This window comes from Streptococcus fryi (genome assembly GCF_053206505.1).
Genome location: NZ_JBRUGW010000004.1, coordinates 1 through 57,671 on the forward strand (window position 1 = coordinate 1; position 57,671 = coordinate 57,671).

The following is a 57,671-nucleotide window of genomic DNA, read 5'->3' on the forward strand; positions in this document are numbered from 1 at the left end:
GCATAACGTCCATCATAACCTGATCCAATATAAACAGTGTCAGCAGTCGCTCTAATAACATCTCCATATTGCTTCTCCAGTTCTGCTAGGGTTAAGCTGTCAATTTGCTCCTTGAAGGACATTTTTGATACCTTGCGGTCTAACCATTGCTGGTTGATTGTTTTAGTCCATCCCAAATCACTACGACTAGGAATGTCAAAGCTCTGTGTATCACTATTCCAAGACATTTTAGCCTGTCTCATGCCTTGATTGACCGCTTGGGCAAGACTATCGATGGCACTAAAAATCTTCGGAGAAGAGGCATGAAAAGCTCGGAGTTTGTCTAACTTCTCTTGTAGTTTTCGCTTAAGTTCTTGCTGGATATCAATTTGGCGGTCTAGGCTATTGAGCAGTGAGTAATTGGGCCGGTCACTGGCATACTCCAAATTCCAGAGCTTACGGTAACGAATAATAGTTTGCTCTGCCTTGGCAATCAAGTCAACCAACTGATCTTCGTGAAGACTTGTACTGTCAACCTCAGCCACATAGCGACTTGGAAGATCCGCCGTTGCCTGAGCTATCGCCTCATTGAGCAGGATACAAGCTCTGGTCAGCGGCATGAGTACCGTGCTAGCATAAGCTTTGGCAGAATCATAAGCATGACCAGATAAATCACTACTATTGTAAACAAAGTCATTCAAAGCTTTTTGTAAAGACATGTAGCCTTCTATTTGACGATTCAAGGTTGCTGTCGTACTGCTAGCTTGATGCTGTGAATTTTCCAAAAACATGGAAATACCCATCTTAGTTTTCTCCTCTCCCTCTTAGTCTATCTTTGAGTTCTTCTTGCTGTTGGTTGAATGCTCTCTGGCGATGAATATGATTATCTAGCTGTTCTTGTAGACCTCTACGAAACTGTCGTTGTTGCTCATCGTGCTGTTCTGCTAGATTTTGATAATAAGCCCAATCAGAACTATCTCTAAACAAAGAGCTCACCTCTTCAAAATATGCTGAAGCATGTCTTGAAACCGCATCATATTCTTCTGACAGGGTCTGAAGGTGATTCTTCTCCCTTGCCAGTTGCTCCTCTGCTTGAACCAAGTCCTTTTCAAGTTTATCTGTGTCTTTCCTAGTCATTCAAAGAAAACCTCCTCGCCTCATCACTAATTCGAGAAAGTTGGACAGACAGTTGCTTATCCATGGCTTGGAATGCACTGGATAAATTCTGGATGTTGTTGGACATGGCTGTGATGACCTCAACCATAACTGTTGCCGTTGTTTGAGCGAGGTCAATGGCAGAGCTAGCAGTAGTATTTCCTGCAATAGTGGATTGACTATCTTTAGTAATGACATACCCACTGGAAATAGTAGTTGTAGCATTAGCAAGAGCTGTTGCTCGTTGACTGGCTTGAGCTATATTGTTTTTTAATTCAACCATACCGAATCCTTTGAAATATCTCGTTTTATTGAGTTAACTCTATCATATTTCACGATTTTTTCAATATCGTCTGATAACGTGATGCATACATGGGTTTAGTTTTTATAACTAATAATTGCAATAAATACCATTAAAGAAGCATTCAAAACTAAAACATAGGCTCACAAAAGCGTGAAACTCTGTTTTAGTTTTCCAAGAAAACATTTTGACTCATAACTATTGTCAATGAAAACTCGGTTTTTCTTGGTCCTTTTTGAAACTTTCCTGACATTTCTGAAAAAAGTGTCCGATGATCTCCGAACATTCTCAATAAAGTAGGCATTTCAAAGTTGTTTTATGAGGTTCTACATCATTCCTCAATCACAGCTATCAATCATAAAGCCCTCAACAGATAATTAATCTGCTGAGAGCCTCTTATCATTTTATCAAATCATGCTATTGCTTACGACCACAAAAGTTGGTGGTAAAGGTCAACATAGGCATGACTGGCAGTATCCCAAGAGAAATCTCTTGTCATGGCTTGCCATTGAAGAGATGCCCAAACATCTTTGCGATGGTGGTAAAGGTCAAGTGCCTTCGTTAAGGTCTCCATCATCCAGAAACCTGAGAAGTTATTGAAAGCAAATCCTGTACCTGAACCGTCATATTCATTGTAAGCACTAACTGTATCTCTAAGTCCACCAACCTCATGCACCAAGGGTAGCGTTCCGTATCTCATAGCCATCATCTGCGAGAGCCCACATGGTTCAAAGGCTGACGGCATCAAGAAAATATCTGCCGCTGCATATATTTGTTGTGCCAAACCTAAATCAAAGGTGATATTGGCTGAAACTTTATCTCTGAATACTTCGCCAAACCATGAAAAAGCATTCTCATAAGCAGGATACCCTGTCCCTAAAATCACAATCTGAACATCCATTTGAACCATATGCGTCAGCTCGTTGACCACTAAGTCAAAACCTTTCTGGTCTGTCAAACGAGAGACAACACCAATCATAGGAACATCGACCCTCTGTGGCAAACCTAATCTCTCCTGTAAGGCTAGTTTATTTTGGGTTTTACCGGATAAGTCATGGGCATTAAAATGATATGGCAGATGGTTATCTGTCTCTGGATTGAGTAAATCAGTATCAATACCATTAACAATCCCTGATATTTTACCCGATTCCATTCGCATGACATGGTCAAGTCCCTTGCCAAATTCTGGTGTCATGATTTCACGCGCATAACTTGGGGAAACAGTCGTCACCCTATCTGCATAAAGAGTCGCTGCCTTCATCCAATTAAGGCATCCATTCCAACGAAGGGTCCCATCATTGTATCGCTCCATACCAACACCAAACAAGTCACCCAACATGCCCGGATCAAACTGACCTTGGAATTCAATATTATGAATGGTAAAGACTGTCTTGATATAACGATAGGCTTCAATCCAATGGTATTTTTCTTTTAATAAGAAGGGAATCATGGCTGTATGGTAATCATGCACATGTAAAACATCTGGAATAAAGTCTATTTTTTCCATCATCTCCAGGGCAGCCAATTGGAAGAAGGCAAAACGCTCACCATCATCCCAATCGCCATAAACCTTGCCCCTAAAGAAATAATCACGGTTATCTACAAAATAGAAGGTTACGCCATCACGATAGGCACGCTTGACACCCACATACTGATGACGCCAACCAACGTTGATAAAGAAATAGAAGAGGTCTTCCATCTCACCACCAAATTTGGCGTCAACAACATCATAGTAAGGTAAAATAACCCGTACATCGTGACCTGACTTCACTAGAGATTTTGGTAAAGCACCAATCACATCTCCCAAGCCACCCGTCTTAGCAAAAGGTGCTCCTTCTGCTGCTACAAATAAGATTTTCATTGAATGATATCTCCAGTAATTTTCTGTCCTTTACCGATAACGATAGGTTTTTCAAGATTACCACGAATGGTCACTCCAGCAGGAATTGTTACCGTCTTGTCGATAATCGCATACTCAACAGTGGCTCCTTCTTCGATAGTTACTTTTGGGAAGATTACTGAATGGGATACTTTGGCTCCTTCTTTGACATGACAACTACGAGACACGATAGAATGTTCAACTGTACCTGTAATAATACTACCAGAGGCGAATTGTGAGTTGTTCACAACAGATTTCTCATCAAAGTAAGTTGATTCTTCATTTTTTACCTTAGTAAACACTCTCTGATTTGAATAGAGGAGAGATTGGAACTTGTTGCGATCAAGCATATCCATATTGGCATCATAATATGATTTGACAGAATAGATATTTGACAAGTAGCCCGTATATTCAAAAGCTAAGGCACGCTCTTCAATGATTAACTCTCTTAACAAGAAACGGATTTTTCTTGGGTCATCTTTCTTAGCTTCTTCCTCTAATTTTGAGATTAACCAAGGTGTATCAACGACATACATATCGGCAGACATTGGGATAAGTTCATCTGTGCAATCTTCATAACTATGTTTACCAATAACGACATCAGTTTCATCAATTTGTAAAATGTCATTGGCTCCAGAGACACTTTTTTTAGGTAATTTCTTATAAACGACAGTTATCGGTTTTTTATTGGCATTGTGAAGATGGATGACTTGCTCAAGATTGATATTACATAGAATATCACAACTCATATAAACCGTCTGATCGCTCCCAGAACGTTTTAAATAGGTCAAAATTTGGTTGTAGTAGTCTTCATCAGCTATTTCATGCGTTTGGTCTGTGTTATAAAAACCAAGATAATAATGGCTCAAAAGCGTATGAAGTCCCCATTCACGACCACTGCGGATATGGTCAAAAATGGAACGAATATTTTGCCCACGGAAGATACCATAAACACTACGAATACCGGCATTGGCTAAGCTCGACAATTGGAAGTCTATCAAGCGATATTTGCCATCAAAAGGTAAATTGGCTAATGGACGGTTGTCTGTCAGACTTTCCATGTCAGGAAAGCCAATCGCATTCCCTAAAATCGCAGAGTATTTATCACTTTTCATCTTGAGCCCTCACTTTTTCATTATATCCGATAACCTGAACTTCTTCTGTCCCATCAATGACAACATCATCTCCAATAACTGCACCTTCTCCAATGATAGCACGTGTTATTTTTGCATTTTTTCCAATCTTGGCACCGCTCATGATGAAGCTATCTTTGATTTCGGCACCAACCTCAATCTTAACATTAGTTGACAAAATCGAATGGTCTACGGTTCCTTCAACCATACAGCCGTCAACAACCAGCGAATCTTTGACGCTTGCAGTATCAGAAATGAAATTTGGCGGAGCAATGACGTTTTTAGAGTAAATCTTCCACGAACGGTCACGGCTATCTAATGCATTGTCAACATCAATGTACTCCATGTTAGCTTCCCAAAGAGACTCGATAGTCCCTACGTCTTTCCAATAGCCATTGAAATTATAAGTATACACACGTTCACCACTTTGAATATAGGCTGGGATAACGTGCGAGCCAAAGTCTGACATATCAACACCGTTTTTATCTGCATCAACAAGTAATTCTCTCAAACGTGCCCAGTTGAAAATGTAAATCCCCATGGATGCCTTGGTTGATTTCGGATTAGCTGGTTTTTCCTCAAACTCAACAATACGGTCATTGGTATCAGTATTCATGATACCAAATCGACTTGCCTCTTTTAATGGTACATCAATAACGGCAACTGTCAAACTTGCCATATTATCCTTGTGGGTCTGAAGCATATGATCATAGTCCATTTTGTAAATATGGTCCCCTGATAAAATGAGAACATATTCTGGATTAATGCTGTCAATATAGTCAATGTTTTGGTAAATGGCATGACTTGTTCCTAAGAACCAGCGATTGCCTTCACTAGCTGAATATGGTTGAAGAATGGTTGCTCCAGAGTCAATACCATCAAGTCCCCAAGCCGAGCCATTGCCGATATGGCTATTCAAGGCTAAAGGCTGGTACTGTGTAATCACACCGACATTGTGGATACCAGAGTTGGCACAGTTAGAAAGGGCAAAATCAATAATACGATAACGGCCGCCAAACTGAACAGCTGGCTTTGCAATACTTTGGGTTAATTTCCCAAGACGGGTACCTTGTCCACCCGCAAGAACAAGTGCTAACATCTCATTTTTCATAGGATATCCTTCTTTTTATTTTTAAGCTCTGTTAGTGATAAGTTGTCATATTAAGAAGACATAAATCAAAATGCATCAAACCTTTACTTCTTAAGTCGACGTTTTAATTTCCAGATACTTGCACCCATTGCTGGTAGTGTGAAACTTAGTGTATTCTCATAGTGCTTCCATAAACCAGGTTGTGTCTTAGTGACTGGGTTAGTATCTTTCCAAACACCACCGAATTCTTCCATTTCGGTATTGAGAACTTCCTCATAAATACCCGCTACAGGCAAACCAATTGTAAAGTTATGACGCTCTACTGGTGTCATATTGAAAACACAAAGGAGAAATTCACCTTTGGCTGTTTGACGGATAAAGGAAAGGACTGTCTCTGCCTTATTATCTGCGTCAATAATTTCAATGCCATCATAGCTATCATCAATTGTCCAAAGGGCCTTATGTTCTTTGTAAAAACGATTGAGGTGGGTTGTAAATGCCTGCATCTTTTGATTGAGTGGGTCTTCTAAGTTACACCATTCTAATTCATGATCAGATTTCCATTCTAAGAATTGACCAAACTCACCACCCATGAAAAGTAATTTTTTACCAGGATGGCAGATTTGATAGGTATAGAGATTTCTTAGGCTGGCAAATTGATTGTAACGGTCCCCCCACATCTTATGCATCATGCTCTTCTTGCCATGCACAACTTCGTCATGCGAGAATGGCAGGACAAAATTTTCTGCAAAAACATACATGAAACTAAAGGTAACCAAGTTAAAATCATATTGACGATAGACAGGATCTGTCTCGTAAAATCTGAGAATATCATTCATCCAGCCCATGTTCCATTTGTAATCAAAGCCTAGATTTTCCAATGGGGAGGCTGTAGTGATTGGTGTGCTAGCTGTTGACTCTTCAGCAATCATCATCACATCAGGGTGATAATGTTTAACAACTCCATTTAAACGCTGGAGGAAATGATATCCTTCATAATTACGATTACCACCATCACAATTTGGCGTCCATGGGCCTTCATCATAATCAAGATAAAGCATATTACTAACAGCGTCCACACGAATACCATCAATATGGAACTGTTCTATCCAGTATAAAGCACTCGATAGCAAGAAGGACTGAACCTGATGTTTGCCAAGATCAAAGTTCAAAGCTCCCCAACGATAATTGTGGGCACGATGATGATCTTGGTATTCAAATGTTGGTGTACCATCAAAATAAGCTAAAGCATCATCATTGATAGTGAAATGACCAGGTACCCAGTCCACAATAACTCCAATATTATTTAAATGGCATGCTTCAACGAAATCTTGAAATTGTTCTGGAGTACCATAAGTATGTTCAAAGGCAAAATAACCCATAAGCTGATAGCCCCAACTTGGGCCATAAGGGTGTGCCATCAAGGGTAGAAACTCGATATGGGTATATTGTTTTTCAACAACATAAGGAATCAAGTCATCTTTTAATTCCTTAAAAGTCATCGGCTGACCATCTGGACGTTTTTTCCACGAACCTGCGTGTACCTCATAAATATTGACAGGACGTGACTTAAACCCAAACCTTTTCCGACGTCCCATCCAGAGACCATCTTTCCATTTGCGCTCTGAATGACCGAGTAAGATAGCACCTGTGTTTGGTCTTTTTTCAAGGAAACGCGCAAATGGATCGGTCTTTTCAACAACATGACCTCCTTGACGTCTGATACGGTATTTATAAACTTGTCCTACTTGAGCATATGGTGAGAAAGCCTCCCAGACACCTGATTCATGACGTGTCATTGCTAAGGGAAATTCCGACCAACCTGTAAAATCCCCAATGACCTCAACAAATTCAGCATTTGGTGCCCAAACTCTAAACACAAAACCATCTTGACCATCATTATTAAATGGGTGAGCTCCAAGGTAATTTTGAGCATGGAAATTTTCTCCTGTTCCAAATGTCCATAACGCTTCTTCGATATTCATTAAACCACTCCTCCTAAATAGTAAGCGAATTCAATCTGCGGAATTTTCAGATTATTTATCTTTGAAAACCACCTTTTTAGCAAGATATCTAGTCAACAACAGACTATATACACATTTGATAAGCAAGCAATAAAACTGTTCTAAACAAAAATAACCTAAGGAAATCCCTAGGTTATGATCTTTGTCAAGGTACATTTTTATATCGTTTCTGTAAATCAAGACTGATTTTTGAAAACGCTTATCTATATTTAAAATTATACCATACAAAAAGTATTATGTCATGTTGATTATAATATTTTTTTCATTTTTATTGAAAGTAATGGTGTAAGTATTTCCATCTGTTATCTCAAAACTGACAGCCCCCGTACCTGGGGTTCCTTCGGTAATAAAAACATGCTGTCTAATTTTTTCAAAACTGTCATAAGAAAAGGCAGGATCAAATCGCTTTAATCGAATCAGTCGCTTAATGCGCTCAATACTTGAACGGTATTTTGTGACCAAATGCCAATCAACCTGATTGACTGAATCCGGAGCGTTGTAAGAATTCATAGCACGTTCCTTATCATCGTGTGTCAATTCCCCGTCTTCACCAGTGGCAAAACGTTTCGTTCTGAAAAACTCCTGTCCAAGTTGCATAAAACAGATGCCCTGAGCTAATAAATTAATTCCTGTTGCCAGTTCAACCCGTTTAATATGCTCTTCTTCACTGTCTTCTGGATGCAATTCCCAAAGTAAATCATTCAAATTATAATTATCGTGTGCCTCAACATAATTGACAACTTGATCTGGACTAAGGTAATAGCTTAATTCATCACTCCCCAAGATACTTTTGGCAACCTTATCCTCAGTATCTTGTCCAGAGACAAAGCCCCTGTCAAAATGCCCGTAGACTTCTGCTCCTTTAACAGCATTCCTCTGATCGTCATTGAAAAAACCAATTCTAGGCATTTGATAGGCATTACCTTTTTTAGCCTTCTGTTCTGGAGAAAGACCAGTTCCCATATCCCAACCTTCTCCATACATTAAAATACGAGGATCAATCTCATCTAATCGCTGTCTAATCAAATTCATCGTTTCAACATCATGAATACCCATTAGGTCAAAACGGAAACCATCAATATTATATTCCTCGACCCAATAAACAATGGAATCGATCATATATTTTCGAAACATTTCTTTTTCACTAGCCGTTTCATTACCAACACCTGTTCCATTTTGGAAAGAGCCATCTGGATTCATACGGTAATAATAATCTGGAACAGCCAACTGGAATGCGGAGTCTTTATTGGAATAGGTGTGATTGTAGACAACATCCATGATAACACCAATTCCCGCATCATGATAAGCTTGTATCACTTGTTTTAACTCTAATATACGAGCAACTGGGTTATGAGGATTACTCGAAAAACTGGCTTCTGGCACATTATAATTTTCAGGATCATATCCCCAATTATAAGCATAATCACCATTATCATCAAAGGTTTGATGATGATCAAAAATAGGTTGCAACTGAATGTGACTAACCCCTAAAGATTTGATATAGTCAAATCCTGTGGCATCACCATTGGCATTAGTTGTCCCTTCTTCAATCATACCAAGGAATTTGCCTCTCTTGTCAAGACTAACACCTGAGGTCTCAGATTTTGAAAAATCTCTGACATGTAACTCTAAAATGACAGATTGATTTGGATTGGCCAAACGCCATTTTGCATCTTTACCATGAGATACCTTGAATCCCTCGGGTTGTCGATCTTTTTCAGCTATGATAACTGAACGTCTACCATCTGCTGTCGTCGCAATAGAGTAAGGGTCTCTCGTGTGTCTGAAAGTTCTTTTTCGGTAATAAACACGATAGCGATAGGCTTGATAGTTGTAATCTCCTAACAGACTTATTTCCCATAAGCCAATCGTGTTTTCGGCATGGTTATCTGGGTTAACATGTTCACCTCTGACCATAGGAATTACCTGTTGCACACTAGCCTTGTCATCTGTCGAGGCATACAAGATCAATTCTACACGTTCTGCTGTCGGTGCCCAAAGGCGAAAATCTGTTTTTTCTTCACTATATTGATAACCAAGCCAACCTGTGAATCCCCATTTTTTATCAAACATTTTACTATTTGTCGCCATATCAAATGCGTGAACATGACGGCTAGCATAGTGAAGACTAGCTACGGCAGCTTGTCGTGAATGATAGACTAACGGATCCCCATCAACCACCCAAACCTCTGATTTAGGAACACCATAAGGTCTGTTTATGGTATATTCTAAACTCTTTTTACTCCAATCACGGTTTTTAACTAGAAAAAAGGCTTGTCCAACAAAATAATCAGCTGGAAAGGTCAGATTTGCAACTACTCCAAAGCTATCAAAGCGTAAAAAACAAGCTTCTTCTCCTAATTTCCCTTCTTGCCATTGCCAAATATTCAAATCAAAATAATTACTATATTTACTATGAAAATGCACAATTACCGCATTATCCATCTTTTTTTCCTTCCCTCTTCTTACTCTACCTCTCGTCCTCTGCCTGATAGCTCTGTTCAAAATCATCAACTTCATTACTAAACTGCTTTGCCATCTCTATTAGTTGTATTTCTTCTGGTGATAGACTCATGGCATCATCTGATATTTCATCCGTGTTCGCATAAAATGTAATGTGATTTTTTAAATTTTCCAAACGAATCGGTGCATCTCCACCATATTCCCCGTCTAAGTTAATCATCATGCGGCTTGGACCTAAAGGCTCAATCGTCAGATGACTTGTTTTAATATAAACCACACGATGATCTGTAATATGTTTACCACTTTGAATCAAACGAATCAGATGAATAATCTCAAATAAACTATCCGTTGTCACTAAAATCAAGGTGAAATTACCATCATCAAGTTTAGCATCGGGTGCAATGGTTTCAAATCCACCAACAGAATTTGTCAAGGCAACAAAGATCATTGAGGCATCACCTTCAAAAACACCACCATCGTAGGTCACCCTTACAGGAACATTCTTTATCTGAGGTAGTAACTCGACTCCTTTGACTAAATAAGCCAAATACCCAAAAATAGTTTTTAACTGACTAGGCACATTATAGGTCACCTCTGTCAAACTTCCTGCTGCAGCAATATTGATAAAATAGACATCATCATTTGCTTTACCAATGTCCATTTGAACCATTTGTTGACGTCCAATCAATTTCGCTGCTTCTACTGGATTATTTCTAGGTATCTTAAGGGCTCTGGCAAAATCATTAGTCGTTCCTGTGGGGATAACAGCCATCTGCGGTCTCTTCTCAAGAGGAGCAAGGCCATTAACGACTTCATTTATTGTGCCATCACCACCTGCTGCAACAATAAGATCAAATCCCGCTAGTCCTGCTCGTCTTGCTTCATTTTTGGCTGAATGTAAAGCCGGGGTCGTTTGGAAGGTACTCGTCTCATACCCAAATCCCTCTAGGATATCCAGTACTTCTGCCACTTTTTTTTTCATGATTTCTTGACCTGAAGTCGGGTTATAAATCAATCGTGCTCTTTTTTGATAATCAGACATTACCCCTTCCTTTCTAATGCTACTAGCCAAGTTTCATCTTTTATGTCAATGCCAAGTTCTTGTGCTTTAGACAGCTTACTACCAGCATCAGCTCCAGCAATAACCAAGTCGGTTTTTTTAGAAACACTACCTGTTACCTTAGCTCCTAAGGCTAATAGTTTTTCCTTAGCTTCTTGACGCGTCAACTGCTCTAATTTACCTGTTAGGACAACTGTTTTCCCCGATAACAGAGCATTTTCTTTTACTTGCTGACCAAGATAAGTCAAGTTAACACCATACTGGTCTAATTCTTTTATCAGTTCCTGAGCTCCTTCTGTATCAAAATAAGCTCTAACAGATGTTGCAATAACCTTACCTAGTCCTTCAATACTAGCAATAACGTCTGTATCTGCTTTAGCTAAATCCTTTAGGTGACCAAATTTTTCTAATAAGAGACGACTTGCCTTACTACCAACATGTCGGATACCTAAGCCAAAAAGCAATTTTTCAGCAGAATTTTGCTTGGAACGTTGAATGGCTTGATATAACTTTTCAGCAGATTTTTCCTTGAATCCGTCTAAGGTTAATAAATCTTCGATACTCAAGCGGTAAATATCAGCAACATCATGAATCAATTTCCCTTTGAATAATTTCTCAACAATAGAAGCACCTAATCCGTTGATATTCATAGCATCTCGGCTTGCAAAATGCTCCAAACTCCGTTGAATGAGACTTGGACATTGTGGGTTAATACACCTCAACGCAACTTCGTCTTCAAAGTGGACAAGTGTCTCTTGACAAGACGGACAATGGGTTGGAATAGGCATTACTTCTTGATGATGACGCTTATCCATGACCACTTTTAAAACGGCAGGGATAATGTCTCCAGCTTTATACACCACAACAGTATCACCAATACGAATGTCTTTATCTTTGATGTAATCCACATTGTGCAAGGTTGCACGACTAACCATTGTTCCAGCCAACTGAACAGGGCTTAAATTTGCTGTCGGAGTGACGACCCCTGTTCGACCAACTGTCCAGTCCACTGACAGAATCTCTGCCTCTTTTTCTTCTGCTGGAAATTTATAAGCAACAGCCCAACGGGGTGCTTTGACAGTAAAGCCTAATTCTTCTTGCATGGCAAGACTATCAACCTTAATTACAATCCCATCAATATCGTAAGGCAAGTCAGCTCTTACTTTATCAATCTTTTGAATAAAGTCCCAAATCTCAGTCATATCTGATGACAATAAATGAGTCTGATTGACTGCAAAGCCTAATTCAGCCAAATGAGACAAGACCTCTGATTGCAGCAAGCGATCGGTCACGCCAGCCTCTTGGTACAAAAAGGTCGCCAGTTGACGTTTTGCGACAACACCGGTATCTAGTTGGCGCAAAGTACCTGCTGCTGCATTTCTTGGATTAGCAAATTCAGCCTCACCATTTTCACGTCGCTCTGCATTGATACGGTCAAAAGATGCTTTAGGAAGATAAGCCTCTCCTCTGACAGTGATTGTGACATCATCAGGCAAGGTCAAAGGAACATCTTTAATACGTTTGATGTTCTCTGTAATATTCTCACCAATAGTCCCATCACCACGCGTTGCTCCAACTTGTAATCGCCCATCTACATAAGACAATGAAATAGATAAGCCATCAATTTTTAGCTCCGCTAAATAAGTGGCATCTGGAAATACCGACTTCACTTTTCGATCAAAATCATTCAGTTCTTCACGTGAAAAAGCATCCTGTAAAGAATATAAGGGATACTCATGCTGATATTTGCTAAATCCGTCTAAAACAAGACCTCCCACACGATGTGTAGGGCTATCTACTTGAACAAGATCCGGATAAGCTGTTTCTAAGTCAACCAATTTTCGGTACAATTTATCATAGTCCGCATCTGAAATACTTGGATTATCCTTAGTGTAGTAATCATCTGCATACTGGTTGAGACGAGCAACCAACTCTTTCATTTGTCTTTCCATACCTACTATTTTACCATAAAATCAAAAGAAGAGGGAGCGAGACAACAATCCTGATTTCATTGAAATCAATTTTGTCGTCCCACTCCACTCCCGTAAGATTAATGATATAGAGTAGTCCATTATCTATACTCATTTTATACTTGTAGTCGAAAACTGTATCAAGTAACGATTACTCAATTGACTCAAAGTATGAGGTTATCTGATCCAACCTCTCACTCAAAATACTGTTATAACCAATAACCATTATCAGTGGTACATCAGAAATCCACACGTTTAGCTAAATGTTCTATCAAAAGGCTACCAATTAAAAGAGAGGCTAATTCCCCACTAAATAAAGTAAACCAAGTCCACACTATAGGTGCTTCAAATAGAATATAAAGTTCAATAGCAATGGTTAGCATACTTGCTGCAAAAAAGAAAGCAAAGTAAAAATAAGCCTTATTGAAAATACCTAATCGTTCATTTAGATAGGGACTAAAAAGCTTAACACCTAACCATACGAACACCAAAGTTGACAAACCTCCAACAACAACATCAATCATCCCAAAGCTATAAAAATTGGCAATCATACAACCAATCGTCACTGCTATCAGGTACTTAGGATGGCGAAACGCTAAAAAGTTAAGCATTTCGGATACCCTAAACTGCAAAGGCCCAAAGCTAATAGCATTTAGAGGCGGGACAACGGTTAGGACAACATAGATTGCTGCCACTAGAGCCAGTTGAATGTAGTCACGAACGGTAAACTGTTTCATCATATTTTTCTCCTTTGACGGTCACTGCCGTTTATAATATGCTTGGCGAAAGGAAAACTAAGCACCAAGGGTTGATTAACAACCCGTTTAGTATAACACAAGATAGAAAAGTTGCCAACTCATTTTCTATCTTGCCACAAAAATAGCACTTTTTTGGTATAATGGCATTATGAAAACTATTAAACACTTTTTAAACAATGAGATTATAAAGTATATTATTGCTGGCGTTCTGGCTACCTTAGTCTATTTAGTTATCAGATTAGGACTTTATCCAGTCTTAAATAATGCCACTGCAGCATCTATAGTCGCTAATATTTCGGCTATTTGTTTTGCCTTTATTACCAATGATCGATACGTTTTTAGGCAAGACAGGCATGGCTGGCAAGAACGCTTTACCAAATTCTTCATTGCTCGTCTTGCGACCTTAGCATTAGACTTTTTACTCGCATTTTTCTTGGTTGATACATTCCCTAATATCATAGGACAATTCGTCAACGGGAATTTAAATAAGGTCAACAGTATCGTCACCATTATTAGTCAAGTCCTAATCTTTGTTGGGAACTATATCATTAGTAAATACCTCGTTTTTAACAAAGAAACCAATCATTAAGAACACTTTAAAAAGAGGTTCTGGGCAAAAAGCTCAGCACCTCTTTTCCACAGTCATCATACAACCGATAGTGACGGTCAGCTACTACCTCATTGATGCGATTGCTGCTTCAAGAAGTTCAATCTGTTTAATCGTTTGTTCTGCTGTTACAACACTAGGAGCACCATTTACAATCGTGTCATATAATCTCTGATAAACCCTACTATAGTCACCTAGCACTGTTGGTATAGATTCTTTGATGAATTGCCCATTTTCATCTGTTCGCGTTAAAACACCATAATGCTCAGGCAAATCTTGACCGAAATCAGCATTATTTGGCATATAAAATGCTTTTAGATGTTCCTCCTGACGATCTTTAGATGATTTCACAAAAACTCCCTGTTTACCGTAGACAACAAAACTAGGGCGTTCAAGCAATCTAAAATAACTCGATTTAACCGATATTTTCAAACCATCATAATATAAATCAATATCAAAATAATCATTCATACGGTTTTGACCAAGTAAGGCACGGACATCAAAATGCACATCATCTGGCATGCCCCAATAAGAGTTGACTTGGTCCAAGGTATGACAAGCATGACTATAGACAAAACTCGTTGCTAACGAAAAGTCACGCTCTTGTTCTGGAACTTCTGGTCGAAAATAATCAAAGTGCATTTCTACTTCAAAAACATCACCTAGTTGTCCACTTTCAATCACTTTTTGAACTGTCAAAAAATCAGAATCATAGCGACGATTTTGATAACACTGTAAGACTAACCCCTTTTCTTGTGCCAAAGCAAATAATTCCCTAGCTTCATCAGCTGTTGCCACAAAAGGTTTTTCACATAAAACATGTTTGCCATGCAAAAGAGCTTGTTTGATATAAGCATAGTGGAACTCCAGAACTGTGGAAATCACAATCAAATCAATTTCTGGATCCATCATGACATCATCCACTTTGGTTGTATAAGAAACTCCCTCCACTTTTTCCCATATCTCATGCGATAAACGAGGCGAATAAATCGTCTTAATCCGATACAGTTCAGGCAATTTCTGGACAAAGGGAATATGGTAGCGATTGGCACTCTTGCCGTTACCAATATAAGCGATAGTTAGCATATTTATTCCTTTCTTGATATAAAAAGTGGCTACAATGAGCCACCGTTAAACATTACATTTTTTCTTCTAAGGTCACATCTGGATATTTGTCAGCAAACCAACGAAGGGCAAAATCATTTTCAAATAGGAAAACAGGTTGGTCAAATCTATCTTTCGCTAATATATTACGGCTTGAACTCATACGTTCATCAAGGTCTTCAGGTTTAATCCAACGAACCGTCTTTTTACCCATCGGTGTCATGACAACTTCAGCATTGTACTCGCCTTCCATACGGTGTTTGAATACCTCAAACTGAAGTTGACCAACAGCACCAAGCATATATTCACCTGTTTGATAATTAGTATAAAGCTGAATAGCTCCTTCTTGCACCAATTGTTCGATCCCTTTATGGAATGATTTTTGTTTCATGACATTCTTAGCAGATACTTTCATGAAAATTTCCGGGGTAAAGGTTGGAAGTGGTTCAAACTCATATTTGTTCTTACCAACGGTCAGAGTATCTCCAACTTGATACGTCCCTGTGTCATAGACACCGATGATGTCACCTGCAACAGCATTTTCAACATTTTCACGACTTTCTGCCATAAATTGCGTGACATTGGATAACTTAACACCTTTACCAGTACGAGGTAAATTGACACCCATACCACGTTCAAATTCACCCGAAACAACACGAACAAAGGCAATTCTATCACGGTGACGAGGGTCCATATTAGCTTGAATTTTGAACACAAAACCTGAGAAGTCTTTATTTAAGGGGTCAATAACCTCACCAGTAGTTGTCTTATGCCCATGTGGCTCTGGTGCAAACTCTAGGAAAGTATCAAGAAAGGTCTGAACACCAAAATTCGTCAAGGCTGAACCAAAGAACACAGGAGTCAAATCACCAGATAAAATGGCTTCACGAGAAAACTCATTTCCAGCCTCTTCTAACAACTCAATATCATCAAGCACTTGCTCATAGAAGGGGTTATTAGCAAAAATAGTCGCTCCATCCTCCAAAGCCGCAAAACGCTCCTCACCACGATAAAGTTCCAATCGCTGATTATGAAGGTCAAACAAACCTTCAAACGATTTCCCCATACCAATCGGCCAATTCATCGGATAACTCGCAATACCAAGAATATCTTCTAATTCTTGTAACAAATCAAGCGGCTCACGACCATCACGGTCAAGCTTATTGATAAAAGTAAAGACCGGAATGTTACGATGTCTCACGACCTCAAAAAGCTTCTTCGTTTGTGCTTCGATACCCTTAGCAGAGTCAATAACCATAACAGCAGCATCCACCGCCATTAAGGTACGATAAGTGTCTTCTGAGAAATCCTCATGCCCAGGGGTATCAAGGATATTCACTCGTTTACCCGCATAGTCAAACTGCATGACCGATGATGTCACCGAGATACCACGTTGTTTTTCAATATCCATCCAGTCGGATTTAGCAAAATTACCAGTCTTTTTACCTTTAACCGTACCAGCTTCACGAATTTCACCACCAAAATAAAGTAACTGCTCTGTAATTGTCGTTTTACCAGCATCCGGGTGACTAATGATGGCAAAAGTACGGCGTTTTTTTATTTCATCTTGTAAACTCATCTCATTCTCTTTTCATTCAATACTAGGCTTTGCCTGTCTTTCTAACTCATCTATTATAACGAACTTAGCCGTTTTTTTCAATTTATCTAGGCTTTGTTTCTAAAAATATCTCCTATCAACAGTAAAGTATTTTAAATAATGCTAACTTTAACTAAATTTTAGATAAAAATCTAGTCTCTATCAGATTTGTTAATCTATCACCAAAACAAAAGAAGCTGGAAGCCAACTTCTTTGTAAAGATTATTTTTTTAACTGTAACACTAAGTTTTCTTGACGACTCTGATACTTCTGAATAGTATAGGATACCAGAGAGATGGCTATGATTAAGCCAACTGATACAATCATATAATTACCAAATACCCCATGATTACCAACCAAAGGTGGATTGGTTAGGAAACCATAATCACCATTGGTCAAGACATTAACTGCCACTAAAAAAGCATTAATAGACAGGGTAAATTGGACAATTTTCTGATAGGATAACCGTTCATAACTGTAATGATTGTGAACATAGATTAGGGCATTACCAAGTAAGGCATAGTGCCCAATAAAGAACGAAAATATAGTCACATGTGGGAAATGAAAAGGATCCATGACAGGATAGACAAAAGCTGCTATTGTTCCAAAAATACCTAATAAAGCGAAGTACTGTTTCAATGCGAAGCGATTAGGTAATAATAAGACGACAAACATGGCCATCCGACAATGGTATAAAGGCAAACTCTCTGCCAATGGTGTTGCCGTAGCGAAGTACCAACCGTAAAGTAGTACTAGCTGAACAATTTGAAGCCCTTGAAAAAATCTCTGATACCAAACCTGATTGTGATAACGTGATGCTGTAAAAAAGACTAAACCTAAAAGGGTAAAAACAATTGCATAACTAAATAGTGTCATCTCTGGGGGACTAGTTCTGATATTTGTAAAAAATGAATTCATACTTCCTCCTAACCAACGAGCTCATCTACAATAGCCACTAAATTCATTGAGTTACTGCCCTTCAACAATATTTGGTCATTACTTCCTAAATCTGTCTTGATTTGCTCAAGTAAAGCATCAAAATCATCGTATTCAGGGGTTTTAGCAAAGTAGGTAACCCTATCTGTTCCAAATTGATCTATCGCTAATTGAGCTAAATGTTGAATATCAGCACCATAGAAATAGAGTCTATCTAAATGCTCCTTATCTAGGCTGTCAATCATCTGATCGTGTAAACGAATAGACTCAGAGCCTAATTCTTTCATATCAGCCAAAACAACTAATTTCCGTCCACCATCATTAGCTGGAATAGCCGAGAACGTTTCCAAAATCAACTTCATAGCTGTTGGATTAGCATTATAAACATCTGACAGAATATCTGCCCCATTACTTGCCTTCTTCCATTCAGTCCGATTCTTCGTCAATTCCAGATTGGCAAGCGCCTGCACGATATCAGTGGCTGATATACCTTGCAAGTGTCCCACATAGGCTGCTAACATAGCATTGGTCGCATTATATTTACCAGTAACTGGTAAGGTAATTGTGTCTGGTAAAAAATTGACCTTGAAAGTTAAATGTTCCTTATATTCAACAAGATCTGTAAGCATTAAGTCAGCAGTTTCACCAAATCTAACCAACCTTAAAGATGTTGGTAAAAAAGGTTTTGCAATCGGATCATCTGGCAAAATCAAAACGCTATCTTTTGCCATCCCATCAACGATCTGCATTTTCCCCTGAGCAATCTGGTCACGACTACCAAAGAACTCCAAATGAGCTTCACCAAACAAGGTGATAACTGACAACTTAGGTTTAGCTATTTCTGACAGTAACTTAATGTCACCGAGATGGTCTTGCCCCATTTCTAAAACAAGTTTTTGGGTATCATCAGGCATATGTAAGACAGTATAAGGTAAACCAATATCATTGTTGTAATTGCCTTGTGTCTTATAGGTTTTAAACCTTGTTGCTAATACATCATGAATCATGTCTTTTGTTGTTGTTTTGCCATTAGAGCCTGTCACGGCAATAACATCAACACCTGTTTTTTCAAGATAGTAAGCTGCTAAATCTTGTAAGGCTTGAAGACAATCCGTCACCAGCAAATGTGGGTAATTGACTGGTTTTTCAGATAAGGTCACCGCACAACCCCTAGAAAAAGCCAGTTCTATAAAGTCATGGCCATCACGCGCTCCCTTCAAGGGAACAAATAAATCTCCCTCTTCAATCTGGCGACTATCAAATTCAACATGATTTAAAGCGACGTTATCATAGTCACCATAAGCATTTTGAGCTTTGACGACCTTAGCCACTTCAAAAAGATTTAGTTTCATGATTACTCCTAAGATCTACGGCAATTTCGTCTGTCTAAACCGTAGTGGTTTACATTTATGTCGTCTATTATACCATTTTTCAGACCATTTGGTAAATCTCAGTCTCATTTCAGACGACTTTTCTAAACAACTCCTTAATTGGCAAACAAAAAGAAGCAGAGTAAAATCCAACTCCACTTCAAAAATTCAAACAATCTCTTAAATCAGGTGACTCTCACGTTTGACAAACATTTCCTTAGCCAAATTAACCAACTCTTCAATCAAATCTGGGTAAGCAATCCCCATATTAGCCCAAAGAAGAGGATACATCGACCATTGGGTAAAACCTGGCATTGTATTCAATTCGTTAAGGAAAATCTCTCCAGATTCGGTCATGAAGAAATCGCAACGAGATAAACCACTACCACCAAGCACTTTGAAAGCCTTAGCTGCGTAATGACGCATCTTCATCATTGTTTCTTTATCAATCTCTGCTGGGATAGCCATAGTAATCTTATTATCAATATATTTGGCTTGATAATCATAAAACTCGACGTCTTTGACCACCTCTCCTGGATCAGTTGTTTTAATCTTGTGATTCCCTAAGATACCTACTTCGATTTCACGAGCTGTTACGCCTTGCTCAACAAGAACACGACTATCATACTTGAAAGCCAGTGTTAAAGCATCAAACAACTCTACACGATTAGTGGCTTTTGAAATACCTACACTTGAGCCCATATTAGCAGGCTTAACAAAGACTGGATAAGTCAGTTCAGCTTCAATTTCTTCCATGCGTTTTTCAAGGTTTTTTCCCTCAAAAACCGCCTTAAACGCTACTTGAGGGATGCCATTACTCGCCAAAACATATTTGGTCGTAATCTTGTCCATGGCAACACTTGACGCATGAACGGTCGTCCCAACATAAGGCATACGAAGCGTTTCCAAGAAACCTTGGATAGAGCCATCTTCACCCATTGGCCCATGAAGTACTGGAAAAACAACTGCACCTTCTTCGTAAATATCACTTGGTTTAACCTTCTGACTGAGGTCTAAGGTGTCATTTGTCATTAACTTTTCATCTGGACTTGGCGTCGTTGTAAAACGTTGTGTTCTGATAAAATCTCCCGACTGACTAATAAAGTAAGTTTTAACAGAAAATTTATCATAATTGACAGCTCTCATGACACTCTCAGCAGACAGAACGGATACCTCACGCTCAGCAGAGCGTCCTCCATATAACAGAATCAAGGTTTCTTTAACCATTTTCATTCTCAACTTTCTTTTGCATTTTATTGATTTAATATCATCAAGAATTGTATTGTGTGACCAGACTTATTATCCTATAATTCTGTTCGATTTTCAATCGCTCGAAGTAAGGTCACTTCATCAGCATACTCAATATCACTACCTACTGCGAGACCTCTCGCCAAACGTGTGACCTTAATACCAGCAGGTTTTAGGACGCGAGAGAGGTACATTGATGTTGCTTCACCATCAGCTGTTGCATTGGTTGCGATGATGACTTCTGTCACTTTACCATCCATAAGGCGTGTAATAAGCGATTTTAAATTGATATCATCAGGACTAACACCATTCATTGGAGAGATTAGACCATGTAAAACATGGTAAAGACCTCTGTATTCTTGGATTTTTTCCATAGCCGAAACATCTTTACTATCTTCTACAACCAAAATCGTTGTCTCATCTCGACTAGTATCCGTACAAATAGCGCAAGGGTCATCATCTGTTAGATTACCACAGGTTGAACAATAGGTCAACTCTCGCTTGGCAGCCAACAAATTCTTGGCAAAGTCATTAACGTCATCATCAGACATCCCAATGGTATAAAAGGCTAATCGAGTTGCTGTTTTTATCCCGATACCAGGTAGCTTAGAGAAACTATCAATCAATTTCGCGATTGGTGTAGGGTATAACACTTTTATTCTCCTTTGTCTTCTTGATTAAGGTATTTGGTATGATAGGTATTAATAATATCTCTGGTAATCGCTTGACTAACCGTACCTAACAATTCTTTATTGTGGGGTAAGACTACCGCGACAGCGATTTGTGGTTGGTCACTTGGAGCATAGGCCACAACATTGAGGTTTGAGGTATAAACCATTTTGCCTTCCCTATCCTTAACATATGATTCAGCCGTTCCCGTTTTGGCTGAAATAGAGACTGTAGCTCCTTCAGCTATCTGTTTACCTGTCGCTAAGGAACTACCACTATGAACAACATTGTAAAAACCTTGTTGGATAATGGCCAATTGATCTTGGGAAATAGGAATTTGATTAAACTCTTCTGAACTCACTGGCTGATCTAAGGCACCTAGGCTGCCATCAAGATTGCTATCATATATCCCTGACACCAAGCGAGGTGCCAAACGTCGACCACCGTTAGCAATGGTAGCAACGTATTGAGCTAACTGCATTGTCGTATAGTTATCAAACTGTCCAAAGGTTTCCGTCAAGACATTGCCAATATCAAAATCCTTAGGTATAAAACCAATCGATTCATTTGGTAAATCAATACCCGTTGAAGTCCCTAAACCATATTGTGCGTACGATTCTCTCAGCTTAGTCATGGTATCTTTATAATGAGAGGTCTCTAAAATCATACCAGGAGTGTATTCTTGTCCCATCATTTTTAATGCCATTTGCACCATATAAGTATTAGATGAGTATTCCAATGCTTGACTGGCTGAAATAGGTAATGGACCACCTGTAAACCATGATTTTATTGGCTGAGATGAGGCAAATTGGATAACTTGGTCTAACAATACCGTGTCTCCTTCAAGGACATGATTTTCCCAACCTGCCGATAGGGTTGCTCCTTTAACCACAGAACCTGGTGTGAAAACTTCTGTAATAGTTCCTAAAGCATTTTTCGTTAACTCATGCGTTTCAATATTATGTTTGAAACCTGCCATCGCTAAAATAGCACCCGTAGATGGCTCTAAAGCAACAGCATAAACCCCTTCAGATAAATCTGTATGCCCTTTTTCTAATTCTGATTTAAAATAAGACTCTAAAATACGCTCTACGTCGCCTTGAAAATCAAGATCAATGGTTAGCTTTAAATTTTGACCTTTTTTACCTTCTTCTAAAATAGCATCGTAAACAATATTGCCTTTACGATCAAGCTCAACTTGTCTAACTGTCTTTGGCCCCTGTAAGTAGGACTCATATTCTTTTTCAAGAAAACTTGTCCCAACACGGTCATTCAAAGAGTAGCCTTTTTCTAAGTAACCTTCAACCTCCTCAGCAGGCAAACCAGCATCCTCACTAGAGACCACTCCGACAATTGAGCTCAGTGAAGTATCTAGTTGCTTACGGTACCACTCTGAATGAACAGAGATACCCGTTAATGTCTCTTTATCAGATAAAATACGAGCAATTTGCTCCTCACTTAAATCAGCTGTCTTCAGAGAAATGGTCGAAAATAATCTTGCTGCATTCATTCTGCTGAAGAGATAAATATGTTTTAATTCATCATCTGAGAATGTGATTTCATCTTCAGTTACAGCTTTTACAGCATTGGCATAAACGGTTGATTCTGCTAAACGGTTACCAAATGTATCGTACTTTTCTTCACGTGGCAAACGGTCTATCACCTGACGATAATTCTCTCCATCTGCTAAGAAATAATCTCTTTTCTCCCTGTCAGTCACCTTGTTTTCGGTTAATTCAGCATAAGAAGATAAACGTTGCGCCAGCTCTTTTAAAAAAGCAGCTGACATCTGATTTGTTCTCGTAAAAGAAAGAACATCCTTGATTTCATTTTCCACCAAAGGCCTATCCTTAGCGTCATAAATCTGACCTCTAGGACCCGCAGTCTTAACGGTATAAGTAGTTAGTGCTGTTAACTTGTCGATATAAAAAGCTTGATCAATAATCTGCATCTGGAACAGTTTTACAATCAAGCCTGAAAACACAAGGACAACAATAAAAAAAAGAAAATTGAGACGGTTAGCTATCTTAGAACTAACACGCCTTTGACGACTATGCTTCACTTCATTTTTGTCTGACATTTATTCCCCTAATCCAAAAAATGCTCTAAGTCTATTTTACCATACTTCTGGATACACGGAGGAGCAAAACTTATTTTTCATAAAAATTCTCATCATTTGCTAATCAAGTCCGATATGACATCTGACTTAATTATCTGTTAAACTGCTCTAGGTACCCCATCTTTTTAATAGACATAAGTAATAAGCATAAAGCCAGCTTGTTATTACTTTGGTTTTACCTTTTGATAAAAATACCTATATTTTTATGATGATTTGTTCAAAACAGATTCTTGCCATACTTCTTTGGAAGCTTCATATCTTGCTAAAGCCAGATCGCGTCGTTCTGCATGATCCACTATCGGTAAGGGGTAATCTTTACCTAGCGAGATTTTCAGTGAGACTTGCAAGTCTCTTGGCATTTTCCAAGGTTCATGAATATATTTTGTAGGAATCTTGGCTAACTGCGGTAAGTAAGTTTTGATAAACTGACCTTCAGGATCAAAGCGCTTGCTCTGCGTCACAGGATTAAAAATCCTGAAATAAGGAACTGCATCTGTACCTGTTGAAGCAGCCCATTGCCAACCTCCGATATTACTAGCTGCATCATAATCTATTAACATCTCTTGAAAATAAGCCTCTCCCCAACGCCAATCAATCAGCAAATCCTTGGTCAAAAATGATGCCACAATCATCCGTAAACGGTTATGCATCCAGCCTGTTTGTCGTAACTGTATCATCGCAGCATCAATCAAAGGATAACCAGTTTCACCTTTTTGCCACTGCTCAAACCATATCGGATTATTGTCCCATAAGACATGATTGAAAGACAGATTAATCGCCTGTGTCTTCTGTGTGGGATAGGCCACATAAATCATATTGTAAAAGTCTCGCTAAGCCAATTCCTTGATAAAGGTTGCTTTTCCTTGACTTGCCGGTGCCCTGACAACTGCGTCAAACACTGTTCTGATACCAATTAAGCCACACCTAAGATAAGGTGATAGGCGACTTGTTCCCTTGATAGCTGGCAAATCACGTTTCTCATGATATTCTGCCAAGCCATTGTCCACAAAATCAGCCAAACTATTTTTAGCTTGAGCGTGTGTTAATTCCAGAGCATTATCTCTTTGATATTGTAAGGTTGCTACTTGTTCTAAATCAGACGTCTCTTGTGGTAATTGGTACCAACGCCCTTGGCTCATATTAATAGATATAGGTGTTTCTTTGGCTAGTTCTATCCATCGCTTATAATAGGGAGTAAAAACCTTATAAGGCTGACCCAATTGATTACGAATCTCTTGACTCCCATGCAAATAATGATCTTGATAAGCATGAATGGTAATTCCATTGTCCCTAAAAAAACGAGCGGCTTCTTGGTCACGTAAACGCCCAAAACCAGACTCATCATAATTAAAATAAACAGCTTCCCAACTAGGTAACTTGACTTTCAAGGCTTCAAAAGAGGAGAGCAAATCGCCGTACATGAAATATAAGTCAATCCCTTCTTCCTTGAGCAAAGCTTGCAAATGAAAAACGCTAGTAACAAAAGCTTGCTGATTTTTGGAAGGCTTGCTACTAAGTTGCTGGGGATTAAAGTGAAAGACGCAAAGTAGCACATCTTGACTGGCAATTGCCTTGGCCAAAGCTTTGTGATCATCAATCCTCAAATCACGCCGAAACCAGACTACAGAAACCATTTGCCCTCCTTACATCCTAATGCTAATCCCATTTGACCATAAAACAGCTCCCCTAAACACGAGTTAACTAAATGACGGTAACAAAAAAATCCCGAATCGGGATTCTAACATGATGACGGACTAGCCTTATTTTAACTTGCTGTGTTGTTTCGAATAGTTCCACGCCATTATTATACCACAATCACTGGCTAAAGCAAGACTTTTGAGTCAGTTTAGGGCATTTTTTCAATTAGACACCACTATCAGAGATGACGCTGACGTAATTGGTCAAGAGTCTTTTGGAAAATCTCTGGTGCTTCTACTGAAAACTGCAAGGTCTCACCTGTTCTTGGATGGGTAAACCCAAGCGTTTTGGCATGTAGAAACTGCCCCTGTCCTGCCAATGTTTTACGAGGACCATAGGCTGGATCTCCTGCAAGCGGATGACCAATATAAGCCATATGAACCCTAATTTGATGCGTACGACCTGTTTCCAAAGTCAATTCTACCAAGGTGAAATCACCAAAGCGTTCAAGAACCTGAAAACGAGTTAAAGCTGGTTTCCCCTTAGCTGTAACGGCTTGTTTTTTACGGTCTTTTTCTGAACGACCAATTGGTGCTTCAATAACACCTCGGTCATTAGGTAAATTGCCGTGGACAATAGCAATATACTGTCTAAGGGATTTTTTGTCTTTAAGTTCCTGAGCCAAAGCTTGATGAGCCTCATCATTTTTGGCTATCATTAAAAGGCCTGATGTATCTTTGTCAATCCGATGCACGATACCTGGCCTCACGACACCATTGATGCTCGATAAATCACTCATATGATACATCACAGCATTGACCAAGGTTCCTGAAGCATGACCTGCCGATGGGTGAACCACCATCCCTTGTGGTTTGTTAATCACTGCGACATCACTATCTTCGTAAACAATATCTAAAGGAATGTCCTCAGCAATATAATCTAATACAATCTCTTCTGGCACCTCATAAGTGATAACATCACCTGCTTTGACGGCATACTTAGCTTTGGCTGGCTTACCATTCACCAAAACAGTCCCTTTTTTGATTTCCTCGTTAGCTTGACTTCTCGACAGTTCAGTCAAATCAGCAAGCGCCTTATCCAATCGAGTACCCGAACACCTTATCGTTAATTCCATTTTATCCTTCTCTCCATAGGGCTAACATTAAGATAGCAACCCCAACTGTTAAATAAGCATCTGCCACATTAAAAATAGCAAATGACATAAAATCCAAATGCACCATATCTACGACATAGCCCAACCTTAGACGATCGATAAAATTTCCAATCCCACCTGCCATAATCAAGGTCAAGCCCGTAAATAAGAGGCCATTAAAACTCTTTTGTTTTATCAAATAATAAGCAGCATAACCGAGAACTGCAACCGTAATAATGGTAAATAACCATTGTTGATGCTGCAATATCGAAAAAGCTGCACCATAATTACGCAGATAGGTTAAGCTGAAAATAGGCGGGCAAAAAGGAATAACCTCACCTAACTCGATGTGTTTTACCGTCCAAAATTTGCTCCACTGATCCAAAATAATCAATAGGGTCCCTACTACTGCAAAATAATATTTTTCCTTCATTCTTCTATCCTAACTTCTGGTTTATAAGTATCAAAATAAGCTCTCATGACCTCTACAAAACGCTGACCACAAGTCGATAACTTAACATCTCTACGTTTGACATAGACCATCTGATTGTCCGTTGCATCTTTTAAAGGAATCACTGTAATACCATTAACACTATTCTGATCTAAAAAGCCAGAACCCGTTGCATAAGCATCTGTACGTTCTAAAATCCCATTTAAAGTCGCTCTATCTGTCACATGATAAGTCATTGATGGTTCACCAGAAGCCACTAAATTTTCAGAATAATAAAGATATTCATCCTTTTCTTGAGTAAAGCGAGCAGTCGGCAGTCCTTTCAAATCATCTAAACACAAGTAAGGCTTACTAGCCAAGGGATGATTTTTACGGAGATAGATATGGGTCTGAAAAGCAATCAAGGTCATAAATTCTAAACCTTGCTTATCCATCTTTTTGATAATGCCTTCTCTGTTTTGATCATTCATATAGATAATTCCTAAATCACTATGCCCGTCAATCACATCATCCAAGATTTGAACCGTTGTACTCTCAAAAATTCGTAGACTCTTATATTCTGGATAGCGTTTTGAAAATTCCGCCATTAAAGGAGGCAAAAAATCATAATGCTGACTAGCAATCGAAAATTCCTTAACGCTATCTTCTGTCGACAAGTATTGCTGTTCAAAATGATCAAATTGGTCAAGTAAATGTTGTGCTTTTTCTAAAAAAATCTGACCACGTCTGGTTAACTGGACACCTGCTGTCGTTCGTCGAAAAATCTTGAATCCCAATTCTTCCTCTAAATCTTTGACCGATACAGATAGGCTTGGCTGGCTCACATAAAGCTGATTAGCCGCTTCTCGAAATGTGCCACTATGAGCAATAGCAACGACATAACGTAATTGTTGAATATTCATAGAAAGCCTTTCTAACACTGTTATGTCTATTATACCAAAAATCAGAGCGAAAATGAGTTACAAATACCGAAAAGCTAGTCAACTCAAAGCTCACTAAGGGCAAAATCCACAAGACTATATTCCAAACTCCAAAAACCAAAAAAAGTGCTAGGACAATCTCTCTAGACCCTAAAACAATCGAAATTCTTAAAGAATGGTACACGTTCAGGACAAAGGAGCTCTTATTCAAAAATGAAGATGGCTGTCCAAAAAGTATAGTCCATGTGAACAATCTGTTGAATCGTTTCTGGAGGAAACTACCAGACTTCAAACGAATGACACTCCACGGATTCAGGCACACTCACCGTTCGATACTCTTTTAAGCTGGAGCTACTACCAAGGAAGACCAAGAGCGGTTAGTTCACGAAAACATTCAGACAACTATGGACATCTATGCACATGTCACTCAAAAAGCAAAGAATGAAGTTGCCGACAAGTTCGCTTCCTACATTGGTTTTTAGAATATGGGTACCAAAATGGGTACCAAAACAAAAAAACAGGCCTTCCGAAATCTCGGAAAGCCTATTGTTAAGCCATTTTCAGACTTATTTTGCGATTGGGTAAACAGATACTTGTTTTTTATCGCGTCCTTTACGTTCGAAACGAACAACACCTTCGATTTTTGCGAAAAGTGTATCATCACCACCACGTCCTACGTTAAGACCTGGATGAATATGAGTTCCGCGTTGACGGTAAAGGATTGAACCACCTGTTACAGTTTGTCCATCAGCAGCTTTAGCACCAAGACGTTTTGCTTGTGAATCACGTCCGTTTGATGTTGAACCTCCACCTTTTTTGTGGGCGAAAAGTTGCAAGTTTTCAAGATTCTTAATTAGCATAGTATATATCCTCTCTTATGATTGTTGTTATCCTAAAGATGACAATTAAGCGTTAATAGCTTTAATAACAACTTTAGTGTAAGGTTGACGGTGACCTTGTTTACGGTGGCTACCTTTTTTAGGTTTGTACTTAAATGTTACAACCTTCTTTTGTTTACCTTGTTTTTCAACAGTACCAACAACAGTTGCACCAGCTACAAGTGGTGTACCAACAACAGTTTTTTCTCCACCGACAAGAACAACTTGATCAAAAGTTACTTCTGCTCCTGCTTCAACGTCAAGCTTTTCAACATAGATTACTTGATCAACTTCAACTTTAACTTGTTTACCACCAGTTTTGATGATTGCGTATGTGCTCATGTGCACCTCCTAGAAATTTTTGTTTGAGGTTTCCCTCTGTGAAGACTCGCCTAAGATCGTGAGATAAACTACTTAAAACGATTGTCGTGCGGTTGCACAGGATGTGCATCTAGTCAACAGTCCTATTTTATCATAAGACTTCTAGGCTAGCAAGTCATACGACCCTATTTTTTCATTATTTTTGCTTTACTGAGACCGCCACACAGGAAAACAGAACTGTCTTAATCAGTTTCAACAATGCTTGAGGGTCAAACCCCGGATGAGTTGACAATACTTGATATGTTTCTGTTCCCTCATGATAGTAAGTAGGCGTCATGATGAAGCCATTGGCTTCATAGAATGCCAACCGCTTCAAACGCTGTTCGATATTAGAGCTACTATAATCAACTTTTTCTATTGTTACGACTAAAGGCTTATGTTGAGCCTTACTAGTTAGGGTTTTCAGAATTTGAGTACCGATCCCTTGTCCCTGAGACTCTTTCTCTACAGCTAGGAAAAAAAGATAAGACAATTCATCTGACGATAAGGTATATGAAAATCCTACAAAATGATTAGACCTATAGTAAGCCATACATTTTGCTTTTTTTCTCAAAATGCCTAACCAAAATAAAGCTAAGGGAATACGCTCCTCTTTAGGAAATGAACGTTCATAGAGATCTTTGACTAGCCAAAAATGGGACGAGAATACAGAAACTGATACACTTTGTAATGTTGTTATCTGATTCACCACTGTAAATTCACCAACTCTTTAATATCTTTATAAGCTGTATCAACGCGCTCTTTCATGCTATCTGGCAGTTCATCTCGGTATTTACCACCCTTAATAAAATCTTCCAATAACATTACCCTATAATCTTTATGTTGATAACCTTCAGGTGCATAGGTGTCCTTAGGCCAAGACCAGACCATAGTAGGATGAGCCTTGACTGCTTTTATTTTGGTTTTCTGACCTTTTTTCTCAAAAGTAACATCCATCAACAATCCACGCTCTGTCCATACATTCCCCAAAGTCTCAAGACTTTGATTAGAAATAAAGTTCCCCATTGAATAGATGATAAACTTGCGTTCACCGTCTTTCGTAACAACTTCTGATGGCTCAATAACATGAGGATGTCCTCCAAAAATAACATCTGCTCCCCAATCAATCATCTTGTGATAAAGGTCAATCTGTTCTTGTGTCGGCTCTAAAGCATACTCTACACCCATCTGGGGCATAACAATTGTCACATCTGCTAATTGTTCAGCCTCTTTGATGTCCTTTTTAATTTGCTTAGGATCTAAATCAGCCAGATGATTTTGGTATTCTTCTTTTGTTAATAGACTTTCCATACCATTGTAGCCATAAGCATAGGCTAAGATAGCTATTTTTATACCATTAACCTCTTTTACCAAAATACCCTCTTTTTGACGATTTTTGGTGTAAATACCAACTGTATCCATTCCTAAATCATTAAATAACTTTTTAGTATTTAAAGCACCTGACAAATGAGAATCTAGGATATGATTATGAGCCAAATCCGCAACATCATAACCTGTCTCTTTCATCATCTGGATGGTTTCAACAGGAGCGTTGAACAGTGGGTACCCTGCTAATGGGAACTGGTCACTAACTGTCCCTTCATAATCACCAATAGCTAAATCAGCAGCAGAGATGTATTCTTTGACATATTTAAAGTATGGAGCAAAATCATAAGTTCCATCTGCTTTCTTCGCGCTAGTATAGAGGATATCATGATATAGAATATCACCATTAGCAACCACTCTCGCTGTTCGTACCTGATTAGACTTTTTATCTGGTTTTTTTACAGCAGAATAACCCGTCAAATCCATAACAATTGCAATAAGAAACATGATTGCAATGAGTGAGGTTGAGATATACACAGCTAACTTATACTTAGACATATAGAGCACCTGACCTTTCAAATCATCTTACTCTCATTATAGCATTAAATTGACTCTACTAGTATCTTTTCATCACTTTTTATTATCATTTTCCGACTGGCTTAACTGCTTATTTTGCCAAAACTGATCGCAAAATGAATGAGTAATCTTACTAGAGCAACTAAAAAGAAGAACTAAGTTAGTTACTCAGCCTCCTTCAAAAACTCTATTAACTATAACAAATCAGCAATCAAATCATCGACCATGTCCTTTTGACTGTCCGCTGGTGATAATTCTGTCACCTTAATACCTGCAACAGCACGTGCTACCAAACCATCAATATCAAGACGTCGTTCATACTGTTCAACATTTTTTAATTTCGGATTGGTTTTTGGCTTATCAGGTGCAAAAATGGTACAACAATCCTCGAAAGGTTGGATAGATAAGTTGAAGGTATCAATCTCTTGTGCGATATCAATAATTTCAAGTTTGTCCATCGTTACAACTGGTCTAATGACTGGTGTGTTGGTCACAGCATTAATCGCCTGCATGCTTTCTAAGGTCTGACTGGCAACCTGTCCTAAACTTTCACCGTTAATTATAACAAGTCCTTTACGTTGTTCGCGAATAGCGTCTGTGATACGCATCATGAAACGTCTTGTCAGTGTCATCATGTAAGACTCTGGTGCTCTTGACTTGATTTCTTCTTGAATTTCTGTGAATGGCACTTCAATAAATTGAATATTTCCACCAAACTTAGTCAATTTTCGAGCCAAATCCTGTGCTTTTAAAAGAGCACCAGGACTGGTATAAGGAGGACTTGCAAAGTGAACAGCCTCTATCTTAACACCTCGTTTAAGGGCTAAATAACCTGCAACAGGAGAATCAATCCCTCCTGATAACATCAACATTCCCTTACCAGAAGTTCCTACTGGCAGACCACCAGCACCCTTGATTTTTTCGTGTGAAATATAGGCTGCCTCATCACGAATTTCTACCTGTAAATTAACATCTGGTTGTTTCATCTGTGCTTTAATCTGTGGTAATACATCAAATACAGCATCTCCTAAAACAACGTTTAAATCACGACTGTCCAATTCAAAGGTATGATCACTACGGCGACTTGAAATCTTAAACGTCATCCCTTCTTGGTACAATTCTGTCATAATCTCACGAACAGCAGTTTTCAGTTGTTCTACATCCTTGGTGACCTTATAAACAGGAGAGAAAGCCTGAATCCCAAATACTTTTTGAAGGGCTTCGGCAACAGGCTTATAATCTGCGCCATTAAGATACACATGCGCCCTATCTCTATCTGCTGTAACCTTGACCATCTCAAAATCGGACAAAACATCTTGCATATTACGTCGAAGACTTGTGATAAACAAACGACGATTCTTTCCTTTAGTTGACAGTTCACCATAGTGAACCATGATTTCTGAATATTGCATGATATCCCTTTCTTAACCTCTCACTTTAGCTGTTTGTTGATAAATCTGATTAAAAATACTTAAAAATTGCTCGACTTGACTCATATCATTACCATCTCCAAGACTGATACGAACAGCTGTTTGGGCGTTTTTTACGGGAACCCCCATAGCAATCAAGGTTCCTGCTGGTTTACCTGCTCTCGACGAACAAGCGCTTGTTGTGGAAATGAAAATATCGTGTTCTTCCAGAGCATGAACCAAGACTTCACCACGAATGCCTTTGATACCAAAGGTTAAAACATGTGGGGCAAAGTCCTCACCAAAACCAGAGAAAATGGTCACATCTGGATAAGTCAATAGACCGTCTGCTAAGGCTTGACGAAGCTTTCTCAAGTGGTCTTGTTCAGAGGTGCACTTTTCCATGACCATACGCAAGGCCTTGGCTGTTGCCGCAATAGCTGGCACATTTTCTGTCGTTGAACGTAAGTCTGACTCCTGACCGCCACCAGTCAGATAAGGCATAATCGCCTTTCCAGCTTTTTTATAAAGGAAACCAATACCTCTTACTGAATGAAACTTATGCCCAGAAAATGATGCCATATCCACGCGCTCAGGGAGATAAGTTTCTGTCGGTACATGACCAATAGCTTGAACAGCATCGACATGGAAAGTAATGGTTGGTTTGTCTGCTAACATGTCTGCAATAGCTCTAATCGGTTGCACAGAACCAATTTCATTATTGACAGCCATGACAGATACTAAAATCGTCTCTGGGCGTAGTAAGCTCTCAAATTTTTCCAAATCAACAAAGCCTTCCTTAGTAACAGGAGCAAAATCAACGTCAAATCCTTGCTCTCTCAACCACTTTGCTGATTCTTTAATGGCTGGATGTTCAATATCAGACACAATCAAGTGATTGCCATAAGGACGCTTTTCTAAAGCAACACCCTTAATCGCCCAGTTATCACTTTCCGTACCACCAGATGTAAATAATATCTCATCAGCTGATTTACCAATTAACTCTGCAATTTGACGGCGTGACGCCTCTAATATCCGATTAGCCTGACTTCCTAGACGATGTAAGCTCGATGGATTACCAAAAATTTTAGTCGCTACTTCTTGATAAGTTTGCAAGACCTCTGGATAGGGTTGGGTCGTTGCGGAATGGTCAAAATAAATCACAAAATTACCTTTCTCAATCTTAATCTCTAAAAACAGTTAAAAGCCCAGTCGGGCTTTTGTGCTGATTTATTATATCATAAAACAACTCAGGTTTGCCAACAAAATCATCCCCACATCTTTGCCCGAAATTGTCGCCATTGTTTTTTAGATAGGAACCACAAGATGATCAAAAGACCTTCGTAAAGGATAAAAAAGAGGACAAAACACGCTAAGAAAAACGGTGCTGGCAAGACCAAAATGATAGGATCACGGTCTGGATGAAACAACCAACTAGAGTCTCCTGGAAACAAAACAGTATGAAAGAGGACAAAGAAACGTTCAAACCCAATCAAAACACCAAATAAAGCGATGACAAGTGGACTAATGAGTGCTCCAAACCAAACCCTTTGAGTCTTCCACAAAAGCTGTTGTTGATAAGCTGTTTTCAAAAATAAATAACTTGGCACAGTTAGCAACAAAACAAGCGTTTGTGTCAACTGAAAAAGAACCTTAACATCTGCAAAATGTTTCAAGCCTGATGCTGATGAGGGAAAATCAGGCATGGCGAGTTGGGTATGAAAAGGAGACACGAGATAGATCATCAAATGATTAAAATTAGCACTGATAACCGATTTAGACAGGCCGCTCCATCGATCAAGGTCAAAATGATCAATAGCAAAGGGATAAAGTAGCCAAGCTAGATAAATGGTTGCTAAAATCGACAAGGCTAATAGCCACAAAAGAGTTATCCCTACCCGCCATCTATGCTTCATCAAATGACCACTCCGACAAACTTGATACCACATGCGTTGGTGCAATTGGCAACGTCGCTATTTCTTCAGGCTTGGTAAATCCTGTCGTCACCAATAAAGTTGACATCCCGTTTTGAATACCTGACATGATATCTGTAAGGTAGTTATCTCCAACCACAATCGTCTCCTCACGCGACACACCCAAACGCTCCAAAGCCTTATCCATAATGATCGCTTCTGGTTTACCAATAATAGTTGGTGTGACACGAGTTGCTTTTTCAAGTAAGTCAATTATAGCACCTGCGCCAGGTAACAAACCACGTTCAGTTGGGATGTTCAAATCTGGGTTTGTACCAATAAAGACAGCTCCTTTTTGAATAGCTAAGGTTGCTTTCGTCAATTTCTCATAAGTCAAATCAGTATCCAACCCAACAACAACATATGCTGGATGCTCATCGTCCATGCGATAACCAGCATCTAGCAAAGCTGTTTTGATACCTGTTTCCCCAATCAAATAAACCGTCTTTTCTTTGCCCAAATCATTCATGTAATCAACAGTCGCCAAACTGGCTGTATAAATGGTTTCAAGTGGCGTATCAATATTAAATTGACTAGATAACATTGCCTGAACAGCTTGAGGTGTTCGTGTCGTATTATTAGTCACAAACAAATGTGGAATACCTTTTTCTTGTAACTGATGGACAAAAGCCTCGCCAGCTGGGATACGGTCCTTTCCTTTGTAAATCGTTCCATCTAAATCAATCAAATAACCTTTATACATATTAGTACCTTTCTTCATTTTTCAATATTTAACCCACTCTATATGAACTTGAACACAAGATTGACTGTCAGTCAAAAAAGCATGACGAGTCGTCAATCCCTCTATATTAGTCCGTACTATGACAGTCTGAGTCGGTGCGATTTCTTTAGTGTAGGTGATCACCAGTGTTTTAGGAACATGTTGACTCACAAACACCAATGGCAAACTCTCATAGACCCATTCAAGATAGCGACTATTATTGACATGCCCATTACTATCCACATCAAAATAGCGAATCGGGCAAATCTGCTCATCACCAAACTCTAATGCTTTTAATCTAGGTAAACGAGGAGATTTCTTCTCCGAAATCTCTTGAAAACCCTGTAATAACTCTTTGGGCATGCCCACTAATTGACGACTAACAGGATTGATTAAGACAAAGCTCGTTTCTACCTCTAGCAAAACCTCACCTGTTTCACTATAAAATGTAAATCCTCTTAAACAAAAATAACGGTTGTAAGCTATAACTTCTGTTTTGATAGAAACTTGTTCACGATAGACAGGCAAGCGATGGATCTCAATATGATGACCTGTCACCACCCAAACGAACTGATAAGTCTCAAACAACCACTCCTCTGATAATTGTAACTGCTTGAGGTGGTTCTCCGCCACTAACATCGCAACAGCAATGAGATTAGGTAAACGGCCATTCTGATTGAGGTCAACATCATAAAAAGATAGTTCTATCTGCTCTTGGTAAGTCCTCGTCATCTCCTAATCCCCGTCAAGAATAAATCTCTCCGCTACACTATCACCTAAGAATAAGCCTTTTTTCGTCATACGCAACTGCTGTCCATCAAGTTGTAGCAGACCTTCTTCAATCAGTTCTTGCGTAACCTGTCCATAAAGACTGTCAAAACGATTGTCAAATTTATCATTGAAGCGTGCAATCGAAATCCCTGACTTCTTACGAAGCCCTAAAAAGACTTCTTCTTCCATTTTTTCTTGCTCACTCAAGACCTCTTCATGTACATGTGTATTGCCCTCTTCGACTGAACGCAAATAATGACGAATCGGCCCATGATTGCGATGGCGTATACCATTGACATAGCCTGACGCTCCCGCACCAAAACCATAATACTCATCATTGCTCCAGTACATCAAATTATGACGGCTTTCAAAGCCTGGCTTACTAAAATTAGAAATCTCATAATGCTCAAAGCCGTTCTTGCTTAGCTCTGCAATAATGTAATCAAACATTTCAGCTTCCAAGTCTTCAGTTGGTAAATTCAGTTTTCCTCGACGCATCTTATTCATAAAGACAGTATGGTGTTCTAAAATCAAGCTGTAAAGACTAAGGTGAGGAATATCGAGAGCTAAAGCCTTAGCAACATTTTCTTCAACATCTGGCATGGTTTGACCTGGTAGAGCATAAATCAGGTCAATCGAAATATTTTGAAAACCAGCCTCTTTCAGATGAGCAATAGTTGAGTAGATTTGCTCTTCATTATGACTCCGACCAATACGCTTAAGATGTTTATTATTAAACGTTTGTACCCCAAGTGACACACGATTGACAGCTGACTTGGTTAAGACTTCAATCTTATCGGGGCTAAGGTCACCTGGATTCGCCTCTATCGTAAATTCCTCAATCTGACTCAAATCCAAACGTTTTTGCAGATTGGTTAAGAGATAATCCAATTGCTCTGCTGTAATCGCTGTCGGTGTTCCTCCACCAATATAGAGCGTCTTAAGCTGAGGATGACCTGCTCTCTCAACCTCCGTAATCAAGGCACTCAAATAATCATCAACAGGTTGGTTTTTGATAAAAACCTTAGAAAAATCACAGTAATAGCATATCTGGGTGCAAAACGGAATATGCACATATGCCGATGTTGGTTTCTTTAACATAAGTTTAGTATAACATTTTATCGGTGAAATAGCACCTAGAACCTATTAAGTCATCGCCCAAGTCTAAACCAATTTTTTACCTAACACGAGTAAAACCATCTTGAAAATGGCATCTAGAAACTTGCTGTCATATCTAGTAAAAAATTAGAGAAACAAAAATAAGCAAGGTCACTAGTCTTCGTGAGACCTTTTTCACCTTGCTCATATATCTTTTTTATTCATTAGACGAGTGCATTAAAAATTCACTCAAATCCAGTTAACTGAATTCAGTTTAATTCCCTCAAAAATAGCCTTGAGTCAATTAATCCTTTGCTGTTAAACCAGACCAAGCATTCATTCCTTCTGAAACACTTTTTACATTATAGCCTCGCTCTGATAGTAGTTGTGCTGCTTGTAAGCTACGAATACCTGCTTGACAAATCACAAGGTATTCTTTAGCCATATCACCAGAAAAGGTATCAATCTGAGATAGTGGATGATTGATAGCACCAATGATATGGCCATTTTGAAAGGCTTCTGGCTCACGAACATCAATCACGACAGCATTTTCATCACCCAGTTTCATTGCCATCTCATCCAAAGTGATGAGAGATTTATCATCTTTTTTCACCATACGACTTCTCCTTAACACCAACAATGTTTATTAGTCAATACCAATTTCTGCTCTAACAACAGCAGCAATTGTATCAACATAGTAGTCAACTTCCTCATCTGTAGGGGCTTCAGCCATCACACGTAAAAGTGGCTCTGTCCCACTAGGACGAACAAGGATACGACCATTGCCTGCCATTTCTGTCTCCATTTGCGAAATAATTGCTTCAATCGCAGGAACAGACATTGCCTTATCTTTCATGCTATTCTCCACACGAATATTAACTAACTTTTGTGGATAAATAGTCACTTCCGAAGCCAATTCTGATAAAGACTTCCCTGTTTCTTTCATGATTTTTGTTAATTGGATGGCTGTCAATTGTCCATCTCCTGTCGTGTTATAATCCATGATGATAACATGACCAGATTGCTCACCACCTAAATTATAGCCTGACTGACGCATGGCTTCAACCACATAACGGTCACCCACTGCAGTGACCTCTTTACCGATTTGTTCACGTTCTAGAGCCTTGTGGAACCCAAGATTACTCATCACCGTTGTTACAATGGTATTCTTAGCCAATTCACCACGATCAGATAAATATTTCCCGATGATATACATGATTTTATCACCATCAACTAAGGCTCCTGTTTCATCGACAGCAATCAAGCGGTCACTATCTCCATCAAAAGCTAGACCGATAGCAGCACCGGATGATACAACCAACTCTTGTAGTTGCTCTGGATGGGTTGAGCCGACGCCGTCATTGATATTGAGACCATCTGGCTTATCACCAATAACTGTAATCTCAGCGTTCAAATCAAGAAAAATATGTCTCGCCGAAGAGTAAGCCGCACCATGTGCAGTATCTAAAGCTACTACCATACCTTCCAAATCAAGACCCGTTGAAACAAGGAATTTTTCGTACTTACGTAAACCTTCTGGATAGTCAACCAAGGTACCCAATCCTTCAGCACTTGGACGTGGTAAAGTGTCTTCATTCGCATCAAGAAGTGCCTCAATCTCTAACTCACGTTCATCATCTAATTTAAAACCATCACTACCAAAAAACTTAATGCCATTATCCTGAGCAGGATTATGACTTGCCGAAATCATGACACCTGCACTAGCATTTTCAGTACGAACCAGATAAGAGACACCCGGTGTTGCGAGAACACCAAGTTTATAAACCTCAATACCTACAGATAACAAGCCTGCAATTAAAGCACTCTCAAGCATTTCTCCTGAAATACGTGTATCACGCGCCACAAAAACTTTTGGTCTACCTGTCTCATGTTGACTCAAAACATAACCACCGAAACGTCCTAATTTAAAGGCTAATTCAGGTGTCAGCTCTACATTAGCTTCACCACGTACACCATCAGTTCCGAAATATTTTCCCATTTTTGTTACGGTACCTTCGGTACCTCCTCCATTTCTTGCAATAATTTCTATTTTTTAGTTGTTGTTATTTTTAAACTCATCGTTGACGGCGTCACAGTAACACCATCTGCACTCAAAGGAATTGGTTTTGTTGTGTTTTTCTTAATTGTCGAAACATCAACTGTCGCAACAATCTCATTGATCTTCTCCAACTTATCTTGCTTACCAGAGATAACTACTTCTGTGTACTGTGCTTCATAAGTTATCTGAGATAGGCTACTGTCAATCTCTCCTACCAATTCAACTCGCACGGGTACAGTCTTAGTTAATCTTCTGAGATTCAAATCTGCAGTAACTTTGGCTGGATTGATTACAGTTGGTAAAATCGTACCATTTGCTGTCACAGCCTGTAAGTTAACAGGGTATTCTCCATCGCTAGAAATGGGACTATCTTCTGCTATAACAGCCCTCACATGGTCAATTTGATTGATCGTTGTCTCGTCACTCGTCACCTCAACCTTATCGACATCTAAAGCGACACTTGATAGATAATAACCATCAACGAATTGAATAGTTGAATCATCAAATTTAACCGGAAAACTGGCTGTTTTTCGTTTTCCAACTGTCACAGTCATCGTTTTCGGTGAGACGTCAGCCGTTACATCGCTTGGCAAATCTTTGACTTGCAAAGTAATATTGCTTGTTCCCTCCGAAACATTGCTCAAATCAGCGACAACCTTAAAATGTCTCGTATCCGTGTTAATTTCACCATCCAATTTAACACGATTTGTTGACGTTAAATAAACTTCTGTTTCATAAGAATAACCACTGATAAAGTATTGACTACTATCATACTTAATATCAATGGGCACATTCTCTAAAGTATGTGAATAAGTCTCTACCGTTTTGTTATTATTATTTTTTCCACCAATACTATTATAGTTGGATAAATTCGCAGTCATAAATAAAATAAGGGCAAAGAACAATGAAATGAGGGCGAGACCAACTTTTTTATCTAATAATTTTTTAAAAATCATCGACGACCTCCCAACCATTTACTTAATAAGCCTTGCTTCACTTCTTCAGAAATAAAGATATCACGCAACCTTGCTTCAAAGTCTTCAATCGTCAAACCATGGATAAATCGTTCTTTATAGACTAAAGAAATCCCTCCCGTTTCTTCTGAAACGACAACTGTGACGGCATCTGTTTTCTCCGAAAGACCAATAGCAGCCCTGTGACGTGTACCAAATTCTTTAGCAATAGTCGTTGACTCTGATAACGGAAGATAACTTGAGGCAGAAGCTATTTTGTGTCCAGAGATAATCACTGCTCCATCATGTAGTGGTGTATTAGGTATAAAAATGTTTATCAACAATTGACTTGAAACATCAGCATCCAAAGAAATACCTGTCGAGATATACTCTTGAAGCGTTTGAGTGCGTTCAATAGAGATAAGAGCACCAATTTTTCGAGGACTCATGTAGCGTACCGATTTGACAAGAGCAGTAACCAATTGTTCTTCGCCACTAATACGTTGCGTCTGCAATAACGACTGTGGTGTCCGTCCAAATTTCTCTAAACCACTCCTAATTTCCGGTGCAAAAATGACAACAGCTGCAATAACACCATAAGTAACAACTTGATTCATCAAGTAAGTTATCGTCGTTAAACCAATTATTCCAGCAACAAAGCGAACAACTAAGAAGAATACTGCACCTTGAACTAGAAGCATAATCTTGGTGCCCGCCAAAGCATGAATAAAACGGTAAATGAGCCACGTCACCAATAAAATATCAATAAGGTTAATAACTATCCCCACAGGAGATGATAATAAACTAGACCAAAGATCAGGATCAAAGAGCATAAAATAAACCATACATTCCTTTCTATCCAATTGTTTAGCATCAGCTAGACAACCTTGTTCATAAGTCGAAAAAATCCTTCTATGACCAATGCTTTTCCATTATACCACTTTTTAAGAATTTTTTCCTTATCAATTTTTCTCTATTATGATAGAATATTGCTATGATGAAAACATTTTTAGGAAAACTAGCTGGTAAAACAGCACACTTTGTATTAAGCAAACTTGGTCGTGGCTCTACCCTTCCAGGCAAAATCGCCCTTTATTTTGATAAGGATATCTTGAAAAACCTAGCTAAAGATTACAAAATTGTTGTGATTACGGGAACAAATGGCAAAACTTTAACCACTGCTTTAACGGTCGGTATTTTGAAAGAGGCTTTCGGAGAGGTAGTGACAAACCCTTCTGGGGCAAACATGATTACAGGGATAACCTCAACCTTTTTGACAGCAAAACCTAGCAAATCTGGACAAAAGATCGCTGTTCTTGAGATTGATGAAGCTAGCTTGGCTCGCATTACTGAACATATCACTCCTAGTTTGTTTGTCTTTACCAATATCTTCCGTGACCAAATGGATCGTTATGGTGAGATTTACACTACCTATCAGATGATTGTTGACGGTGCTGCTAAAGCTCCCAAAGCGACTATTTTGGCTAACGCTGATAGTCCACTTTTCCAATCTCAAGACTTGGTCAATCCTGTGAAGTATTATGGCTTTGATACTGACAAGCACGCGCCTAGGCTGGCTCATTATAATACTGAAGGTATTCTATGTCCAAAATGCCAGTCTATCCTCAAATATCAACTTAACACCTATGCTAACTTAGGTGACTATATCTGCGAAAATTGTGGGTTTAAACGTCCTCAGCTAGACTATGCTCTGACTCAGATGACAGAATTAACCAATACATCTTCGCGATTTGTCATTGATGGTCAAGACTATCATATCAAGGTTGGTGGGCTTTATAATATTTACAATGCCTTGGCTGCTGTCTCTGTTGCAGAGTTCTTCGGTGTTGAACCAAGTGTTATCAAGGCTGGTTTTGATAAGAGTCGTGCCATTTTTGGTCGCCAAGAAACTTTTAACATCGGTAACAAATCATGCACACTTATCCTTATTAAAAATCCTGTTGGGGCTACCCAAGCCTTGGAAATGATTAAACTAGCACCATATCCATTTACGCTATCTGTTCTACTCAATGCCAACTACGCTGATGGTATTGATACCAGTTGGATTTGGGATGCTCAGTTCGAAAGCATCGTTGAGATGGATATCCCTAAAGTCTTTGCCGGTGGTGTACGCCATTCTGAAATCGCCCGCCGTCTGCGCGTGACAGGCTATCCTGAAACACACATTCAAGAAGCGACACAATTAGAAGAGGTTTTAGCCCTTATTGAAAACCAAGAAACAGAACATGCTTATATCTTGGCGACTTATACTGCCATGCTTGAATTCCGTGAATTACTGGCCAACAGAGATGCTGTTAGAAAGGAGATGAACTAATGACCTATACTTCTTTGAAATCTCCAGACAACAGAGATTATCCTTACGACCTCAAGATTGCTCACCTTTATGGTGACTTGATGAACACCTATGGAGATAATGGCAATATTCTCATGATGAAATATGTTGCTGAGAAACTGGGAGCTAGAGTTACCATTGATATCGTTTCCTTACAGGATCGTTTTGACCCAGACTATTATGATCTGGCTTTCTTTGGTGGAGGTCAAGATTATGAACAAGCACTCATTGCTGATGACCTGCCTTCTAAACGTGATGATGTCAACACTTATATTCAAAACGATAAGGTTATGCTTGCCATCTGTGGCGGGTTTCAGCTCCTTGGTCAATACTATATCCAAGCCAATGGAGTACGCATAGAAGGTATTGGAGTAATGGGACATTATACCCTTAATCAAGAAAACAATCGCTTTATCGGTGACATTAAAATTCATAATAAGGAATTTAACGAAACTTATTATGGTTTTGAAAACCATCAAGGACGTACCTTCCTATCTGATGATGAAAAACCACTTGGAAACATTGTCTATGGCTGTGGCAATAATAACGAAGATGGAACAGAAGGTGTCCATTACAAGAATGTCTATGGCTCCTATTTCCATGGTCCCATCTTATCACGTAATGCCAACCTTGCCTATCGCCTAGTCACAACAGCCTTAAAACAAAAATACGGTGAAAACATCAACTTACCAGCCTACAAAGATATTCTCTCATTAGAAACACCTGAAGAATATGCTGATACCAAACGTAAAGCTGACTTTGACGCATAAAAACAACCCCCGAACAGAGAGTAACTCTTTTTCGGGGGTTTTGTTGTGCTCATGATTACAACTTATCCATTTAGGATAGCCAGCCTTTGTCATTAGCAACTCGGACGGCTTCTGTTCGGTTTTGCACCTTAAGTTTTGTAAAAATGCTAGTCAAATAATTTCGCACAGTCCCATTTGATAAGAAAACTTCTTGAGCAATCGCTTGGTTTGACAAACCTTTAGCTACCAAGCGTAAGACCTCTTGCTCGCGTTGAGACAGGGGATTTGTCGGATTAACTATCGTCTCCATCAGCTCCGGTGAATACTCTTTTTGCCCCTCTAACACCTTATGAATGGTTGACATCAACTCCGAAATGGAACGGTCTTTCAAGACATAGGCATCAACCTGATGCAATAAAGCACACTGAAAATAACCTGTTCGCTTAAAGGTTGTCACCATAATCACACGCATATCACGATGTTGACGAATCCACTCCAAGACCTCAAGACCATTCATTATCGGCATTTCGACATCTAAAATCGCCACATCAATAGTTTTCTCAGAAAGAAGGGCAATGGCTTCCTGACCATTAGCTGCTGGAACGACCTCTTCGACATCGTCTTCCATCCTCAACAGCTGGCACAGGGCATCTCGCAACATAGATTGATCCTCTGCGACTAATAACTTCATCATTCCTCTCCTTCCATTAATACTACCCTAATCACTGTTGGTTGGCTCTGAGATACAATAGTCACCTGTCCAGACATTGCAACTAAACGCTCTCTAATAGAAATTAACTCTTGACCATTTAAGGTCTGAAAACCGACACCGTCATCCTTGCACTCAAGTATAATCGCTCTATCCTCTCTTTTTAGCAACAAGCGACAATAGCTGGCTTGGCTGTGTTTAATCACATTATTAGTCAATTCACGTAGTAACATAATCAACAAAGACTGTGTTTTGGGCGATAGATGTCTACTATCTAAATGATTATTCACTGTCAACTCAATACTTGTCATGGCAAAAAGCTCACTAAGAGCTGTCAACTCATCCTTCAACTGTCCAACACTTAGATTGTTAATAATCTGCCTCACATCTGACATACTCTGTCGGCTAATCTGATGTAGCTCCCTTAACTCTTGGCGTACAAGAGTGACTTCACCCTTATCCAGTTGTTTGAGTGCCAACTCTGTCTTAATGGTCATCATCGCAAAAACGTGTCCTAGTGTATCATGCAAATCACGACTAATACGCTGACGCTCATTTTCAGCTAACAGGCGATTGACAGACGCTGCTTGAACCTGTACCTGCCGTTCAGCCTCTAAAGTCCGCTGTTCAAGCCTGCCAAAAACCATCATCGATACGCCAAAACCATGCAAAATCACCATTGCCACCTTAACCTCCAAAACAAAGCCACCCATAAAGACATAAAGCAGAACAATGATTAACAAGAGAGCATAGGAGACTATCCGATAAGTCAAACGATCCTTATCAAAATGCCAGGTCAAGAGATTTGACAGATTGAACAAAAATAAGGAAAATTGCGGATTAACCAATAGACTAAAATAAGCGATATAACCAAGTAAATAAACCCATGCTAAAGCAACATAAATTGGGCTTTTCGACAACAAGATTGACAAATAAAACCATGCAAATCCAAGACTGGCTAGGAATACGGGGAAAAAACAAGACTCCCATAAGCATAATAAATTGGAAAGAAAAGGAAAGGCAAGCCCAATAAATACATTGGCGATATCTTTCTGAAGTCAAACCATCGTCCCAACATTAACCAACCTCACTCTGTCTTTTAAGCCATAAACCAATACTAGCACCTATTATGGCATAAGCAAGCACAATCATCAAGGATTTACTGTCAAAAAGACCATCTAAAGCATAGCCTGTCACCAGATGATTAAGATGATAAGTTGGTGTTAAATGGCAAAGTGTTTGCAACCATTTGGGAAATAAGCTTATCGGCATCCAAGAACCACCTAAAATCGCAAGTGCAAAATAAACAAGATTACCGATGACAGATACCGCCTGTTCAGATTTAACCTGTGACAAGATAAGACCAAAAGCTAAAAAGACAAGACTAGATAGGAGCAATAAAAGAGCTGAAATGAGCCATTCACCACCTGTCATGGTGATACCTCTAACACCTGCACCAACCATAAAGACCATGACCAAGGAGGCCACATAACAAGCGTAGATAATGACTACCTTTGCTAAATAATATTGCCATATCGGTAATGGTGAGTGTTCAACATAACAAACTCTGACTTTGCACTTCAATCTCTGATATACTACAGCCATTAGCCTCTAACTGAGACCATACCTCATCAATGTGATAGGTCTTAAAGTAAATACGGTCCTGCTGATAGACCATATCTGTCACTAAATCTACGCCCTTAATCAGTGATTCAAATCGTCTTGGCACAGTTATCTGCTTCTCCATAGCTTCCTGTCTCATAGCCAAAGGCGTTGTATCACGCCATAATTGCCCTTGATGCAAGACCAAAATCCTTTCAGCCGTATGTTCAACTTCTTCAATATAGTGACTTGAATAGACGATTGTGACTCCATCTTGTTTTAAACGGTCAATGATTTGCCAAAACCTTTGTCGAGTCGAGGTGTCCATACCAGCTGTTGGTTCGTCCAAGATAAGCACCCTTGGTTTGCCAATCAAACAAAGAACAAAAGCTAATAAACGTCTCTGACCTCCTGACAACTGCTCAGATAGCTGTTTTTCTTGCTCTGTTGTAAAACCTAATAAAGTCCTTACCTCATCTAAGCGTAAATGATCAACATAGATACATTGAAAAAACGCAATCAATTCGATAACCCTCAACTTTTCAGGAATAACATTATCCTGACCAAGTATAGCAATAGTTGCCTTGCTAGCTTTAGGTTCCCTACCGTCTATAAGAACCTTGCCTTTTGTCGCCTTTTTATCACCGATAAGACAAGATAACAAACTGGTTTTACCTGCGCCATTTGGACCAATGAGGGCGACACACTCGCCTTGACAAATCTCAAAAGAAATCCCATCCAAAATCGTTTTGTCATCAATCACTTTAACCAAGTCTTTGACAGTAATCATCATTTATCCCTCCTCACAAAAATCGCTAAATATGGTAACACCACATAACAAGCAGCCATGACCAACCAAAACAACATCCCCAAAATACTCATCTCTGATACCTCCAAACTTGATAAGTCTATTATAAACACTCTTTCTTGTCACTATTAGCATCTAAAGTCATGACCTCACATGACAAATGTCATAAAAAAGTGGGGCAACAAAATCGTGATTTCATAGAAATCGATTTTGTCGCCCCACACTAATAAAGTTGAGTCGATTATCTGATTAAAATATCTAAGAGAATCTGTAATCTTGCTCAGACTCCTGAACCAACCATTATCGTTTTTTTAACTTTGTTTTTATAAGCCCTATCATATCAGACTGGCGTGGTTCCAAATACCCGACTCTATATTTCTGATAAGTAGCATTGAAAATCCCACCGATAATGAGAACATTGGCAAAAAAGATAAACCAAAACATCATCACAAAAATCGCAATTGATCCAACTGACTTAATATTGTCCATGCTGTCAATCATTCGATTAACGAGACTACTAAAGACTGTGGTTACCAACAGAAAGGTCATGCTCGTAAAAACTGTTCCTGGCATAATAAAACGAACCTTGTCGATTTTCACATTAGGTAAAAGATAGTAGAGAATACCTAAAGCAAGCACAAAAACACTAAATGTTATTGGTTGAATCAAACTTGCCAAAACATCATGTAACCATTGTTCCAAACCAAAATTAGCATTAAGGACATCTAATAACGTCTTACCAAAAGTAGAGATCACAATTCCCGAGATCAAGGTTAAAATGGTTAATAAGGCAATTAACATCCCTATCAGACGACCCAGTAAAAAATCACGATGGTCTTGCTGACCGTAAGCCTTATTAAGCGCTTTTTGAAGATAAGTCACACCCTTTGAAATTGACCAAAGTGCTGATAAAATTGACATCCATACCAGGCCTGTAGCAGGTTGATTAAAAATTGTATGAATAATATTAGCCATTGGAGGATATAGCTGATCTGGTAAGATATTTTTCAAAAAAGTCAACAGTCTTTCTGTATCAATATGCAAATAAGGAAAAATATTGGCAGTCAATACCGTAAAAGGAAAAATCGTCAACATCATATAATAAGCCACTGCAATACTAGATAAGTCCATCTCTGAACTCTTAAAAAGTTCAGAGAAATCCTTAACCAATTGATGAGATGTGACTTTTTGGATAAACCGTTTCATTATACTCCTTTATGTCGCGTTATCAGTAAGTTTTTTCTTCACCTTGACTTGTTAAAATGCGTGGACCGTCCTTAGTGATAACAAACTGATGTTCATACTGACAAGATAGGCTACCATCGAGGGTTTTATGAGCCCAACCTGTCTTCATATCTGTGTCAATTTCCCAAGTACCTACATTAATCATAGGTTCAATGGTCAATACCATCCCTTCACGCAAGCGTAGACCACGACCTGCAATGCCATAGTTAGGCACCATTGGCTCTTCATGCATCGTAGGTCCGACACCATGACCAACCAAATCACGCACTACACCATAGCCTCGGCTCTCAGCGTATTCTTGAATGGCAGCACCGATATCACCAATACGATTACCAACAACTGCTTTTTCAATACCGATGTACATAGCTTCTTTGGTCACAGCCATCAGATTTTTTACCTCATCAGACACCTCACCAACAGCATAAGCCCAACATGAATCAGCCAAACCACCTGTGTAAGATTGGGTATGTTTTTTCATTTCAGCAACATTATCAAAATTTAATTTTGAAACGTCTAACACTGACTTATCAAGTGGTTCACTCAAAACCATATCGACCTTAAGTAAATCCCCCTCTTTAAGAATGTAATGACGGGGATAAGCGTGAGCCACTTCATCATTTAAGCCACAGCAAGTAGCATAAGGATAATCTTCGATAGCTCCATCAACGCCTATTTGAAGTGGTAGCACGTTTTCGTCCTTACAACGTCTACGCACGTACTCTTCTACCTCCCACATATCCACACCTGGTTTGATAATATCTCTCAGACCAATATGGATACTAGCAAGAAAATCTCCTGCCCTATCCATTGCTTCAATTTCTCTAGCTGATTTTAATGTAATCATGTATTCTCCTTTATCTCTTTTTTACTGATATGAAAGAGGGCTGGGACATCGTCCCAACCTCACTGCCTTTAGATTGGTTAAACACCATTACTGATTTTTGTTGTGACAAAAACTTTTGCTACAAGTAGATGATTGTCATAAATCTCAAAATCCAGTGTACTACTGCGTCTTGTTTCTGTAATAATTCGTGGTTTAATATTTAAAACATCATCAATTTGAACAGCCTGTAAAAAGTATAACATCATTTGCTCAATAATGATATTTTTTTTACCCTTCTGATTCAATTTTTTCAAGGTAATATCCTTGACCAACTCTGTCAAAACACCATGAGCGAGATTACCTTTACTATCAAGCATGGCCGGCTCGACCATGAAATCATAGCCATTTTTTACCTCTTTTAAATTGGACACAATCTGATCACTATAAGTATGCAGATGAGCTTGCTTACTATCCTGAAGACTCTCCATAGCTTGTCGTCTCGTGATAACACCAAGTAGTGTCTGTTGATCATCCACCACTGGCAACATATCGTAATCTTCATAAATCATTTTTTGGCTAATGTGTGCAATACTGACTGTTGTTTTGGTCACAATAGGATCTTTTGTCATCAGACTACTCAATAATAGGCTATCTTCTCTGTCTGCGACGTCCCTCATACTGACCACACCGACAACCTTATTATCTTGATTAACCACAGGGTAACGAATATGTTTATGTTTTTTTAACAAGAGATGATAATCTCTGACGGTATTATGGTCATATAGAAAACCATAATCACTTTTAAAATGATAGATCTGATCTACCGTTTTAAGATCTGTCTTAATCCTAACATTAGATAAGGCTTGGTTAATCATTGTGGCTACTGTAAACGTATCATAATGGGTCACCATGACAGGAATTCCTAAGTTATCAGATGTCTCTCTGACTCGTTCAGAAACTTGAAAACCACCTGTAACCAAGATCGCATTGTGATGTTCAAGAGCTAATAATTGAATATCTTCCCTATCTCCCACAATCAGTAAACCACCATGTACCAAGTAGGTCATGATATTTTCACGCGTCATTGCTCCAATGGAAAATTTGCTGAATTCATGCCCCAAGCCTGATTGACCTGCAATCACATCAGAATCACTGATTTGAGCAATTTCAGCATAGGTCAGTTTTTCTAGACGAGGCTTGATTTTTTTTTCAACACGTATCGTGCCACTCCTTGGACGTGTTTCTACTAAACCTCGATTTTCAGCCTCTTTGATTGCCCTATAAGCAGTCCCGTCACTAACATTTAAATGATTAGAAATACTTCTAACACTCACTCGTTTGCCTACTGCCAAATGCTCTAAATAGTCTAAAATTTCCTGATGTTTACTCATAGCGATAATCACCTTTACTTAATTCAAACTGAAGATATTGACGGGTCTTTTTGGTATAACGATCACTTCCTTTAAATGCTCTAATCAACTTAAATCCGGTTTTTTGAGCGACCTTTTGACTTGCTAGGTTCTCTTGATGGGTAATCACTGTCAATTTTTTCAGACCTAATTCATGAAAACTAAGAAACGCTAAGGTTTTCAAAGCCTCAGTCATATAGCCTTTTCCCCAATAATTCAAGTGGGTAAAATAAGAAACTTCTGCTGTTAAATCAAGAGAATTTATCTTTTCAAGCCTAATCATACCGATAACCTGATGGGTTTTTAAACACTCTAAGGCCCAAATTCCTAATGGTTCTTTAATAAAAGAATGTACCAAAAGATAAGCACTTTCTCGCTTTGAAACAGTCACAGGAAAAATATACGGAACATTCTGTGGATTAGAGGCAACATCATAAAACCAGGAGTTATCTTGTGAGAATATAAAGGGTCTCATCATCATTCGTTCTGTTTCAAAAAGAGTAAACTGTGCTAATCGTGTCCAAATATCCATACTGTTATGATACAGTTTTTCAAAACAAAAGTCAATATTATGTGAAACCAATAACAAAAGAGCTAAACAATTAGCTCTTTTGAGTTGATCTTATTATTTGATAATTAACGACCTTGCTTCTTCGCTTTATCTCTTCCAAATTTAAACAAGGATAAGGCAGAAGTTAAGAATAACATCGATGAGGCCAAACCAATACTACTATCCCCGGTTTTTGGTAAACGAGTAGATTGAGAAGTTGAACGAGTTGAATCTTGAGTTTTGACATCATTATCGTGAACCTCTGTCAAACCTTGAGATTTTTTCTCTAATTTTGACGACGTTAATTCTTCTGATTTAGACTGCTCAACTACAATTGTACCTAACTCTGCTGTAGGTTTCTCATCCACGGTTGGATAGGTAGAGGGACTTGTTCCTAACTCTGCTTTAGGTTTCTCATCCACAGTTGGATAAACAGATGGACTTGTGCCTAACTCTGCTGTAGGTTTTTCAGCCATAGTTGGATAAACAGATAGACTTGTACCTAACTCTGCTTTAGGTTTCTCAGCCACAGTTGGATAAACAGATGGACTTGTACCTAACTCTGCTGTAGGTTTTTCATCCATAGTTGGATAAACAGATAGACTTGTGCCTAACTCTGCTTTAGGTTTCTCATCCACAGTTGGATAAACAGATGGACTTGTGCCTAACTCTGCTGTAGGTTTCTCATCCACAGTTGGATAGGTAGATGGACTTGTGCCTAACTCTGCTTTAGGTTTTTCATCTACAGTTGGATAGGTAGATGGACTTGTGCCTAACTCTGCTTTAGGTTTTTCATCTACAGTTGGATAGGTAGATGGACTTGTACCTTTTTCTAATTCTGGGTTTGGCTGTGGAGTAGGTTGAGGTACTAAGTTTTCTTTAAGAGTACCTACTTCAACAATCTCATCAATAGGAGGTTGAATTTCTTCTCGTACATTTGATGTTACTACACCGGTCTGACGATCAATCACATAAGATGTAATGACAGTTTTTAAACCTTTTTTACCTGGTGTTACATGACGATAGCCCTCAGGCTTGTCAGGATTTTCAATAGTACGTTTGTTAAATTCAAGTTCCTCTGTATATTGTTCTTCCTTACCACCTTTTTTGACAACTGGATTAGTACCATCTTCTACTACTTTTGAAGAAACCATTTTGTTTGTAGTATAATTACCAGCATCATCAATAGACCAATGATAAGTTTCTGAAATACGTTTAGGAGTGCCTGAAACAGTCTCATCAGGGGTTTCTTTTCCTCGTGTAGTGTCTAGTTCATAAACCGGAGGAAGATCCTCTGTCTTAGAAATATCCTCTTTAACGCCCTTTTCAATGATTTTAGGTTGCATCTTTTGAGTAACAACTGACTCGGAAGATATTTCTTCATCTGTTCTTTTACCGTTTTTAGTCTTATAAACGGTTGTTGTTTGTGTTAATTCATCTTGTCCTTCTTGAACAACTTTTTCATCACCTTTTACCTTATTGACATTGGTTGTGTACTGTGTTGTAAAACTATCAGAAACAATCGAATCAGAAACAACAGTTTCACTACCAATTAAATCAGCTTTATATGTAATAACATACTCATCTTCAACAATATTGGAAATTGATGAAGCCTCATCATAGTTATTTAAAACGTATTCACCCTTATCTACCTTAGGTAAAATAATGGCGCTTCTATCGTGTGTAAAGGATGTATTTTTATCAACTTCACCAATAGTTGTTAAACCAATCAATTCCTTATTTTCAAAGTCTAATACTTTATATTTAATGACTGATTTTGCATTATTCACTACCTCATAAATACCGACTTCAACTTCTTCATTAATAGCATCAACTACCTCAATAGTAGTATCAGAAGTAACCTCACCAGTATTTCGATCAATAGAATAAGTAGTGACTTCAGTCCTCAAGCCATTTTTACCAATGACTGAAATATTTCGATAACCTTTAGGCTTATCATTTCTTGGAATTTCATGAGAAGTAAAAGGAATTTCTGTTGACTTACGTTCTTCCTTACCACCTTTTTTGACAACTGGATTAGTACCATTTTCTACTACTTTTGAAGAAACTAATGCTTTTGTCGTATAATTGCCAGCGTCATCAATAGCCCAATGATAAATTTCTGAAATACGTTTAGGAGTGCCTGTAACAGTCTCATCAGGGGTGTCTTTCTCTCGTGTAGCGTCTAATTCATAAACAAGAGGAAGATCCTCTGTCTTAGAAATATCCTCTTTAACACCCTTTTCAATGATCTTAGGTTGCATCTTTTGAGTAACAACTGACTCGGAAGATACTTCTTCATCTGTTCTTTCACCATTTTTAGTCTTATAAACAGTTGTTGTTTGTGTTAATTCATCTTTTCCTTCTTGAACAACTTTTTCATAACCTTTTGCTTCATCAGTATTGGTTGTGTACTGTGTTGTAAAACTATCAGAAACAATCGAATCAGAAACAACAGTTTCACTACCAATTAAATCAGCACGGTAAATGATAACATATTCATCATCAGTGACATTCTCTATAGTTGAAACATCATCATAGTTATTAAGCTCATAATTTTCTGGTAAGCGAGCAATATCAGTTTTGTTGTGTTTAAATGCAGTGTTTTTATCAACTTCGCCAATAGTTGTTAAGCCAATCAATTCTTTACCTTCAAAATCCAAAACTTTGTATTTTATTGTAGATTTCCCATTATCTTCCGGTTTAGGTTGAACAAGAACTGAAAAACCTACGGTTTGACCATTTCTATCTATCAAAACAAATGGAGAATTTTCTTTCAAAACAAATCCATTATAGACAGAATCTTCAGCCATCTTTTTATTAACAATTTCTAAATAAGAATTCATGCTATTATCAATAAAAGTTATGTTCTCTAATGTTCCTAATATAGCTTCATCAAAATTATTTTCAGTTTCATCATCATCAAGCATATTATTGCCATTTAAATCTTTAAATAATTCAATATATATTAACTTTTGATCTTGTTTTAAATAATAACCATCTGCTTTTTTCTCTAAAGAATACGTGTCAACCATTAAATTCGGTTCAATAGCACTATTAGTCCTAATAATATTCCGATCAATATTAGGTGAAATATCTTGATTTGATGATAAATTTACAGTTAAATCATTTGAGATAGTTGGAGCAGAGATAGCATTCTCAATAATTGGGACTGTTAAAGTTCCAAATCCAGAAATAGTATCAACACTTAATTCTTTACTTGTTGTTAGACGACCAGGAATATCCAACCGTTTAACATCTGTAATGATGTCGCTCGAGATATTACCTGCAATTGTTAAAGTATTGACATTAGCAACTGTAATATTAGGCACATCTTTATTTAATACGACTGTTCCCGCTTGATTAGAATCTGATTCTACTCTACTAATACTGGTACTATTACTTGTTACAGTATAATTCTGACCCTTGTTTTGAATACTAATCCCATGAATAGAACTAACCTTATCATCTATCGTTACAGAATGATCTGCTGGTCTATTACCACCAACGATAATCTTTTCAAATTTTGTTTCAACTGTTGAATTTCTTAATGTGACATTAGACGAAGTATCTGTGTCAGAGCTATTTTTTGTACCTACGACTAAATTAGGACGATCAAGCCCACTAGTCCTCACATTATCAAAAACAACAGTATTATTACCAGTATAAATTGATTGTGTATTAGTTGCACCATCTCGTCTACTTGAAATATTTATATCTTTTAACGTAATATTAGCATCAAAAACTAAATCAGTCCCACGAATAGCCAGTTCATTATTACGACCATCAATTGTGATATTTTTGTTGATAACTAAATCCGAACCACCTTGCCAAACAACATCACTGACTAATGTAATCGTACCATTATCTGACACTGCATCAAGGGCTCTAGAGAAATCTTTGTATGGATTAGATTCCGAGCCATCTTCAGCGGTCGTTGTATTTTCCTCAGACAAATCTCGGACATACACAATACTCTTGCTATCATTAGGAACACTTCTAAAAACCGAGCCACTATTATCTTCTGGAGTCTCCGCTGAAGCTTTAGGGGCAAAAATAACCATCGCACCAACTAAACACGAAACACAACCTATACTTAATTTTCTTAAACTATATTTTTTTACTTCTTTTCTCATTTTTTGCTCCTTTTCATTACTATTATAACTAAGCATAAATGATAATTCAACAATTTATACAAAGCACTAACATAACTTTTAGACCCCTTTTGACTTTATCAAAAAAGTCAAGTGATTGAATAACCTAACTCATGCAAAGGTTATCCAAATACTTGACTAAAATTTCTATTACATTAGTTACTATGCCAGATATCTTGGTTATACTGTTCGATAGTACGGTCAGATGAGAAGAAACCTGCCTTAGCGATATTATGAACAACTTTCTTCATCCATAAATCTTGATCTTCATAATCAGATAGCATTTTTTCCTTAACGGCAATGTATTCTTTCAAGTCAATCAAGGTCATAAACCAATCCCTATTGACCAATTCAGCATGAAGACGGTTCAAGCGTTCTTGATTACCATGACTAAGCACAGTATCACTTAAAATAAAGTCAACTGCTTCACGGATCGTATCGTCTGACTCATAATAGTCTTTTGATACATAACCAGCTTTGTCATAAAGGTCAATAATTGTATCAGAATCTTTACCAAATGTATAGATGTTGTCCATACCAGCTAATTCAGCAATTTCAACGTTAGCACCATCCATAGTACCTAATGTCAAGGCACCATTCAACATAAACTTCATGTTACCAGTACCTGAAGCTTCTTTAGACGCTAATGAGATTTGCTCAGAAATATCAGTCGCAGGGATCAATTTTTCAGCAACTGTGACGTTGTAGTTTTCAACCAAATGAACGTTCAAGTATGGACTTACTTCTGGATCATTGTTAATGATTTCTGATAAAGCTAAAATCAAATGAATGATATCTTGTGCGATGGTGTAAGCTGGTGCAGCTTTTCCACCAAAGATAGCTGTAATCTTGCGTTTTGGTAGATGACCACGTTTGATTTCCAAATATTTGTGAATCAGATACAAGGCATTCATTTGTTGACGCTTGTACTCATGGAAACGTTTGATTTGTGTGTCAATGATAGAATTTTCATCTAGCTCAATGCCTTTATTATCTTTGAGATAACGTTTCAACGCCAATTTATTCTTGAATTTGATTTCTGCTAATTTAGCATGAACCTCTTTATCATCAGCAAATGCCAAGAGTTTTTCAAGCTTAGTCGCATCTTCAAGATACTCATCACCAATTAATTCCTTGATGTAAGCTGCAAGGTCTTGGTTTGCGAATTCTAACCAACGACGGAAAGTGATACCATTTGTCTTGTTGTTGAATTTGTCAGGATACAATTCATAGAAACCTTTTAATTCAGATTGTTTTAAGATTTCTGTATGGAGAGCAGCAACCCCGTTGACTGATGTGGCAAAGTGGATAACCATGTGTGCCATGTGAACGCGACCACTCTCATCAATGATGTGAAGAGCAACATCTGGTACATATTGAGCAACCATTGCATCCAAACGCTCGATGATCCCTACCAAGTGTGGTACAACTTCGTTGAGGTAATCAAGAGGCCACTTTTCTAAAGCTTCTGCCAAGATAGTATGGTTTGTGTATCCAATCATTTGTTTAACAATCTCAACTGCTTCTTCAAATGACATACCGTGCTTGTCTGTCAAGAGACGGATAAGCTCTGGAATAACAAGTGATGGGTGAGTGTCATTGATTTGGACATAAGCATAATCAGCAAGGTCATGAACATTTGAACCACGCTCAATCGCTTCATCAATCAACAATTGAGCAGCATTCGATACCATAAAGTATTGTTGGTAAATACGGAGTAATTCTCCATTTTTATCAGAATCATCTGGGTACAAGAAGAGCGTCAAGTTCTTTTGAATATCTGTCTTGTCAAATGAAATACCGTTCTCTACCAAACCATAGTCAACTCCTTCAATATCGAATAAGTTGAGGTAGTTTTTAGTTTCTTTCTTATAACCAAGAACATCCATACGATCCAAGCGAGATTTCAATGTAAAATGCTTAAATGGTACATCATAGCTAATATCAGTTGGCACTAACCAGCTATCGCTTTCAATCCAATGGTTTGGTTCAGCATCTTGTTGGTTATCTTTAAACACTTGTTTAAACAGACCAAAGTGGTAGTTCAAACCAACACCCTCACCATTGATACCAAGGCTTGAGATAGAATCAATAAAACATGAGGCTAGTCGACCTAAACCACCGTTACCTAGAGATGGTTCTGGTTCGATGTCTTCAATCTTACTGATTGACTTACCAGCTTTTTCCAACTCTTCTTTAACATCTTGATAAATTCCTAAGTTAATCAAGTTGTTTGAAAGTAATTTACCAATCAAGAACTCTGCTGAGATATAGTAAACCTTTCTTTTAGCCGTATTTTTACCTTTAGTTGCTGCTGCTTCTTTGACAAAGTTCAACAACTCTACATACGTTTCACGGTCTGACAACTCACTTAGTTGTTTACCAGTAGTTTTTTCGACATAGTCTACAAATTTAGTCATTTTTTTCGTTCCCCCTATTATATAGTTTGGTTAGTTTGATGAGATAGTCTTTACGTTCCTGAGTCAAATCAGCAGGATTCATACGCCACTCCCAGTTACCACCAACAGTTGATGGCCTGTTCATACGACTATCTTCACCTAAATCTAAGATATCTTGCATGGTAGCAATGGCAGTGTTGCTCACTGTACCAAACAATACTCTTAGCATAGCCTGCGTAACAGGCTCGATTGGTTTACGGTTACTGTATTCATCAACATATTCTTGTTGTTCAACAGTGAGATTATCATACCAACCATTTACCACTTCATTATCGTGCGTTCCTGTATAAGCTATGCTATTTGGAACACAAGCATGTGGGCTGTCAATACTCTTACCTTCAACATCGTAGAAGCCAAATTCGAGCACCTTCATGCCAGGGAAGCCACAAGCTGCCAACAATTGACGCGCTTTTTCATCAATGTTCCCCAAGTCTTCTGCGATGATTGGAAGTTCACCAAGCTCTTCTTTAACTGCTCTGAAGAGGTCATAGCCTGGACCAGGTTGCCAGCTACCATTCTTGGCTGTTTCTTCTTTGGCATCAACTTGCCAAAAATCCGAAAAGCCTTTGAAATGGTCAATGCGAAGGTAATCATAAAGCTTAAAGCTTTCTCTGATACGGTAAATCCACCAACCATAGCCTGTTGCTCTATGCATATCCCAATCGTAGATTGGATTGCCCCAATACTGACCATCAGCACTAAAGCCATCAGCAGGTACACCAGCAACATAGAGCGGTTGACGGTTTTCATCAACTTTGAAAAGTTCTGGTGTAATCCACATTTCAACACTATCTGCTGAAACGTAAATTGGCATATCTCCTATAATAGCAATATTTTTGCTATTAGCATAGTGTTTCAACTCGAACCACTGTTTGAAGAAGAAATATTGGCAAACCTTGTGATAGGAGATTTTATCACTCAGTAAGTCTCTATAATGGGCTAAGGTATCTGGTTGACGCATAACAGCATCTCTGTCTGGCCAGTCAGCCAACGACACATTGTTAAAATGTTCTTTAAGAGACATGAATTCTGCGTAATCATGTACCCAGCCATTTTCTGCTT

General features: G+C 38.6%; 49 protein-coding genes, 2 pseudogenes, 1 riboswitch and 1 other annotated feature (1 of these 53 running past the window's edge). Of the genes and pseudogenes, 4 read left to right on the forward strand and 47 right to left on the reverse strand.

The features are described 5' to 3' along the window. From ACVRZH_RS02040 to ACVRZH_RS02090, 11 genes are all read right to left on the reverse strand, one after another. Nucleotides 1–782 (reverse strand): LXG domain-containing protein (locus ACVRZH_RS02040; protein ID WP_447453663.1); only part of this gene is annotated, 782 nt, incomplete at its 3' end. Nucleotide 783: 1 nt separating this feature from the next. Beyond that, entirely contained in the window at nt 784–1,116 is a 333-nt protein-coding gene (locus tag ACVRZH_RS02045) for a hypothetical protein (protein ID WP_447453664.1), read from the reverse strand. After that, nucleotides 1,109–1,417 carry a TIGR04197 family type VII secretion effector gene (locus ACVRZH_RS02050; RefSeq protein ID WP_447453665.1) on the reverse strand — a complete coding sequence of 103 codons (309 nt, stop codon included), beginning with the start codon at nt 1,415–1,417 and terminating at the stop codon, nt 1,109–1,111. Before ACVRZH_RS02050 ends, ACVRZH_RS02045 begins: the two co-directional genes overlap by 8 nt. A gap of 442 nt (nt 1,418–1,859) precedes the next feature. Continuing rightward, entirely contained in the window at nt 1,860–3,296 is a 1,437-nt protein-coding gene (gene glgA / locus ACVRZH_RS02055; protein ID WP_447453666.1) for a glycogen synthase GlgA, read from the reverse strand. Further along, nucleotides 3,293–4,429, reverse strand: a complete 1,137-nt coding sequence (glgD, locus tag ACVRZH_RS02060) for a glucose-1-phosphate adenylyltransferase subunit GlgD (protein ID WP_447453667.1) — start codon at nt 4,427–4,429, stop codon at nt 3,293–3,295. Before glgD ends, glgA begins: the two co-directional genes overlap by 4 nt. Continuing rightward, complete coding sequence (locus ACVRZH_RS02065) at nt 4,419–5,558, reverse strand: glucose-1-phosphate adenylyltransferase (protein ID WP_447453668.1); 1,140 nt, start codon at nt 5,556–5,558, stop codon at nt 4,419–4,421. The genes glgD and ACVRZH_RS02065 overlap by 11 nt, the downstream gene beginning before the upstream one ends. Nucleotides 5,559–5,641: 83 nt before the next feature. Continuing rightward, on the reverse strand, nt 5,642–7,522 hold the full coding sequence (gene glgB, locus ACVRZH_RS02070) for a 1,4-alpha-glucan branching protein GlgB (RefSeq protein ID WP_447453669.1): 1,881 nt from the start codon (nt 7,520–7,522) through the stop codon (nt 5,642–5,644). Between the two features lie 273 nt (nt 7,523–7,795). After that, a complete protein-coding gene (pulA, locus tag ACVRZH_RS02075; protein ID WP_447453670.1) occupies nt 7,796–10,006 on the reverse strand; it encodes a type I pullulanase in 2,211 nt (736 codons plus the stop codon). A gap of 25 nt (nt 10,007–10,031) precedes the next feature. Next, the gene (locus tag ACVRZH_RS02080) at nt 10,032–11,066 is read right to left on the reverse strand and encodes a diacylglycerol kinase (RefSeq protein WP_447453671.1); all 1,035 of its coding nucleotides are present in this window, start codon (nt 11,064–11,066) and stop codon (nt 10,032–10,034) included. Next, a complete protein-coding gene (gene ligA, locus ACVRZH_RS02085; protein WP_447453672.1) occupies nt 11,066–13,036 on the reverse strand; it encodes an NAD-dependent DNA ligase LigA in 1,971 nt (656 codons plus the stop codon). Before ligA ends, ACVRZH_RS02080 begins: the two co-directional genes overlap by 1 nt. A 257-nt stretch (nt 13,037–13,293) precedes the next feature. After that, complete coding sequence (locus tag ACVRZH_RS02090; protein ID WP_447453720.1) at nt 13,294–13,791, reverse strand: QueT transporter family protein; 498 nt, start codon at nt 13,789–13,791, stop codon at nt 13,294–13,296. After that, nucleotides 13,792–13,891, reverse strand: a riboswitch (PreQ1 riboswitch). 69 nt (nt 13,892–13,960) lie between these two features. Between ACVRZH_RS02090 and ACVRZH_RS02095 the strand changes: the two genes are divergently transcribed. Further along, the gene (locus ACVRZH_RS02095; protein WP_447453673.1) at nt 13,961–14,401 is read left to right on the forward strand and encodes a GtrA family protein; all 441 of its coding nucleotides are present in this window, start codon (nt 13,961–13,963) and stop codon (nt 14,399–14,401) included. A gap of 84 nt (nt 14,402–14,485) precedes the next feature. On the opposite strand, the gene ACVRZH_RS02100 is transcribed toward ACVRZH_RS02095, so the two are convergent. The 11 genes and pseudogenes from ACVRZH_RS02100 to ACVRZH_RS02150 all read right to left on the reverse strand — a co-directional run bounded on the left by ACVRZH_RS02100 (nt 14,486) and on the right by ACVRZH_RS02150 (nt 27,606). Next, nucleotides 14,486–15,505 (reverse strand): Gfo/Idh/MocA family oxidoreductase, encoded by a 1,020-nt coding sequence (locus tag ACVRZH_RS02100; RefSeq protein WP_447453674.1) that lies wholly within the window; start codon nt 15,503–15,505, stop codon nt 14,486–14,488. A gap of 52 nt (nt 15,506–15,557) precedes the next feature. Next, nucleotides 15,558–17,102 carry a peptide chain release factor 3 gene (locus ACVRZH_RS02105; protein ID WP_447453675.1) on the reverse strand — a complete coding sequence of 515 codons (1,545 nt, stop codon included), beginning with the start codon at nt 17,100–17,102 and terminating at the stop codon, nt 15,558–15,560. A gap of 240 nt (nt 17,103–17,342) precedes the next feature. Further along, nucleotides 17,343–18,038, reverse strand: coding sequence for a YwaF family protein (locus ACVRZH_RS02110; RefSeq protein ID WP_447453676.1), 696 nt, complete (start codon nt 18,036–18,038; stop codon nt 17,343–17,345). Between the two features lie 8 nt (nt 18,039–18,046). Next, nucleotides 18,047–19,408, reverse strand: a complete 1,362-nt coding sequence (locus ACVRZH_RS02115; protein ID WP_447453677.1) for a UDP-N-acetylmuramoyl-tripeptide--D-alanyl-D-alanine ligase — start codon at nt 19,406–19,408, stop codon at nt 18,047–18,049. A 198-nt stretch (nt 19,409–19,606) separates the two neighbouring features. Continuing rightward, on the reverse strand, nt 19,607–20,653 hold the full coding sequence (locus ACVRZH_RS02120) for a D-alanine--D-alanine ligase (RefSeq protein ID WP_447453721.1): 1,047 nt from the start codon (nt 20,651–20,653) through the stop codon (nt 19,607–19,609). Nucleotides 20,654–20,730: 77 nt separating this feature from the next. Further along, nucleotides 20,731–21,327 (reverse strand): recombination mediator RecR, encoded by a 597-nt coding sequence (gene recR / locus ACVRZH_RS02125; RefSeq protein ID WP_447453678.1) that lies wholly within the window; start codon nt 21,325–21,327, stop codon nt 20,731–20,733. 2 nt (nt 21,328–21,329) lie between these two features. Then, nucleotides 21,330–23,423: a penicillin-binding protein PBP2B gene (pbp2b, locus tag ACVRZH_RS02130; RefSeq protein WP_447453679.1), complete on the reverse strand. Its 2,094-nt coding sequence runs from the start codon at nt 23,421–23,423 to the stop codon at nt 21,330–21,332. Nucleotides 23,424–23,665: 242 nt separating this feature from the next. Continuing rightward, nucleotides 23,666–25,096: pseudogene (locus ACVRZH_RS02135) on the reverse strand (cryptochrome/photolyase family protein). Between the two features lie 242 nt (nt 25,097–25,338). Beyond that, nucleotides 25,339–26,235: an RluA family pseudouridine synthase gene (locus tag ACVRZH_RS02140; RefSeq protein WP_447453680.1), complete on the reverse strand. Its 897-nt coding sequence runs from the start codon at nt 26,233–26,235 to the stop codon at nt 25,339–25,341. 1 nt (nt 26,236) lies between these two features. After that, nucleotides 26,237–26,686: a signal peptidase II gene (gene lspA / locus ACVRZH_RS02145; protein WP_447453681.1), complete on the reverse strand. Its 450-nt coding sequence runs from the start codon at nt 26,684–26,686 to the stop codon at nt 26,237–26,239. Continuing rightward, nucleotides 26,683–27,606, reverse strand: coding sequence for a LysR family transcriptional regulator (locus ACVRZH_RS02150; RefSeq protein WP_447453682.1), 924 nt, complete (start codon nt 27,604–27,606; stop codon nt 26,683–26,685). Before ACVRZH_RS02150 ends, lspA begins: the two co-directional genes overlap by 4 nt. A gap of 86 nt (nt 27,607–27,692) precedes the next feature. Here ACVRZH_RS02150 and ACVRZH_RS02155 point away from each other — a divergent pair. After that, a pseudogene (locus ACVRZH_RS02155) lies at nt 27,693–28,106 on the forward strand (tyrosine-type recombinase/integrase); the annotation flags it as partial. 84 nt (nt 28,107–28,190) lie between these two features. Here ACVRZH_RS02155 and rpmA read toward each other — a convergent pair. The 14 genes from rpmA to cdaA all read right to left on the reverse strand — a co-directional run bounded on the left by rpmA (nt 28,191) and on the right by cdaA (nt 40,593). Further along, nucleotides 28,191–28,484 carry a 50S ribosomal protein L27 gene (gene rpmA / locus ACVRZH_RS02160; RefSeq protein WP_447453683.1) on the reverse strand — a complete coding sequence of 98 codons (294 nt, stop codon included), beginning with the start codon at nt 28,482–28,484 and terminating at the stop codon, nt 28,191–28,193. 45 nt (nt 28,485–28,529) lie between these two features. Continuing rightward, nucleotides 28,530–28,844 (reverse strand): 50S ribosomal protein L21, encoded by a 315-nt coding sequence (gene rplU, locus ACVRZH_RS02165; protein ID WP_447453684.1) that lies wholly within the window; start codon nt 28,842–28,844, stop codon nt 28,530–28,532. A 32-nt stretch (nt 28,845–28,876) separates the two neighbouring features. Beyond that, nucleotides 28,877–28,948 (reverse strand) — a sequence feature (ribosomal protein L21 leader region). Nucleotides 28,949–29,019: 71 nt separating this feature from the next. Next, nucleotides 29,020–29,571 carry a GNAT family N-acetyltransferase gene (locus ACVRZH_RS02170; RefSeq protein ID WP_447453685.1) on the reverse strand — a complete coding sequence of 184 codons (552 nt, stop codon included), beginning with the start codon at nt 29,569–29,571 and terminating at the stop codon, nt 29,020–29,022. Beyond that, nucleotides 29,568–30,695, reverse strand: coding sequence for a CapA family protein (locus tag ACVRZH_RS02175; RefSeq protein ID WP_447453722.1), 1,128 nt, complete (start codon nt 30,693–30,695; stop codon nt 29,568–29,570). The genes ACVRZH_RS02170 and ACVRZH_RS02175 overlap by 4 nt, the downstream gene beginning before the upstream one ends. Before the next feature lie 263 nt (nt 30,696–30,958). Continuing rightward, entirely contained in the window at nt 30,959–32,176 is a 1,218-nt protein-coding gene (thiI, locus tag ACVRZH_RS02180; protein WP_447453686.1) for a tRNA uracil 4-sulfurtransferase ThiI, read from the reverse strand. A gap of 12 nt (nt 32,177–32,188) precedes the next feature. Continuing rightward, nucleotides 32,189–33,337 (reverse strand): cysteine desulfurase family protein, encoded by a 1,149-nt coding sequence (locus tag ACVRZH_RS02185; RefSeq protein WP_447453687.1) that lies wholly within the window; start codon nt 33,335–33,337, stop codon nt 32,189–32,191. Between the two features lie 104 nt (nt 33,338–33,441). Beyond that, nucleotides 33,442–34,089 (reverse strand): TIGR01906 family membrane protein, encoded by a 648-nt coding sequence (locus tag ACVRZH_RS02190; protein ID WP_447453688.1) that lies wholly within the window; start codon nt 34,087–34,089, stop codon nt 33,442–33,444. Beyond that, nucleotides 34,079–34,849 carry a TIGR01457 family HAD-type hydrolase gene (locus ACVRZH_RS02195; protein ID WP_447453689.1) on the reverse strand — a complete coding sequence of 257 codons (771 nt, stop codon included), beginning with the start codon at nt 34,847–34,849 and terminating at the stop codon, nt 34,079–34,081. The genes ACVRZH_RS02190 and ACVRZH_RS02195 overlap by 11 nt, the downstream gene beginning before the upstream one ends. A gap of 21 nt (nt 34,850–34,870) precedes the next feature. Then, nucleotides 34,871–35,599, reverse strand: a complete 729-nt coding sequence (locus ACVRZH_RS02200; RefSeq protein ID WP_447453690.1) for an acyl-ACP thioesterase domain-containing protein — start codon at nt 35,597–35,599, stop codon at nt 34,871–34,873. A gap of 3 nt (nt 35,600–35,602) precedes the next feature. Next, nucleotides 35,603–36,739 (reverse strand): radical SAM family heme chaperone HemW, encoded by a 1,137-nt coding sequence (hemW, locus tag ACVRZH_RS02205; RefSeq protein ID WP_447453691.1) that lies wholly within the window; start codon nt 36,737–36,739, stop codon nt 35,603–35,605. A 301-nt stretch (nt 36,740–37,040) separates the two neighbouring features. After that, entirely contained in the window at nt 37,041–37,352 is a 312-nt protein-coding gene (locus tag ACVRZH_RS02210; RefSeq protein ID WP_447453692.1) for a rhodanese-like domain-containing protein, read from the reverse strand. A gap of 30 nt (nt 37,353–37,382) precedes the next feature. Continuing rightward, nucleotides 37,383–38,735, reverse strand: a complete 1,353-nt coding sequence (glmM, locus tag ACVRZH_RS02215; RefSeq protein ID WP_447453693.1) for a phosphoglucosamine mutase — start codon at nt 38,733–38,735, stop codon at nt 37,383–37,385. Nucleotides 38,736–38,782: 47 nt separating this feature from the next. Next, a complete protein-coding gene (locus tag ACVRZH_RS02220; protein WP_447453723.1) occupies nt 38,783–39,748 on the reverse strand; it encodes a CdaR family protein in 966 nt (321 codons plus the stop codon). Further along, nucleotides 39,748–40,593, reverse strand: coding sequence for a diadenylate cyclase CdaA (cdaA, locus tag ACVRZH_RS02225; RefSeq protein ID WP_447453694.1), 846 nt, complete (start codon nt 40,591–40,593; stop codon nt 39,748–39,750). Before cdaA ends, ACVRZH_RS02220 begins: the two co-directional genes overlap by 1 nt. A gap of 149 nt (nt 40,594–40,742) precedes the next feature. Between cdaA and murT the strand changes: the two genes are divergently transcribed. Together murT and gatD are read left to right on the forward strand one after the other, a co-directional pair. Then, entirely contained in the window at nt 40,743–42,083 is a 1,341-nt protein-coding gene (murT, locus tag ACVRZH_RS02230; protein WP_447453695.1) for a lipid II isoglutaminyl synthase subunit MurT, read from the forward strand. Further along, nucleotides 42,083–42,871: a lipid II isoglutaminyl synthase subunit GatD gene (gatD, locus tag ACVRZH_RS02235; protein ID WP_447453696.1), complete on the forward strand. Its 789-nt coding sequence runs from the start codon at nt 42,083–42,085 to the stop codon at nt 42,869–42,871. Before murT ends, gatD begins: the two co-directional genes overlap by 1 nt. A gap of 70 nt (nt 42,872–42,941) precedes the next feature. On the opposite strand, the gene ACVRZH_RS02240 is transcribed toward gatD, so the two are convergent. The 11 genes from ACVRZH_RS02240 to malQ all read right to left on the reverse strand — a co-directional run. After that, nucleotides 42,942–43,541 (reverse strand): response regulator transcription factor, encoded by a 600-nt coding sequence (locus ACVRZH_RS02240; RefSeq protein ID WP_447453697.1) that lies wholly within the window; start codon nt 43,539–43,541, stop codon nt 42,942–42,944. Then, the gene (locus ACVRZH_RS02245) at nt 43,541–44,491 is read right to left on the reverse strand and encodes a sensor histidine kinase (protein WP_447453698.1); all 951 of its coding nucleotides are present in this window, start codon (nt 44,489–44,491) and stop codon (nt 43,541–43,543) included. The genes ACVRZH_RS02240 and ACVRZH_RS02245 overlap by 1 nt, the downstream gene beginning before the upstream one ends. Before the next feature lie 145 nt (nt 44,492–44,636). Further along, the gene (locus tag ACVRZH_RS02250) at nt 44,637–45,164 is read right to left on the reverse strand and encodes an ABC transporter permease (RefSeq protein WP_447453699.1); all 528 of its coding nucleotides are present in this window, start codon (nt 45,162–45,164) and stop codon (nt 44,637–44,639) included. Further along, nucleotides 45,112–45,951 (reverse strand): ABC transporter ATP-binding protein, encoded by an 840-nt coding sequence (locus ACVRZH_RS02255; RefSeq protein ID WP_447453724.1) that lies wholly within the window; start codon nt 45,949–45,951, stop codon nt 45,112–45,114. Before ACVRZH_RS02255 ends, ACVRZH_RS02250 begins: the two co-directional genes overlap by 53 nt. A 318-nt stretch (nt 45,952–46,269) precedes the next feature. After that, nucleotides 46,270–47,175, reverse strand: coding sequence for a YihY/virulence factor BrkB family protein (locus tag ACVRZH_RS02260; protein ID WP_447453700.1), 906 nt, complete (start codon nt 47,173–47,175; stop codon nt 46,270–46,272). A 22-nt stretch (nt 47,176–47,197) separates the two neighbouring features. After that, nucleotides 47,198–48,058: a methionyl aminopeptidase gene (locus tag ACVRZH_RS02265; protein ID WP_447453701.1), complete on the reverse strand. Its 861-nt coding sequence runs from the start codon at nt 48,056–48,058 to the stop codon at nt 47,198–47,200. A gap of 77 nt (nt 48,059–48,135) precedes the next feature. Next, entirely contained in the window at nt 48,136–49,428 is a 1,293-nt protein-coding gene (gene spxR / locus ACVRZH_RS02270; RefSeq protein ID WP_447453702.1) for a CBS-HotDog domain-containing transcription factor SpxR, read from the reverse strand. Further along, a complete protein-coding gene (locus ACVRZH_RS02275) occupies nt 49,421–49,978 on the reverse strand; it encodes a GNAT family N-acetyltransferase (protein WP_447453703.1) in 558 nt (185 codons plus the stop codon). Before ACVRZH_RS02275 ends, spxR begins: the two co-directional genes overlap by 8 nt. A 104-nt stretch (nt 49,979–50,082) precedes the next feature. Further along, entirely contained in the window at nt 50,083–54,132 is a 4,050-nt protein-coding gene (locus ACVRZH_RS02280) for a G5 domain-containing protein (protein WP_447453704.1), read from the reverse strand. 173 nt (nt 54,133–54,305) lie between these two features. Beyond that, nucleotides 54,306–56,570, reverse strand: a complete 2,265-nt coding sequence (gene glgP, locus ACVRZH_RS02285) for a glycogen/starch/alpha-glucan family phosphorylase (protein ID WP_447453705.1) — start codon at nt 56,568–56,570, stop codon at nt 54,306–54,308. Next, nucleotides 56,563–57,671 carry the 3' portion of a 4-alpha-glucanotransferase gene (gene malQ / locus ACVRZH_RS02290; protein WP_447453706.1) on the reverse strand. The gene runs 397 nt beyond the window's last position, so 1,109 of the gene's 1,506 nt are visible here — the last part of the coding sequence; the start codon falls outside the window, past its right edge; the stop codon is at nt 56,563–56,565. Before malQ ends, glgP begins: the two co-directional genes overlap by 8 nt.

Bases quoted from the DNA above. Each gene is read 5' to 3' on its own strand.
- ACVRZH_RS02045 (WP_447453664.1), bottom strand. From the start codon at position 1,116: ATGACTAGGAAAGACACAGATAAACTTGAAAAGGACTTGGTTCAAGCA.
- ACVRZH_RS02050 (WP_447453665.1), bottom strand. From the start codon at position 1,417: ATGGTTGAATTAAAAAACAATATAGCTCAAGCCAGTCAACGAGCAACA.
- glgA (WP_447453666.1), bottom strand. From the start codon at position 3,296: ATGAAAATCTTATTTGTAGCAGCAGAAGGAGCACCTTTTGCTAAGACG.
- glgD (WP_447453667.1), bottom strand. From the start codon at position 4,429: ATGAAAAGTGATAAATACTCTGCGATTTTAGGGAATGCGATTGGCTTT.
- ACVRZH_RS02065 (WP_447453668.1), bottom strand. From the start codon at position 5,558: ATGAAAAATGAGATGTTAGCACTTGTTCTTGCGGGTGGACAAGGTACC.
- glgB (WP_447453669.1), bottom strand. From the start codon at position 7,522: ATGAATATCGAAGAAGCGTTATGGACATTTGGAACAGGAGAAAATTTC.
- pulA (WP_447453670.1), bottom strand. From the start codon at position 10,006: ATGGATAATGCGGTAATTGTGCATTTTCATAGTAAATATAGTAATTAT.
- ACVRZH_RS02080 (WP_447453671.1), bottom strand. From the start codon at position 11,066: ATGTCTGATTATCAAAAAAGAGCACGATTGATTTATAACCCGACTTCA.
- ligA (WP_447453672.1), bottom strand. From the start codon at position 13,036: ATGGAAAGACAAATGAAAGAGTTGGTTGCTCGTCTCAACCAGTATGCA.
- ACVRZH_RS02090 (WP_447453720.1), bottom strand. From the start codon at position 13,791: ATGAAACAGTTTACCGTTCGTGACTACATTCAACTGGCTCTAGTGGCA.
- ACVRZH_RS02095 (WP_447453673.1), top strand. From the start codon at position 13,961: ATGAAAACTATTAAACACTTTTTAAACAATGAGATTATAAAGTATATT.
- ACVRZH_RS02100 (WP_447453674.1), bottom strand. From the start codon at position 15,505: ATGCTAACTATCGCTTATATTGGTAACGGCAAGAGTGCCAATCGCTAC.
- ACVRZH_RS02105 (WP_447453675.1), bottom strand. From the start codon at position 17,102: ATGAGTTTACAAGATGAAATAAAAAAACGCCGTACTTTTGCCATCATT.
- ACVRZH_RS02110 (WP_447453676.1), bottom strand. From the start codon at position 18,038: ATGAATTCATTTTTTACAAATATCAGAACTAGTCCCCCAGAGATGACA.
- ACVRZH_RS02115 (WP_447453677.1), bottom strand. From the start codon at position 19,408: ATGAAACTAAATCTTTTTGAAGTGGCTAAGGTCGTCAAAGCTCAAAAT.
- ACVRZH_RS02120 (WP_447453721.1), bottom strand. From the start codon at position 20,653: ATGGTTAAAGAAACCTTGATTCTGTTATATGGAGGACGCTCTGCTGAG.
- pbp2b (WP_447453679.1), bottom strand. From the start codon at position 23,423: ATGTCAGACAAAAATGAAGTGAAGCATAGTCGTCAAAGGCGTGTTAGT.
- ACVRZH_RS02140 (WP_447453680.1), bottom strand. From the start codon at position 26,235: ATGGAATTAACGATAAGGTGTTCGGGTACTCGATTGGATAAGGCGCTT.
- lspA (WP_447453681.1), bottom strand. From the start codon at position 26,686: ATGAAGGAAAAATATTATTTTGCAGTAGTAGGGACCCTATTGATTATT.
- ACVRZH_RS02150 (WP_447453682.1), bottom strand. From the start codon at position 27,606: ATGAATATTCAACAATTACGTTATGTCGTTGCTATTGCTCATAGTGGC.
- rpmA (WP_447453683.1), bottom strand. From the start codon at position 28,484: ATGCTAATTAAGAATCTTGAAAACTTGCAACTTTTCGCCCACAAAAAA.
- rplU (WP_447453684.1), bottom strand. From the start codon at position 28,844: ATGAGCACATACGCAATCATCAAAACTGGTGGTAAACAAGTTAAAGTT.
- ACVRZH_RS02175 (WP_447453722.1), bottom strand. From the start codon at position 30,695: ATGTTTCTTATTGCAATTGTTATGGATTTGACGGGTTATTCTGCTGTA.
- thiI (WP_447453686.1), bottom strand. From the start codon at position 32,176: ATGCAATATTCAGAAATCATGGTTCACTATGGTGAACTGTCAACTAAA.
- ACVRZH_RS02190 (WP_447453688.1), bottom strand. From the start codon at position 34,089: ATGAAGCATAGATGGCGGGTAGGGATAACTCTTTTGTGGCTATTAGCC.
- ACVRZH_RS02195 (WP_447453689.1), bottom strand. From the start codon at position 34,849: ATGTATAAAGGTTATTTGATTGATTTAGATGGAACGATTTACAAAGGA.
- ACVRZH_RS02200 (WP_447453690.1), bottom strand. From the start codon at position 35,599: ATGACGAGGACTTACCAAGAGCAGATAGAACTATCTTTTTATGATGTT.
- hemW (WP_447453691.1), bottom strand. From the start codon at position 36,739: ATGTTAAAGAAACCAACATCGGCATATGTGCATATTCCGTTTTGCACC.
- ACVRZH_RS02210 (WP_447453692.1), bottom strand. From the start codon at position 37,352: ATGGTGAAAAAAGATGATAAATCTCTCATCACTTTGGATGAGATGGCA.
- glmM (WP_447453693.1), bottom strand. From the start codon at position 38,735: ATGGGAAAATATTTCGGAACTGATGGTGTACGTGGTGAAGCTAATGTA.
- cdaA (WP_447453694.1), bottom strand. From the start codon at position 40,593: ATGGTTTATTTTATGCTCTTTGATCCTGATCTTTGGTCTAGTTTATTA.
- murT (WP_447453695.1), top strand. From the start codon at position 40,743: ATGATGAAAACATTTTTAGGAAAACTAGCTGGTAAAACAGCACACTTT.
- gatD (WP_447453696.1), top strand. From the start codon at position 42,083: ATGACCTATACTTCTTTGAAATCTCCAGACAACAGAGATTATCCTTAC.
- ACVRZH_RS02240 (WP_447453697.1), bottom strand. From the start codon at position 43,541: ATGAAGTTATTAGTCGCAGAGGATCAATCTATGTTGCGAGATGCCCTG.
- ACVRZH_RS02250 (WP_447453699.1), bottom strand. From the start codon at position 45,164: ATGGCTGTAGTATATCAGAGATTGAAGTGCAAAGTCAGAGTTTGTTAT.
- ACVRZH_RS02255 (WP_447453724.1), bottom strand. From the start codon at position 45,951: ATGATTACTGTCAAAGACTTGGTTAAAGTGATTGATGACAAAACGATT.
- ACVRZH_RS02260 (WP_447453700.1), bottom strand. From the start codon at position 47,175: ATGAAACGGTTTATCCAAAAAGTCACATCTCATCAATTGGTTAAGGAT.
- ACVRZH_RS02265 (WP_447453701.1), bottom strand. From the start codon at position 48,058: ATGATTACATTAAAATCAGCTAGAGAAATTGAAGCAATGGATAGGGCA.
- spxR (WP_447453702.1), bottom strand. From the start codon at position 49,428: ATGAGTAAACATCAGGAAATTTTAGACTATTTAGAGCATTTGGCAGTA.
- ACVRZH_RS02275 (WP_447453703.1), bottom strand. From the start codon at position 49,978: ATGGATATTTGGACACGATTAGCACAGTTTACTCTTTTTGAAACAGAA.
- ACVRZH_RS02280 (WP_447453704.1), bottom strand. From the start codon at position 54,132: ATGAGAAAAGAAGTAAAAAAATATAGTTTAAGAAAATTAAGTATAGGT.
- glgP (WP_447453705.1), bottom strand. From the start codon at position 56,570: ATGACTAAATTTGTAGACTATGTCGAAAAAACTACTGGTAAACAACTA.